Annotated in this window: 48 protein-coding genes and 3 pseudogenes (1 of these 51 running past the window's edge); 21 read left to right on the top strand and 30 right to left on the bottom strand. The window is 59.4% G+C overall.

The annotated features are described in order from the left end of the window. From AB1E34_RS07735 to AB1E34_RS07705, 7 genes are all read right to left on the bottom strand, one after another. On the bottom strand, positions 1-1,007 hold the 5' portion of the coding sequence (locus AB1E34_RS07735; RefSeq protein ID WP_372571762.1) for a S8 family peptidase. It extends 355 nt beyond the left edge of the window; the window shows 1,007 of its 1,362 coding nt (coding positions 1-1,007); it begins with the start codon at positions 1,005-1,007; its stop codon lies off the left edge, out of view. After that, a complete protein-coding gene (locus tag AB1E34_RS07730; RefSeq protein WP_372571761.1) occupies positions 1,004-2,029 on the bottom strand; it encodes a hypothetical protein in 1,026 nt (341 codons plus the stop codon). Before AB1E34_RS07730 ends, AB1E34_RS07735 begins: the two co-directional genes overlap by 4 nt. Then, entirely contained in the window at positions 2,029-2,313 is a 285-nt protein-coding gene (locus tag AB1E34_RS07725; protein WP_372571760.1) for a hypothetical protein, read from the bottom strand. The genes AB1E34_RS07730 and AB1E34_RS07725 overlap by 1 nt, the downstream gene beginning before the upstream one ends. Then, positions 2,310-3,515, bottom strand: a complete 1,206-nt coding sequence (locus AB1E34_RS07720; protein WP_372571759.1) for a hypothetical protein — start codon at positions 3,513-3,515, stop codon at positions 2,310-2,312. Before AB1E34_RS07720 ends, AB1E34_RS07725 begins: the two co-directional genes overlap by 4 nt. Further along, on the bottom strand, positions 3,508-5,517 hold the full coding sequence (locus AB1E34_RS07715) for a hypothetical protein (RefSeq protein WP_372571758.1): 2,010 nt from the start codon (positions 5,515-5,517) through the stop codon (positions 3,508-3,510). The genes AB1E34_RS07720 and AB1E34_RS07715 overlap by 8 nt, the downstream gene beginning before the upstream one ends. Next, positions 5,514-5,759 carry a hypothetical protein gene (locus AB1E34_RS07710; RefSeq protein WP_372571757.1) on the bottom strand — a complete coding sequence of 82 codons (246 nt, stop codon included), beginning with the start codon at positions 5,757-5,759 and terminating at the stop codon, positions 5,514-5,516. The genes AB1E34_RS07715 and AB1E34_RS07710 overlap by 4 nt, the downstream gene beginning before the upstream one ends. A 204-nt stretch (positions 5,760-5,963) precedes the next feature. Beyond that, a complete protein-coding gene (locus AB1E34_RS07705; protein WP_372571756.1) occupies positions 5,964-6,890 on the bottom strand; it encodes an AfsR/SARP family transcriptional regulator in 927 nt (308 codons plus the stop codon). Between the two features lie 279 nt (positions 6,891-7,169). Here AB1E34_RS07705 and AB1E34_RS07700 point away from each other — a divergent pair, with 279 nt between their 5' ends. The 5 genes from AB1E34_RS07700 to AB1E34_RS07680 are packed head-to-tail and all read left to right on the top strand — an operon-like array spanning position 7,170 to position 11,732. Continuing rightward, complete coding sequence (locus AB1E34_RS07700) at positions 7,170-8,072, top strand: metal ABC transporter substrate-binding protein (protein WP_372571755.1); 903 nt, start codon at positions 7,170-7,172, stop codon at positions 8,070-8,072. Between the two features lie 27 nt (positions 8,073-8,099). Then, positions 8,100-8,999 (top strand): manganese/iron ABC transporter ATP-binding protein, encoded by a 900-nt coding sequence (locus AB1E34_RS07695; protein ID WP_372571754.1) that lies wholly within the window; start codon positions 8,100-8,102, stop codon positions 8,997-8,999. Continuing rightward, positions 8,996-9,883, top strand: a complete 888-nt coding sequence (locus AB1E34_RS07690; protein ID WP_372571753.1) for a metal ABC transporter permease — start codon at positions 8,996-8,998, stop codon at positions 9,881-9,883. The genes AB1E34_RS07695 and AB1E34_RS07690 overlap by 4 nt, the downstream gene beginning before the upstream one ends. Further along, complete coding sequence (locus AB1E34_RS07685; RefSeq protein ID WP_372571752.1) at positions 9,883-10,752, top strand: metal ABC transporter permease; 870 nt, start codon at positions 9,883-9,885, stop codon at positions 10,750-10,752. The genes AB1E34_RS07690 and AB1E34_RS07685 overlap by 1 nt, the downstream gene beginning before the upstream one ends. Then, positions 10,752-11,732: a 2-dehydropantoate 2-reductase gene (locus AB1E34_RS07680; RefSeq protein ID WP_372571751.1), complete on the top strand. Its 981-nt coding sequence runs from the start codon at positions 10,752-10,754 to the stop codon at positions 11,730-11,732. Before AB1E34_RS07685 ends, AB1E34_RS07680 begins: the two co-directional genes overlap by 1 nt. 10 nt (positions 11,733-11,742) lie before the next feature. Here AB1E34_RS07680 and AB1E34_RS07675 read toward each other — a convergent pair whose 3' ends face one another. The 4 genes from AB1E34_RS07675 to AB1E34_RS07660 all read right to left on the bottom strand — a co-directional run bounded on the left by AB1E34_RS07675 (position 11,743) and on the right by AB1E34_RS07660 (position 17,089). Further along, positions 11,743-13,209 carry an inorganic phosphate transporter gene (locus tag AB1E34_RS07675; protein ID WP_372571750.1) on the bottom strand — a complete coding sequence of 489 codons (1,467 nt, stop codon included), beginning with the start codon at positions 13,207-13,209 and terminating at the stop codon, positions 11,743-11,745. An 82-nt stretch (positions 13,210-13,291) separates the two neighbouring features. Continuing rightward, positions 13,292-13,714, bottom strand: coding sequence for an NUDIX hydrolase (locus AB1E34_RS07670; RefSeq protein ID WP_372571749.1), 423 nt, complete (start codon positions 13,712-13,714; stop codon positions 13,292-13,294). Positions 13,715-13,922: 208 nt separating this feature from the next. After that, positions 13,923-16,379 carry an ATP-dependent helicase HrpB gene (gene hrpB, locus AB1E34_RS07665; protein WP_372571748.1) on the bottom strand — a complete coding sequence of 819 codons (2,457 nt, stop codon included), beginning with the start codon at positions 16,377-16,379 and terminating at the stop codon, positions 13,923-13,925. 14 nt (positions 16,380-16,393) lie between these two features. After that, entirely contained in the window at positions 16,394-17,089 is a 696-nt protein-coding gene (locus AB1E34_RS07660; RefSeq protein ID WP_372571747.1) for a DUF3108 domain-containing protein, read from the bottom strand. Positions 17,090-17,178: 89 nt separating this feature from the next. On the opposite strand from AB1E34_RS07660, the gene meaB reads away from it, so the two are divergent. Continuing rightward, positions 17,179-18,156 (top strand): methylmalonyl Co-A mutase-associated GTPase MeaB, encoded by a 978-nt coding sequence (gene meaB, locus AB1E34_RS07655; protein ID WP_372571746.1) that lies wholly within the window; start codon positions 17,179-17,181, stop codon positions 18,154-18,156. Positions 18,157-18,356: 200 nt separating this feature from the next. Further along, entirely contained in the window at positions 18,357-18,647 is a 291-nt protein-coding gene (gene rpmB, locus AB1E34_RS07650) for a 50S ribosomal protein L28 (protein ID WP_372571745.1), read from the top strand. Between the two features lie 78 nt (positions 18,648-18,725). Here the strand turns inward: rpmB and AB1E34_RS07645 are convergent, their stop codons facing one another. From AB1E34_RS07645 to acnA, 3 genes are all read right to left on the bottom strand, one after another. Then, positions 18,726-19,418, bottom strand: coding sequence for a phosphatase PAP2 family protein (locus AB1E34_RS07645; protein ID WP_372571744.1), 693 nt, complete (start codon positions 19,416-19,418; stop codon positions 18,726-18,728). A 228-nt stretch (positions 19,419-19,646) separates the two neighbouring features. Then, a complete protein-coding gene (locus AB1E34_RS07640; RefSeq protein ID WP_372571743.1) occupies positions 19,647-20,786 on the bottom strand; it encodes a 2-methylaconitate cis-trans isomerase PrpF family protein in 1,140 nt (379 codons plus the stop codon). A gap of 1 nt (position 20,787) precedes the next feature. Continuing rightward, entirely contained in the window at positions 20,788-23,379 is a 2,592-nt protein-coding gene (acnA, locus tag AB1E34_RS07635; protein WP_372571742.1) for an aconitate hydratase AcnA, read from the bottom strand. Between the two features lie 103 nt (positions 23,380-23,482). Here acnA and AB1E34_RS07630 point away from each other — a divergent pair, with 103 nt between their 5' ends. The 6 genes from AB1E34_RS07630 to AB1E34_RS07605 all read left to right on the top strand — a co-directional run bounded on the left by AB1E34_RS07630 (position 23,483) and on the right by AB1E34_RS07605 (position 31,813). Beyond that, complete coding sequence (locus tag AB1E34_RS07630; protein WP_372571741.1) at positions 23,483-24,151, top strand: IclR family transcriptional regulator; 669 nt, start codon at positions 23,483-23,485, stop codon at positions 24,149-24,151. Positions 24,152-24,250: 99 nt separating this feature from the next. Continuing rightward, positions 24,251-25,120, top strand: a complete 870-nt coding sequence (locus tag AB1E34_RS07625; protein WP_372571740.1) for an isocitrate lyase/PEP mutase family protein — start codon at positions 24,251-24,253, stop codon at positions 25,118-25,120. A 294-nt stretch (positions 25,121-25,414) separates the two neighbouring features. Continuing rightward, positions 25,415-26,527 carry an efflux RND transporter periplasmic adaptor subunit gene (locus tag AB1E34_RS07620; RefSeq protein ID WP_372571739.1) on the top strand — a complete coding sequence of 371 codons (1,113 nt, stop codon included), beginning with the start codon at positions 25,415-25,417 and terminating at the stop codon, positions 26,525-26,527. 9 nt (positions 26,528-26,536) lie between these two features. Next, positions 26,537-29,575 carry an efflux RND transporter permease subunit gene (locus tag AB1E34_RS07615; protein ID WP_372571738.1) on the top strand — a complete coding sequence of 1,013 codons (3,039 nt, stop codon included), beginning with the start codon at positions 26,537-26,539 and terminating at the stop codon, positions 29,573-29,575. 309 nt (positions 29,576-29,884) lie between these two features. Continuing rightward, the gene (locus tag AB1E34_RS07610; RefSeq protein WP_372571737.1) at positions 29,885-30,556 is read left to right on the top strand and encodes a TetR/AcrR family transcriptional regulator; all 672 of its coding nucleotides are present in this window, start codon (positions 29,885-29,887) and stop codon (positions 30,554-30,556) included. A 639-nt stretch (positions 30,557-31,195) separates the two neighbouring features. Further along, positions 31,196-31,813 (top strand): recombinase family protein, encoded by a 618-nt coding sequence (locus AB1E34_RS07605; protein ID WP_372571736.1) that lies wholly within the window; start codon positions 31,196-31,198, stop codon positions 31,811-31,813. A 40-nt stretch (positions 31,814-31,853) separates the two neighbouring features. On the opposite strand, the gene AB1E34_RS07600 is transcribed toward AB1E34_RS07605, so the two are convergent. The 10 genes and pseudogenes from AB1E34_RS07600 to AB1E34_RS07555 all read right to left on the bottom strand — a co-directional run bounded on the left by AB1E34_RS07600 (position 31,854) and on the right by AB1E34_RS07555 (position 41,324). Beyond that, positions 31,854-32,051: a hypothetical protein gene (locus tag AB1E34_RS07600; RefSeq protein ID WP_372571735.1), complete on the bottom strand. Its 198-nt coding sequence runs from the start codon at positions 32,049-32,051 to the stop codon at positions 31,854-31,856. 328 nt (positions 32,052-32,379) lie between these two features. Next, entirely contained in the window at positions 32,380-33,279 is a 900-nt protein-coding gene (locus AB1E34_RS07595) for an IS3 family transposase (protein WP_372571734.1), read from the bottom strand. Then, a complete protein-coding gene (locus tag AB1E34_RS07590) occupies positions 33,276-33,572 on the bottom strand; it encodes a transposase (protein ID WP_372571733.1) in 297 nt (98 codons plus the stop codon). Before AB1E34_RS07590 ends, AB1E34_RS07595 begins: the two co-directional genes overlap by 4 nt. 176 nt (positions 33,573-33,748) lie before the next feature. Beyond that, a complete protein-coding gene (locus tag AB1E34_RS07585; RefSeq protein WP_372571732.1) occupies positions 33,749-36,073 on the bottom strand; it encodes a basic helix-loop-helix domain-containing protein in 2,325 nt (774 codons plus the stop codon). After that, positions 36,073-37,332: a hypothetical protein gene (locus AB1E34_RS07580; RefSeq protein ID WP_372571731.1), complete on the bottom strand. Its 1,260-nt coding sequence runs from the start codon at positions 37,330-37,332 to the stop codon at positions 36,073-36,075. The genes AB1E34_RS07585 and AB1E34_RS07580 overlap by 1 nt, the downstream gene beginning before the upstream one ends. 70 nt (positions 37,333-37,402) lie before the next feature. Further along, positions 37,403-38,662, bottom strand: a complete 1,260-nt coding sequence (locus AB1E34_RS07575; RefSeq protein WP_372571730.1) for a hypothetical protein — start codon at positions 38,660-38,662, stop codon at positions 37,403-37,405. Then, a complete protein-coding gene (locus tag AB1E34_RS07570) occupies positions 38,659-39,018 on the bottom strand; it encodes a hypothetical protein (RefSeq protein ID WP_372571729.1) in 360 nt (119 codons plus the stop codon). The genes AB1E34_RS07575 and AB1E34_RS07570 overlap by 4 nt, the downstream gene beginning before the upstream one ends. A 168-nt stretch (positions 39,019-39,186) precedes the next feature. Continuing rightward, a pseudogene (locus tag AB1E34_RS07565) lies at positions 39,187-39,732 on the bottom strand (transposase); the annotation flags it as partial. A gap of 337 nt (positions 39,733-40,069) precedes the next feature. Next, positions 40,070-40,630, bottom strand: a complete 561-nt coding sequence (locus AB1E34_RS07560; protein WP_372571728.1) for a recombinase family protein — start codon at positions 40,628-40,630, stop codon at positions 40,070-40,072. A gap of 160 nt (positions 40,631-40,790) precedes the next feature. Beyond that, positions 40,791-41,324, bottom strand: coding sequence for a TetR/AcrR family transcriptional regulator (locus AB1E34_RS07555; RefSeq protein WP_372571727.1), 534 nt, complete (start codon positions 41,322-41,324; stop codon positions 40,791-40,793). Between the two features lie 207 nt (positions 41,325-41,531). On the opposite strand from AB1E34_RS07555, the gene AB1E34_RS07550 reads away from it, so the two are divergent. The 4 genes and pseudogenes from AB1E34_RS07550 to AB1E34_RS07535 all read left to right on the top strand — a co-directional run. Continuing rightward, entirely contained in the window at positions 41,532-42,107 is a 576-nt protein-coding gene (locus tag AB1E34_RS07550) for a carboxymuconolactone decarboxylase family protein (RefSeq protein ID WP_372571726.1), read from the top strand. A 439-nt stretch (positions 42,108-42,546) separates the two neighbouring features. Further along, positions 42,547-43,131 (top strand): uracil-DNA glycosylase family protein, encoded by a 585-nt coding sequence (locus tag AB1E34_RS07545; protein ID WP_372571725.1) that lies wholly within the window; start codon positions 42,547-42,549, stop codon positions 43,129-43,131. Between the two features lie 26 nt (positions 43,132-43,157). Then, positions 43,158-43,787, top strand: coding sequence for a MarC family protein (locus AB1E34_RS07540; RefSeq protein WP_372571724.1), 630 nt, complete (start codon positions 43,158-43,160; stop codon positions 43,785-43,787). 712 nt (positions 43,788-44,499) lie between these two features. After that, a pseudogene (locus AB1E34_RS07535) lies at positions 44,500-44,682 on the top strand (DDE-type integrase/transposase/recombinase); the annotation flags it as partial. 67 nt (positions 44,683-44,749) lie between these two features. Here AB1E34_RS07535 and AB1E34_RS07530 read toward each other — a convergent pair. From AB1E34_RS07530 to AB1E34_RS07505, 6 genes and pseudogenes are all read right to left on the bottom strand, one after another. Continuing rightward, positions 44,750-45,199 carry a hypothetical protein gene (locus AB1E34_RS07530; RefSeq protein ID WP_372571723.1) on the bottom strand — a complete coding sequence of 150 codons (450 nt, stop codon included), beginning with the start codon at positions 45,197-45,199 and terminating at the stop codon, positions 44,750-44,752. Then, positions 45,199-49,548, bottom strand: a complete 4,350-nt coding sequence (locus tag AB1E34_RS07525; RefSeq protein ID WP_372571722.1) for a coiled-coil domain-containing protein — start codon at positions 49,546-49,548, stop codon at positions 45,199-45,201. Before AB1E34_RS07525 ends, AB1E34_RS07530 begins: the two co-directional genes overlap by 1 nt. A gap of 125 nt (positions 49,549-49,673) precedes the next feature. Continuing rightward, entirely contained in the window at positions 49,674-51,158 is a 1,485-nt protein-coding gene (locus AB1E34_RS07520) for a hypothetical protein (protein ID WP_372571721.1), read from the bottom strand. A gap of 423 nt (positions 51,159-51,581) precedes the next feature. Continuing rightward, positions 51,582-51,713 (bottom strand): annotated as a pseudogene (locus tag AB1E34_RS07515) (IS6 family transposase); the annotation flags it as partial. A 20-nt stretch (positions 51,714-51,733) separates the two neighbouring features. Then, complete coding sequence (locus AB1E34_RS07510; protein ID WP_372571720.1) at positions 51,734-52,129, bottom strand: DUF1348 family protein; 396 nt, start codon at positions 52,127-52,129, stop codon at positions 51,734-51,736. Between the two features lie 59 nt (positions 52,130-52,188). After that, positions 52,189-52,946 (bottom strand): IS5 family transposase gene (locus AB1E34_RS07505; RefSeq protein ID WP_372571719.1). Its coding sequence is split into 2 segments (ribosomal slippage): positions 52,189-52,625 and positions 52,625-52,946, totalling 759 coding nucleotides; the frame shifts between segments, so codons are not numbered across the junction. Between the two features lie 24 nt (positions 52,947-52,970). Between AB1E34_RS07505 and AB1E34_RS07500 the strand changes: the two genes are divergently transcribed. From AB1E34_RS07500 to AB1E34_RS07485, 4 genes are all read left to right on the top strand, one after another. Further along, complete coding sequence (locus tag AB1E34_RS07500) at positions 52,971-54,203, top strand: multicopper oxidase family protein (protein ID WP_372571718.1); 1,233 nt, start codon at positions 52,971-52,973, stop codon at positions 54,201-54,203. A gap of 205 nt (positions 54,204-54,408) precedes the next feature. Next, complete coding sequence (locus AB1E34_RS07495) at positions 54,409-55,176, top strand: SdiA-regulated/phytase-like domain-containing protein (protein ID WP_372571717.1); 768 nt, start codon at positions 54,409-54,411, stop codon at positions 55,174-55,176. Positions 55,177-55,491: 315 nt separating this feature from the next. After that, on the top strand, positions 55,492-56,469 hold the full coding sequence (locus tag AB1E34_RS07490) for a serine hydrolase domain-containing protein (RefSeq protein WP_372571716.1): 978 nt from the start codon (positions 55,492-55,494) through the stop codon (positions 56,467-56,469). A 163-nt stretch (positions 56,470-56,632) separates the two neighbouring features. Next, entirely contained in the window at positions 56,633-57,163 is a 531-nt protein-coding gene (locus AB1E34_RS07485) for an amidase family protein (RefSeq protein ID WP_372571715.1), read from the top strand. The last annotated feature ends 508 nt before the right edge of the window (positions 57,164-57,671 follow it).

The raw sequence follows: 57,671 nt of genomic DNA, 5'->3' as shown, positions 1-57,671 counted from the left end.
ACCGCGATGCATTGCGGCAGGGCGGCGGGGAAGTATTCCTCGCTCAATCCGGAATTGCCCATCGCAGCAACCGGGATCGCATTGCGGGCGGTGGCATAAGCGATGGCATCCGTATGGGGCGGTGGGGCGAGCGGATCGAGATCATCGCTCGCGGTGCCAAAGCTCATGTTCAACACTTTGGCGCCCAGATCGACGGCGGCCTTGATGGCGGCATCAATGTCCGACAGCCCCCCGACGCCGAAGACCGGACCTTCGCCCGCCTGCGCAGCCGCCAGCGCGCGCACCGGCACGATACGACAGGCCCCGCCGACGCCATGGGTCATCGAGAGTCCGCGCGCACCGATTATGCCTGCCACATGGCTGCCATGGCCGGTTTCGTCGCGGGCGCAGAAATCGCGGCCCAGGCTGTCACCCACCAGCGACACACCTTCGCTGATCTGGCCCATACCCAGATCGACCGTGTCATAGCCAGCAACAAGGCGGCCGTTGAATTCTTCATGCTCCAGTGCCACGCCGGTATCGATCACCGCCACGGCAATGGCGGGCGATCCCGGTTCTATCGCAAGCGCCGCCAGTGCCCCGACATGATCGAACGGGGCGCGAGGATCAGCATTGTGGTCGCGATCCTGGAGCATGGGCGGCACCGTTGAGAGCGGCTCGGCGCGGACCCAATCCACCGCATCGGCATCGCGCAGCGCCTTGACCACATCATTGGCGCGCGCCGGTTCCGCCAGTTCGATACACAGGACCCGCGACATGCCAAGCCGGGTTTCCAGATCGTTGTAATCGGCGTCCCGCTGGCCGATCCGGTTCACATGAGTGCCCGCATGGAACACCCGGCGCGCGCGCATTCCGGTGGTCTGGCGCAGGATCGCGCGGTCCACATCGCCGCTGCCATCGACCGATCCCGACGCCCGGCGCGCTCCATCCAGCACATCCAGATGGGCCGGTGCGCGAGTCTCGACGCCTTGCCGCAGCTTGAGCTGGAGGTGCCCACTGCGTCTCATACGCCGGACCCTCCGCTGAGGTCGAAATCTTCCATCTCACCATCGGGCATCTCGACGATCAGTCTGCCGGGTCCCATGGCCCAGCCCTGCGGCAGGGCGAAAGAGACAGACGAAGGCTTGGCCGCCAAGAGGTTCAGGTTCTGCCCGTCCAGCCGCGCCACCGGCAGACGACCGCCATCGGTCAGATTGGCGCCGCGCAGCTCGATATTGCGGGCATCGGGCTTGATTGCGAGCTTACGGCGGTGCTGTCGCAGCCGGTCCGCGATCGGGTTTGAAATCGGAGATGAGGATTGTTCGGGCGTTGGCGCGGGACTGTTCGGCCCTTGCTGCGGTGCAGCCGGAGAGAGCGGGCCGCGCGGCGGCCAGAGGCCACCCGGTTGCGGCGGCGGGGCCGGGTCGGGCTGCGGCGGAATCGCGCCGTTGCTCCGGGGGGGGGCAGGTTGGCGCACCGGTTGCGGCGGGAGGTCCGGGGTTGGCAGATCCGGCGCTGTTGCGTCGGGAACTGGCACCTCTGGTGTCGTGCTTTCAGGATCGACCACATCGCTCAATCGGGGGCGCGCCAGATTGAGCGCACCCCGGATGCGGCCCAGATTGATGCCGGAGTGGCGCGACAACCCCTCGTCGCCCGCATTGCGTTCCAGATTGCGCAGTTGGGCGGCATTGCGCACGCCAACGCGCGCCAGTTGTCGCCGCTCGTCGGGGGCCAAACCAAGCTCGTCCAACGTGGGCGCATTCGCCATTTCCATCGAGATCGTGTTCTCCTCGATCATCGGGCGCGTTATGGTGGTGAAACCGATGCTCACCGTGCTGGCTCCTTCTTCGTTTGGGGCGGCGGGGCGGAAGGTTACCCGTCCGGCCTGATCCATTTCGACGAACACCTTGAGATCGACGTTGAAATCCTTCAGCGCGAAGGTCAGGGGGCGGTTGACGGCCTTGAGCCGCAGCGCATCCTGCGTCTGATCAAGCTGAGCGGTGATCGCCTCAAGAAACTCCTCAATCGGATAGCCGCCGGCGGGGGACATCACATCGCCTCGTCTGGTCCGGTGGCTGGGGTTGTCGTGTCCGGCAGCGCCTCATGCGGTGCCTCATGAATGGTGATGCGCGCGCGATGCGCGATCGGCTCGAACCCTGAGCGGAAGGCTGACCATGGCGGGTGGGCAACAAAGACCGGCCCATCAGCCCCACGTTCCAGCGACACGAGCAGCGGCAGATCAATCTCGGCCTCGGTCACATACAGGCCGGGATGCTCGGGCGTTGCGCCGTCGGCCAGCGCGGTCAGGGTTTGTGCGAGCGTTGCGCGGATCATGTGCCTCCTCCGTTATTGTCCATCGGCGGCAGGGGCGGCGGCGGTGGCAGGGGGGCGCCCGGTTGCGGCGGGGTCTCGCCGCCCTGGCCCGGGGTTGCGCCTTCGGCGGGTTGTTGCGGTTGGGTTGCCACATGGGCGTTCTGGTTGATGAGCTGGATCGCGGCGCTGTCGGCGAAGCGTTCAAGCGGGAAGTAATCCGAGCGGAACCGCACCCGCACCTCACCGGTCAGATCGGCATTCATGTTGATCTCGGACTGGGCGTTGATGTTGGTGGTGTTCACCAGAAGGCCGCTTGCCGCGAACTGGTTCGAGCCCAACTGCCCCGCCAGCGACCAGTTGGTCGGCTTATAATCGGAAAAGGTGAGCGAGGTGCTCTGGCTGGCATCGATATGAAAGACCAGCTTGGCATTGATCTCGCCATCCGAGACCACGATGCGGTTGATCCCCATCATCACCATGGTCGCCAGCGACTGGTGCCGCATCTCGGCCAGGGTCTTGCGGGTCTGGGGCACGACCACCTGCTCGACCGCGTTCTGGTCCAGATCCATCGGGCTGTCGAAGCCCAGATCCTTGAGGAAGCTCGGCAATTGTCCCGCGCCCACGGCCTGGGTGTTCACCGTCATCTGCGGCTGGCCCGAGGTGATGTCCTTCTGGAAGATATCACCGTAATTCGAGGTCAGGTGATCCCGGGCCATATCGTCCGAGATATTGTCCTCCATGAACACATCGACGGTCTTGGCGGTCTCGGCCAGCAGGTTGGAATAAGCCTCCATCTGCTGGATCGAGCTGTCGACGATGGCCTGGAACGTGCCCTGGATCAGCGAGGCGCAGAAATCCGGGAAGCCGATGGCGCCGAGCATGGTCTGGGTAGCGTCCCCCGCATCCTGAAAGATGTTGCTGCCGCCCTGCGCACCTGCGGGCCCACCGGGCGCGGGGGGGCTGGCAGCGGGCGGCGGTTGCTGGGCGGGAGGTTGCGCGCCACCCCCACCGCCGCGCATCTGGCTGAAATTCGGGGCCATTTGCCGGGCCGGAGCAGCAGCGGGGCTCTGACCAAGATAGCCGAACACTTTGGACATCGCCGCGTACATCTCATCGCGGTCAGCGGGCGACATGTCCTGCCAGGCCTTGCTCTGCGCCAGCATTGCGTCAATCGCGGGCCGGTCCAGATACGGCGTCTGCGCCTGCTGGTGGGGGTCATACATGGGTCGCCCCCGGTGCGGATGTGGCGACGTTGTCACGCAAGGCGGGCGAGACCCGCAGCTTCAGCAGCGCATCCCCTTGCGGACCTGGCCCCAGCGAGGTGACCAGCGTGTCGAGGGTGGAGTCCGGGTCGGGCAATTGCACCGGCGCCTCGGGGCCAAGCCCGCGCAGCGCGGTCAGTAACGCGAAATGGCTAACATCATCGAGCGTTTCGGTGGGTGCAAGGCCTTGCGCGGTCTGGAAAGCGTTCAGGCTGTCATGCCCCAGCGCCTGCAACGCGGCGGCCAGCTTGGCGGGCGTGTCGAACGGGTTGATCGCTGCGCGGCTGAGCGTGGTCGCCTGTGGCACACCGCTCAGGATCGCCAGAGTCAGCAGCATCGCCTGACCGCGCCGGTTCGCGATGCCCAGAGCGTCGGCCACCGGCAGCATCGGCTCCAGCCGCCGGGCGATGATCTGGGCGCGCATCGCCGCCTGGAAGGGCGGATGTTGCGCCGCTTTGCGGAAGCGGTCGACCCAGGGGTCTTCCCAGATATCGCGACCCTCAACCGGCTGCACCCGCGCGCCGCGCCCGTCCGGCGCATCACCACTCTGTGGGCCCGAGGCGGTGGTAACCGCGATCAGCTGATCGCCAGCGGGGCCGAATGTGGCGGCGAACCCGGCCGGGTCGGCGGCCTGCATCAGCGTCAGCAATTCACCCAGCTCGCCGCTGTCCTGCCCGGCCTGATGCGGCCCCAACGACAACCCGTCATGGGCGCGCTGGTAGTAAGGATGGGTCTGGCCCAGACGGCCTCGGAAGGCCCCGTCGAGATTGAGCGCCTCGTAGCGGCCCGCGGCACCCTCGGCCAGAACCGTTTGGACCAGCGCGTCTTTCCAACCCTCACCACCTGCCGCAGGCAAGGGGGCGGAGGGCGTCGGTTGCGTCGGGATAGGGGCAGGTGGCGGCGCATCGGTTCCAGTCGCAGGCGCGGGTGGCGGCGTTTCGTCCAGCGGCGGGATCGGCGTTGCTGCGGGCGGCGGTGCACCGGCCCCGTTCATTGGCCCCAGGCCGTCATCGTAATGCGGTACCGGGGCCTCTTCCGGGGTGTTTGCGTCATAGTCGCGGAACATGGCGGATACGCCAGACCCAGCCCCATAGGCATAGTCATCATCAATGAAATCATCGGTTTGCGGCTGAGGGGCAACGATTTCAGGCGCTGGCGCACCGTTCTGGGGCGCCGGGTCTGCGGCCACCGGGGCGGTGCTTTGCGCGGGTGCTTCCCGGGCTGGCTGTGGCGCGACCGGCGCAGGACCGTTCACAGCACCCGGCGCAACCTGGCTTGGGCCGTTGATCGCCCCGGTCGGAGGCGCGCTGACAGGTTGCGGCGAGGCAACCGGCATCTGCATCTGCGGGTTCGGGGCTTGCACCGGCAACCCTCCGATCATCCGGGGCAGCGGCGTTTGCGCAGGGGTTGGCGTCACCGCCATGACCCGACCCGCAGGCCCGACCGAGCCCAGCCGATGCACCGCCATGCCCAGCACATGGCTCAGGCTTGCCGCACTCAGATCGCCGGCGAGGCTGACAAACGGGGCCTCGGCAAACCGGTCGGGGGGCAGTGAGTAGATCCCGTCCGTCGCGGTTTCGTCGCTGTAACCCACCGCCAGATAGAACAACCGGGTCGGGCGCGGTTCCTGACTGATGACATCGCGGATGAAGGCGCGGGGCAGCATGTAAAAGCCGGTCTCGATCTCGATGGGCAGGCCCTGAAAATCCTGCCGGGACGAGCGGAAATTCTTCGGCGTCCGGCGATGCGCCTCGGCGGGATCAAACAGCGCCGGTTCCGTTGCGACGATCACGTCAAAAAATCGCATCCCCGGTGCGCTGACCTGAAACGAGAGCGACGGGTCGGCACGCCGCAATTCCCGGCGCGAGGGTGACACGGTCACAGGCATCGCCGCCGACGGCGCGCCCGAACTGATCCGCGGCGTTACAGGCATGGGCCGGGACGGAGAGGATGAGATATTCATGGGCGGGTTCTCCTGTCGTGGGCGGTGGCCTCGTCCATCAGCCGGGTGATGAGCGCGGGCAGCTCCTGCAACTCGTGAAAGCCAAGCCGCTCTTCGGTCTGACCGGCTTCGGCGCGCTGACGGGGATCGGGAATGCGTTCGACCCAACCCCGCCAGACCTCTGCGGCACCGGCGATCTCACGGGGTTCGCACCGGTAGATCACGACAAAACGATGGGACTGGGTGTGACGGGCATGGGACACGTGCGACTCGGGCTCAGAGCAGGGGTTCAAGGCCAGTCTGCACAGGGCGCGACACCGCGTTCTCACCGCAGGATCACAGGGATATCACAGGAGTATGCTTGGCGAAACAAAAGGTTACGCCAAAATCAAGGCGACAACAGGCCAGACGGGCGTGGCGATGTGACAGTTTTAAGAGGCCCGTGCGCGCGTCAGCGTGCGGTTTGCTCAGGCGGGTTCGGAAGGGCCGCCGCGCAATTGTTGGCTGACATCTTCGAGCCAGCCGCGCGCGGTGTTGATATTGGCAAGCGCCAGATCGACCTTCTGCGCAGGGCTGCGGCGGCTACCGTCCTGACGCGGCGGCGCTTCGACCACGCGCTGTTCCGCGGCGCGGCTGGGACGCGGCGTGACGGCCAGCAGGGTTTCCTGAATCCGCCGTGTCTCGTCCATCGGGGCGACGCCCAGTTCCTCGCGCAGGATCTGCTCGCAATGGGCGTATTGGCGCAACGCCAGCGGGCGGTTCCCAGCATGATAATGGCAGCGCATCAGCGCCCGGTGCACATGTTCCAACAACGGGTCGAGCGCCAGCAGCACGCGCCCGTGACGCAGGCCCGAGGCCCAGTCCTGTCGCCCCATCGCGGCGCGCAGCAGAAACTCCAGCGCTTCGGTGAAATTGGCGCGCAGGCTTTCTCGCCAGAGCAGGCACCAGTCGGAATAGACCGATTCCAGCAGATCACCGCGATAGGCTTCGACCGCGCGCTCGATCCGGTCAAGGTCAGCGGCGGACACCGTTTCGGGGTTTTCGGTGGCGACGATCTCTGCCGCCTGGTTCAGGTGGTCCACATCGACCTCATGGTCGGGCTGGCGCGTATAGCCGACCTCGTGCTGGGTGCGGACAAGCGAGGTCGCAACATCCATGCCGATGGCGCGCAGCGCAGCAGTGATGCGCCAGAGCTCGGTGTTCAGCGCCTTGCGCCCGCGCGTCTCGGGCAGATGGCCCCAGAACTGTTCGGCCAGGCGGGCCCGGTGAAAGGTACGGCCGGATTCCAGAACCAGAAACGTGAACAATTCGGTGCCCCGACGGGTGTGCAGATCGGCGCTGCGTCCCCCTTTTCCAGTGACCGCAAATTGGCCAAGCAAAAATATCCTGATCATGGGACCTCCTGATGTCGGCCCATTGCAAAACTTGTCGAAATGATGAGGTCGCGTAGAACAGCTTACCCAGCGTCAATTTTGAACGAGACATCCGAGTCGTGCAACCTTTTGTTGTAGAGTTCTCTTTTTGTCTGCACAAAATGGCCACATCCGGGCCAAAGGATGGGTGCCGCGCGGCGGCCCATCGCCTTTATTGCGAGTAATTCGCAAAAGCCTTGACAGTTGCGAGTGATTTGCATTTACACGCGGGCGACCTATCTGCTCTGCAAGGAGACACGGATGCTGACGACCCTGTTCAAGACCACCTCTGCTGCTGCCCTTGCGATTACCCTCGCGACAGGCGCGCAGGCGGGTGACAAGATGAAGGTGGTGACAACCTTTACCGTTCTGGCCGACATGGCCGCGAATGTGGCGGGCGAAGCGGCCGAGGTGGTCTCTGTCACCAAGCCGGGTGCGGAGATCCACGGCTATGAGCCGACCCCGCAGGATATCGTGCGTGCCTCGGATGCCGATCTGATCCTGTGGAATGGCATGAATCTGGAACTGTGGTTCGAACAGTTCCTGTCCAATCTGGATGATGTGCCGTCTGTCACGTTGACCGAAGGAATCGATCCGATCCCGATTGCGTCAGGAAATTACGAAGGCAAACCCAACCCACATGCTTGGATGGGTCTGGATAACGCCCTGATCTACATCGACAATATTGAACGGGCTTTTGCCGAGCATGACCCGGAGAACGCCGAGATCTACGCGAGCAATGCCGCCGCCTACAAAGACAAGCTGCACGCCACCATCGAGCCGTTGCGCGATGCGATTGCCGAGATTCCGCAAGACCGCCGCTGGCTGGTCACCTGTGAAGGGGCGTTCAGCTATCTGGCCCGCGATTTCGGGATGCAGGAGCTGTATCTCTGGCCGATGAACGCCGATCAGGTTGGCACACCGCGACAGGTCCGTGCGGTGATCGACGGGGTGCGCGACAATGACATCCCGGTGGTGTTCTGCGAAAGCACCGTCAACACCGCCCCGGCCAAGCAGGTGGCGCGCGAAACCGGCGTTACCTATGGAGGCGAGCTGCATGTCGACTCGCTGAGTGAGTCGGGAGGGGCAGTACCGACCTATCTGGACCTGTTGAAAGTCACCTCTGGCACCGTGGCGCAAGGGCTGACCGCTGCCACGAACTGACCCAGGCTGGGTACGAAGGAATACCAAATGCGCGATGATCATAGCCCAGCCAGAGATGTGTCAGACACCGGCGGGCCGGGCGGCGGCATCCGCGCACAGGATGTGACGGTCACCTACCGTAATGGCCACACCGCGCTGTGGAATGCCAGTTTCGAGATTCCGCGCGGCACGGTAACGGCGCTTGTGGGTGTCAACGGCGCGGGCAAATCGACGCTTTTCAAGGCGATCATGGGTTTTGTGCCCGCCGCGCAGGGCGCGATCAGCATCCTCGGGATGGGGGTGAAACAGGCGCTTGGCAAGAACCTCGTCGCCTATGTCCCGCAGTCGGAGGAGGTCGACTGGGCCTTCCCGGTTCTGGTCGAAGATGTGGTGATGATGGGTCGCTACGGCCATATGGGCTTTCTGCGGCGGCCCAAACAGGCCGATTATGACGCCGTTGATCAGGCGCTGCGCCGAGTCAACATGCAGGAATTCCGCCACCGCCAGATCGGTGAACTGTCGGGCGGTCAGCGCAAGCGGGTCTTTCTGGCCCGCGCGCTGGCGCAGGACGGGCAGGTGATCTTGCTGGACGAACCCTTTACCGGGGTTGACGTCAAAACCGAGGACCAGATCGTCGCGCTGCTGCGAGAGCTGCGGGATGAGGGCCGGGTGATGCTGGTTTCGACCCATAATCTGGGCTCGGTGCCGGAATTCTGCGACCGCACTGTGCTCGTTAAAGGCACCGTGCTGGGTTATGGCCCGACCGAGACAACCTTTACCCGCGAAAACCTCGAAGAGGCGTTCGGCGGCGTGCTGCGCCACTTCACGCTGGGCGGCGACACGCTGCATGACGACGAAGACGCGCGGCAGGTCACGATCCTGTCCGATGACGAACGCCCCTTCGTGCAATATGGCGACAAAACCCAGCGCGCGGAGCCTCAGGAATGATCGAGTACCTGGCCGAGCCCTTTGCCTACAACTACATGACCAACGCCATGTGGGTGTCGGCACTGGTCGGCGGAGTCTGTGCCTTTCTGTCCGCCTATCTGATGCTCAAAGGCTGGTCGCTGATCGGCGATGCGCTGTCCCATTCGGTGGTGCCGGGGGTGGCCGGGGCCTATATCCTTGGGCTGCCCTTCTCGCTGGGCGCCTTTCTGGCTGGCGGGCTGGCGGCGGGGGCGATGCTGTTCCTGTCCGAACGGTCCGGGCTGAAGGTGGATGTAATCATCGGGCTGATCTTCACTTCGTTCTTCGGGCTGGGTCTGTTCATCGTATCGATCAACCCGATGTCTATCTCGATCCAGACCATCACCATGGGCAACATTCTCGCCATCACGCCCGAGGACACGTTGCAACTGGCGATCATCGGCTTTGTCTCGCTGACGGTGCTGCTGGCGAAGTGGAAGGACCTGATGGTCACCTTCTTTGACGAGAACCACGCCCGCGCCATCGGGTTGCGCCCCGGGTTGCTGAAAGCGGTGTTTTTCTTACTGCTCTCAGCCTCGGTTGTGGCGGCGATGCAGACGGTGGGCGCGTTTCTGGTGATTGCGATGGTGGTGACGCCGGGGGCGACAGCTTATCTGCTTTGCGACCGGTTTCCGCGGTTGATCCTGACCTCGGTCCTGATCGGGTCGGCGACCAGCTTTCTCGGCGCTTACATCAGCTATTTCCTCGACGGAGCAACCGGGGGAATCATCGTCTGCCTGCAAACGCTTCTGTTCCTTGCGGCCTTTGTCTTTGCGCCCAAACACGGGTTGTTGGCAGCGCGGCGCAAAGCGGACGCGGCGCTGGCGCGTCGCCCGACCCCCAAACCGGAACGAAAGGCAGCCTGATGGAGATCGAAACCCTTCTGCTGCCCCTCCAGTTCGGCTTCATGCAGAACGCCTTTCTGATCTCGATGATCGTATCGGTGCCGACCGCGCTGCTGTCATGTTTTCTGGTGATGAAGGGCTGGGCCTTGATGGGCGATGCGGTTAGCCACGCGGTGCTGCCGGGGATCGTGCTGGCCTATATCTTCGGCCTGCCGCTGATTGTCGGTGCCTTTGCAGCGGGCATGACCTGCGCGATGGCGACCGGGTATCTGTCCAGCAACAGCCGGGTGAAGCAGGACACGGTCATGGGTGTGGTGTTTTCCGGCATGTTTGGGCTGGGCATCGTTCTCTATGTTTCGGTGCCGACCAACGCGCATCTCGATCATATCCTTTTTGGCAACATGCTGGGGGTGGAGCCACACGAGCTCTGGCAGGCCGGGATCATCTCAAGCGGGGTGGCGCTGGCACTGGCACTGAAATGGAAAGACCTGCTGCTGCACAGTTTCGATCCGGCGCAGGCGCGCGCCTCGGGGCTGTGGGTCAACTGGCTGCATTACGGCTTGCTGGGTGCGCTGTCGCTGACCATCGTGGCGACGCTGGCGGCGGCAGGGCTGATCCTGGCGATTGGCCTGCTGATCGCACCGGGGGCGATCGCCTTTCTGGTCGTGCGCAAGTTCTCTACCATGCTCTGGGTCTCGGTTCTGGTCTGTATGGCGGCGATGCTGATGGGCACCTATGCCAGCTTCTTCCTCGATAGCGCGCCGGCACCGACCATCGTGTTGATCCTGACCGCGATGTTCCTTGTCGCCTTTATCCGCCGACAGATCATCACACGCCGCATGTCGATGCGCCGGGTCGAGGCCGCCTCTCTAGAAGGCCCGGCCTCCTGATGGCGCGCATCGTGATTGCGGGCGCGGGTGCCATCGGTTGTTTCACCGGCGGGTTGCTGGCGCGGGGCGGGCACCAAGTCACGCTTCTGGGACGCGCGCGCGTCTTGGATGCAGTGCGGGAGAACGGGCTGACGGTCAGCGACTTCTCGGGGCTATCGGTCCATATCGCCGCCACCGATCTGACGCTTTCCGACGACCTGGACTGTTTTGCCGACGCCGAACTGGTGATCGTCACGGTCAAGACACCCGCCACCGCAGAGATCGCACAGCAGATCGCCACATATGCCCCGCCCGATGCGCCGGTTCTGTCCTGGCAGAACGGGATCGCCAATGCCGGCACCTTGCGCGCTGCGTTGCCAGATCGCGATACCCGCGCCGGGATGGTGCCTTTCAACGTGGTGCCAAAAGGGGCGGGCAGCTATCACCGGGCCACCTCGGGTGATATCGTGATCGAAGCGGGGCCGGGTGGCTTGGGCCAGGACCTGAACGTGCCGGATCTGGCTGTGAGCGAAAGCGACCGGATCGAAGCAGTGCAATGGGGCAAATTGCTGATCAATCTCAACAACGCGCTCAATGCGTTATCGGGGCTGACATTGCAGGAGCAATTGCTGGATCGGGACTGGCGGCGCCTGATGGCCGACCAGATGCAGGAGGCGCTGGCGGTGTTCAAGGCCGCCGGTATCGCGACGCAATCGACCACTCCGCTTGCGCCTTGGATGCTGCCCCATGTCTTGCGCCTGCCGACTCCGCTGTTTTTGCGGATCGCGGCGCGGATGCTGACCATTGATCCCCATGCGCGGACTTCGATGGCTTACGACCTGATGGCGGGCCGATTGACCGAGATCGACACGCTGCAGGGCGAGGTTGTCGCGCTGGGGCAGCAATATGGCCGCAAAACACCGATTTGTGCGCGCGTCGCGGCCCTGATCCGCAGCGCACCCAATCACGCCCTGACCCCGGACGACATTCGCGCCACCTGAACCTGCGCGCCTACATGAAGACCATCAGCCCGGTGAACAAAGCGGCGGACAGCAGCGCGGTGGCGGGCACCGTCACCATCCATGCGGCAAGAATGGTCATGAAATGCGACCGGCGCACCAATTTGCGGTGGCGGCGTTCCTCCATCGCGATCTGCTGCAGGTTTGGTGCCCGGCGTTGACGATACTGGTTGTGCCATTCGCGATAGAACCCGACCCCAAACACGCTGCCAACCGCGATATGAGTGGAACTGACCGGCAGGCCCTGCCAACTGGCCAGCAGCACGGTGATGGCCGTCGACAGTGCCACGCAGAACGCGCGCATCGGGTTCAGCTTGGTGATCTGCGTGCCAACCATCCGGATGAGGCGCGGGCCGAACAGGAACAGACCGAACGATATCCCGAAGGCCCCGATTGCCATCACCCAACCGGGCACCGGCACCTGCGCCGCAAAGGCCCCGAACTGGCTTGTATGAACGATTGCGGCCACCGGCCCCACCGCATTGGCCAGATCATTGGCCCCGTGGGCAAAGCTCAGCAGCGTGGCCGCCACGACCAGCGGCAGACCAAACAGGCTCTTGAGCGAGCGAGTCCGGTTCTCCATCCCAGCGGATTTGCGTCGCACCCATGGCACGCTCAGCCACCACGCAAGCCCGCCGACGAACAGGCCGATCAGCAGCGCGGTGCCCAGTTCAAGCCTGACGACCCGCTGCAGGCCTTGCACGGCCAGATAGGCCGCAAAAGCCCCCGCCATAACCGCGATCAGAATGGGCACCCAGACTCGTGCTGCCGCGATCTTGTCGTCGCGATCCTGAATGCGCGCCTTGATCAGCGCCAGAATTGCAGCGGCGATGAGCCCGCCCAGCAAGGGCGCGATGACCCAGCTTGCGGCGATGGCGCCCATCATGGGCCAGTTGACCGCCGCCATACCGGCCGCGGCCACGCCCGCCCCCAACACCCCGCCAACCACAGAATGGGTAGTCGAGATTGGTGCCCGGATGAGCGTGGAAAAGTTCACCCACAACGCCGAGGATATCAGCGCCGCCAGCATCGCCCAGATAAAGACCTGCGCATCCTGCATGGCAGTGGGATCGACGATATTCTTGGCAATGGTCTCGACCACTGCGCCGCCTGCCAGCAGCGCACCGGCGCTTTCCGCCAATGCAGCGATGCAGATCGCGGTTCCCATGCTCAGCGCATTGGCGCCCACCGCCGGGCCCATGTTGTTGGCCACATCGTTGGCGCCGATATTCATCGCCATATACGCACCAAAGATCGCTGCCGCGACCACGACCAGCCCGCCGGTGATATGGCCAAAAAACAGCGCCGCAGAGAGACCGACCAGAACGATGAATGCCAGTGCCAGACCTGGCGCGACCAATGGGCGGGCCGCATAAGAGGCGGCAAGCTCGGCACGGGAAATCAGGTTCAGATCGCGGTCAAGCTTGCTCCAACGTATTTCGTCCAGGTGGTCACTCATGATGCGACCAGCATAGCGTATTGCGCGGAGTCTGCTTGCAAATCCTGCAATTGAACCGGGTCAGACGTGGCAAGACGCAAGATCAGAGGGCGCGCAACAGGTCTTGCAATTCCGGTTCTGCCACCAGATTGGCGGCGTCTTCGGGGCGCATCCAGCGTCGCTCGCGCTGGCCTGCCTCGGGGTACTCATCGGCAAGCGCATCCACCTTGATCCGATAGACGCTGACCCGCACCGGCTGCGCGGCGCCATCTTTCAACACCTTGCTATAGTCAAAGCTGCCGACCGGCTCCTCGTCTACCTTTTCGGCCTGCACGCCAGCCTCTTCCCAAGCTTCCTGCAACGCCGATCCCGCACCGGTCTTGCCGTCGATGGGCCAGCCTTTGGGCACCACCCAGCGACCGGACCCCCGGCTGGTGATCATCAACACTTCGCGATTTTTCTTTTTGCCGCGTACGCACAATGCCGCAACCTGCACCGCCTCCGGACGCAGGATGAGGGGACGCACGACCTCTTCCCAGGTACTCTTTAACGCCATAAACATTACTGCCGACCCTTTCATCGCCGCTTATATGCGCGGCTATAGCCCTGATACTTGGCCATTTTGCCCGATTTTTCAACAAAGCTGGGGATATTTGGCGCTGACAAATCTAAAAAATGGCATAATAGGCACGAAAAATGCATCAAAAGCAGCGTCTTTCCGCACCCACATGTGTTCAACGCCCAGACGGGCGGCGCTTGGCGCGCAAGGTGGGGTCCGCCTGCGTCGGGTCCTCGGGCCAGGGGTGTTTGGGATATTGCGCGCGCATGTCTTTGCGCACCTCCGCATAGGACCCGGCCCAGAACCCCGGCAGGTCACGTGTGATCTGGATCGGGCGCTGCGCCGGTGACAGCAAGGTAACCTTCAGCGGCACACCGCCGCTTTCGGGATGGCGGGTCACGCCGAACATCTCTTGCAGGCGCACCGAAATCTCGGGTCCGTCCGGTCCATACTCGATCGCCAGCTTGCGCCCGAGCGGCGTGACGAACTGCCCTGGCACGCGGCGGTCCAACTCCTGCATCTGAGGCCAACTGAGCGCGGCCTTCATAGCGGGATAAAGATCGAATTTCCGCCACTCCTGCGCGCTGCGCACCCCCTCCAACATCGGCAGGAGCCAGCCTTCGAGCGTGTCGGTCAGACCCTGAAGCGAGAAGTCCGGGTAGTCGCCGCCCTCGGCGCGGGCCAGTTCCACGCGGGCGGCGAGCCGCGCTGCCGGACCCTCCAGCCGCAGGCCCAGATCGCGCACCCCCTCCAGCATTGCCTGCGCCACGCGATCGGATGGGACGTCCTTCCAGATCCGATCCTCCAGCGTGATCGCGCCCAGCCGCTCCTGCCGGCGCGCGATCACGCGGCGTTCGCGTTTGGACCAGACGCAGCTGTCGACCCAGACGATCTGCGCACCGAAACTGTCGCGGATCTCGCGTTCGGTGATCTGTACCGCCTGACGGATGCGCGCCTCGCGCGGGTTGCCGTCCGTGTCGGTGGCCACCAGATAAGGCGCTGCTGCCAGAGGATCACCCGCTTCCAGCACAGCGCCCTTGCCGCCGCTCAGTACAAAGCGCGGTGCATCGCCCGGACGGCGTCGCCCGATACGGTCGGGATAGGCCAAGGCGGCCATCACGGCCGGGCTGACAGCCTCGCCATCCTTCGGGGCCTGCCTTGCCAGCCGCCGGGCTTCGTCTTTGACCCGGCCCAAGGCGCCGGGATTGACCTGATAAGGCCGCTCGCGCCGAAAGCGTTGCAGATCGCGCAGCGCTGCCAGCCGCAGACCCAGATCGACCGGTGCCCCTCGCAGGATATCACGGTCCGCCAGCAGGGCGGCCAGCGGCGCGGCGTCCCGCCCGGCGCAGGTCAGCATATGCCCCAGACGCGGATGCAGCGGCAGCCGCGCCAAGGCCCGCCCGTGTTCTGTGATCTGCCCACGCGCGTCCAGCGCCCCCAGCAACGTAAGCAGCGCGCGTGCCTCCTGCATCGTGCCCTCGGGCGGGGCGGTCAGGAAAGGCAGGTCACTGGGTGACGCCCCCCAAAGCGCCAGTTCCAGTGTCAGCCCGGTCAGGTCGGCGGCCTCGATCTCGGCGGGTGGAAATGCCATGAGGGCACCTTCTTCGCCCTTGGACCACAGACGATAACACGCGCCCTCGGCCACGCGCCCGGCGCGACCAGCCCGCTGAGTGGCCTCAGCGCGCGTGACCTTTTCGGTCACCAGACGCGACATGCCTGAGCCGGGATCAAACCGCCCCCGCCGCGCCCGGCCCATATCGACTACGGCGCGCACATTCGGCAGGGTCAGCGAGGTCTCGGCGATCGAGGTGGCCAGAACCACTTTGCGCCCACTGCGCGCAGGCGCGATCGCTTTGCGCTGCTCGGCAAAGGGCAGGGCACCAAACAGCGGATGCAGCGTGCAATCCTTGGGCAGGCGGTCGCTCAGACGGGTCTGGAGCCTGCGAATCTCGCCCTCGCCGGGCAGAAAGACCAGCACGTCGCCACCTGTTGCGCGTGTTTCCTGCTCGGCGGTGCACACGAGATCCGACAGCGCCGCGAGCGGGTCCGCCTCTTTTGCCAAAGGCCGGTCCAGCCATCGCAGATCGACCGGGTAGCTGCGCCCTTCGGAACTGACCAGCGGCGCCTGCATGAGCTCTGCCACTGGCCCCGCATCCAGCGTCGCCGACATTGCCAGCAGCATCAGGTCATCGCGCAGTGCACCCACCACTTCGAGGCACAGCGCCAAACCCAGATCGGCATTCAGCGAGCGTTCGTGGAATTCGTCAAAAATCACCGCTCCCACACCGGGCAGATCCGGGTCCGATTGCAGCATTCGGGTCAGGATGCCCTCGGTCACCACTTCAATACGCGTCTGCGGCCCGCTTTTTGCCTCGCCCCTGATGCGATAGCCGACCGTCTCGCCGACCACCTCGCCCAGGGTTTCGGCCATCCGCTCGGCGGCGGCGCGGGCGGCAAGGCGGCGCGGTTCGAGCATGATGATGCCGCCCGTGGTCAGCCTGTCCTCCAACATGGCCAGCGGTACCCGCGTGGTCTTGCCCGCGCCAGGCGGGGCCTGCAGCACAGCCCGGCCCGAGCGGCGCAGCGCGTTGAGCAGCTCGGGCAACGCGTCCTCGATGGGCAGTCGGGTCATCCCATCACCCGCGTCTAGCGCCGGATGACCGTGGCGGGACCAAAGAGGGTATCGGCGCGCACCTCGACCAGCCGCATCAGATCGCCCGCAGGGGCGTAAGTGGCGGTGAATTCGAAGTCGCGCTTGCGCTTTAGGTCATCGGCCGAATACCCCGAGACACGGCGAAAGATACCGTGACAGGTGATCAGCGGCCCGGCCTCGGTGCGGCGCAGCATCGCCAGCTCGGTTAGCCGCTTGCCGTCAAAGACGCGCTGCGTAAGATCGCACAGCCCCTCTGCGGGCTGATCGCGCATCACCACAAACAGCGCGGTCAGCGGGTCGAGCGCGCCTTTCTGTTCCGCATCAGTCACAGCATGATCGGATTTTGGGCCCGGATCCGCATCGTCTGAACGGGCAACGCCCCCGGAATAGGTCAGCCGTTCCTTGGACTGGCGGCGACCGGTATTCATCTCTTCAACATAGCTGCTTGGCTCAAATATGTTGCCTTGCACGCGGCCCTTGGATTCCAGCTGGAACGCTACCCCGGACAGCGCATTGACCAGACCGGTCGTCTCGAATCGCGAGGCCACCGCATAGCGTGATCCGTTAACCGCGCCGGTTAGCGCCATGTCACCGACCTTGGCACCAAGCGCGCGCACGTCATATTGCCCTTCGGTCTGCTGTGCCGCGACAAGGCCGGGCAGGCACAGAAGCAGGAGGGCTCCTATCATTCGCATCGCTTTTGATCCCTGTCGGTTCGGTACTGGACAAAGGCGATATACCCACGGCATGAAGGCACCACAACAGCAATGGCGGGGCCATGACCACCGATACTCTGTCTGACAGAATTTTGAACGGCGAGCGCCGGGCGCTGGCGCGGGCCATCACGCTGGTCGAAAGCCAGCGCGCCGATCACCGCGCCGAGTCCGCGGCGCTGTTGGACAGGCTGCGCAAATCGGGCCGTCAGGCGATCCGCATCGGATTGTCAGGCACGCCGGGCGTCGGAAAATCGACCTTTATCGAGAGCTTTGGCATGTTTCTGACCGGGCAGGGGCTGCGGGTGGCGGTGCTGGCGGTCGATCCCAGTTCGGCCCGCTCTGGCGGTTCAATTCTGGGTGACAAGACGCGAATGGACCGGCTGTCGCGCGACCCAAACGCCTTTATCCGCCCCTCGCCCAGCCAGGCGCATCTGGGCGGCGTCGCACGGCGTACCCGCGAGGCGGTGAGCCTGTGTGAGGCGGCAGGGTTTGACGTGGTGCTGATCGAAACCGTGGGGGTGGGTCAGTCGGAAACCGTTGTGTCGGAAATCTCTGACCTCTTTCTGCTGCTGCTCGCACCTGCGGGCGGCGATGAGCTTCAAGGCGTCAAGCGCGGCATCATGGAGATGGCGGACCTGATTCTCGTCAACAAGGCCGACGGCGATCTGCGTCCCGCCGCGACCCGCACCTGCGCCGACTATTCCGGCGCACTGCGCCTGTTGCGCAAGCGCCCGCAGGACCCTGAGGGGTTTCCCAAGGCGCTGATGGTCTCGGCGCTGGAAGAGGCCGGGCTGACCAAAGCCTGGGAAGAGATGACATCGCTGGTGACCTGGCGCCGCGAGAATGGCTTCTGGGACCGCCGCCGCGCCGATCAGGCGCGCTACTGGTTCGAGCAGGAGGTACGTCACGCCCTACTGGCGCGGCTGGAAACGGCTCAGGCACGCAGCCAGATGCACCAATTGAGCGATGACGTTGCCCGGGGCCGCCTGGGCCCCGCCGTTGCCGCCGAGACCCTTTTGGCGACGCTCGGACGCGACTGAGCTTTTCGGGGTGGCACAAAGCCCGGCGGAAGAGGCGCAATGGCAAAGATTTCGCGATACCCGTCTTGACCCTTCCGGTGATTCCTCTTACACGCATCCAACCAGTTTTCGGGCGCGCCTTCGGGCCGCGCCCTTCATGATTTGGCAGATGTCTGGCATAGGGTCAGAAAAGCTGCCGCCAGATACGAAGGATGAAACCCATGTCGCGCCGTTGCGAACTGACCGGAAAAGGCCCGATGACTGGCAACAATGTCAGCCACGCCAAAAACAGGACCCGTCGCCGGTTCCTGCCCAACCTGAATGATGTGACACTGCAATCCGAAACCTTGGGCCGTGGCGTCAAGCTGCGGATCTCGGCCTCGGCTCTGCGTTCGGTCGATCACCGCGGAGGTCTGGACGCATTCCTGGCCAAAGCCAAGGATGACGAGCTGTCGGCCAACGCGCTGAAGGTCAAGAAAGAGATCGCAAAGGCGCAATCCGCCACTGCCTGATCCCTGACCGGATGACCACGAAATAGCCCCGCACCGGAAACCGGTGCGGGGCTTTCTTGTTTGAACATTGCAGGCAGGTCAGGACGAGATGCGGACCTGCGCTATCGCCTCTTGAAACGCCGGGTTCGCGATGATCGCATCGGCATAGGCATGGCCAAGCGTCTGGCCCGCCAGCACGTCCATCGGGTAATGCACCCCTCCGGTCACCCGGCCATAGCCGATCTGCTCGGCCAGATCGATCAAATCCGCTTCATGCTCGGGGAAGGCCTCGGACAGCAGCCGGGCATAGACCACCGCCCGGATCGAGTGACCGCTGGGATAGGCGGCCACCGGGCGCACCTCGCCGATCGGATCTATCGCGTCGTTGACGACGAAGGGTCTGGGCAGGTCATAGACCGACTTCAGCGCGTCGTAATCGGACCGGACCTCGTCAATCGAACGGTCGATCACTGTCTTGAGTCCGGCTGCATCAACGGTGAACATATCCTGTCCGACAATCGGCCAGAACCGCTCAACCGTGAGCGGGGTCTCCACAAACGCGACCTGTTCCGGCGTGCGCGTCAGCTGCTCCCAGGCGACAATGGCCATCTGGGTGTCAAACGCGGCACTGTCCATCTCGGGCGGCGGCGGGATCACCTCGGTCGCCGTCACGCTGCCTTCGGGCAGATACTGGCCGGAAGAGGCGTGGCTCGGTTGCGCCACGCCCAAGGTCAGAAGGGCAAGCCCGGCCGCGAAGGCTGGGGCCGTCAGGTAAGTTCTGGCGGATGTCATCTCGTATCTCCTTTTCCGGTCGCATCGCGACCTAAAATGGCGTGTCCACACTCAAATGGGGTTCAAATGGCGCACGCAAAGCGCATTTTGCGGGTTGAGCCGCAAAATGAAGAACTTCTCATGCGCGCTTCATTCAATGGGCCTAGCCCTCACAGGCGCACACACTGCGCCTCGCGTGATACCGACGATGAGTTTACCTACCAAGACCGCTCAATGGGATTGTCTGCGTCAGGTAGTCACGGCGTCCGAGAAAAATACCGTCCCATCCATGATCCGGCGCTGAGTACGGAAGGTGCTGGCCGAGATCGCCTCGACCCCGTCACTGGTTTGCGCGACCTCCGCCATCACCGGCAGGACACCAGACGGATTGCCGATGCGCAAAGGGTCTGCCGTACCCGCAATCCGGTTCACCAGCGTGCCGGGAATTTGCGTCGCCACACCCGTGCACATACCGCCCGTGAGCGTGATTGCGCGATGGGATTTGCCCATCGAGATCAGCCGTACACCCAGATCGTGGCTGTCTGCCCCGTAGGCACTGCCATCCAGCGCGGTGAAACCTGCCGGGGCGCTGACAATGGCGACCTTAGGGTTGGACAGCGCGGCCTGTTCGATGGTTTCCGCCATACCCATCGCCACGGCCCCGGCGCGACGGATCGCTTCCATCCGGGCCATGTAGCTTTCGTCCGCATCAAGGTCCTGCGGCAGTTCGGTTGCGGTCTTGCCAAGCGCTTCGGCCGAGACAAAAACCACCGGGTTGGCCGCATCCACCAGCGAGGCTTCGACCGCGCCCACTCCGTCGACCTGCAGCACATCCACCGGGTTGCCGGTGGGCAGCAAACTTCCGGTTGCCGCACCGCCGGGGCGTAGAAAATCCAGCGTCACGCGCGCGCCGGAGCCTGACACGCCGGGGATCACGAAATCGCCCTGCTCGACCGGCATCCCGTCCTGCACCGGAAACCGCGCATGATAGATCTGACTGGTATTTGTGTTGAATATCCGCACCAAAGCCTCGCCATCACTGGCGATCTGAACCAGACCTTCCTCCACCGCAAACGGCCCGACGCAGGAAGACATGTTTCCGCAGGCCGACCCATAATCGGCCACTGGCTGATCCACCGCGATCTGCACGAAAGTGTAGCTCACATCCGCATCCGCACGATCTGACCGCTCGACAATCACCACCTTGGACAGCGACGATATCCCGCCGCCCATACCGTCAAGTTGCCGCCCATAGGGGTCGGGGCTGCCCAACACCTGCAAGAAGATGCGGTCGCGTTCGGCCTGATCCGCGGGCAGGTCGGCCCCGTTGAATACCACCGCTTTCGACGTGCCGCCGCGATAGAATGCCGCTCTCAAACCCTGCCGCATCTCACGCCGCCTTCTTGCCAAGGAAAGACCGGAATGCCATGGGCAGCAGACCGCTCTGGGCAAACACCTCGCGTTCGCGGTCGTTGTAAAGCCGCAGGTCCAGTGGGGTCACATCGCTGCTGCCATCTCTGCGGCGAATGGTCAGGCTGGCCCGGGTCAGATCATCCGACAGGGAGATGTCATAGACCTCGGACCCGTCAAGGCGCAGGGTCTGGCGGGTGACACCTTCAGGGAAACAAAGCGGCGCGATACCCATATTGACGAGATTCGAGCGGTGGATACGCTCATAGCTTTCGGCGATCACGGCGCGGATACCCGCAAGCCAGGGCGCTTTTGCCGCCGTATCACGAGACGAGCCGCAGCCATAATCCTTGCCGCCAATCACCACCAATTTCTGATTGCGCTCAAGGTAGGTTTCGATGGCCTTGAACACCGTTGTGACCTCGCCTTCCGGTTCGATCCGGGTCCAGGACCCTTCCTTGTCCGGCACCATTTCATTGCGTAAACGGTAATTGGCGAAGGTCGAGCGGATGATGACATCTGAACAGCCTCGCCGCGTGCCAAAAGAGTTGAAGTCACGTGGTTCGACACCCTTGGAGATCAGGAACTGACCAGCCTCGGACTCCGGCGTGATGGTACCGGAGGGGGAGATGTGATCGGTTGTCACCGAGTTCCCCAATATTGCCAAAGGCCGCAAGCCCGTGAGCGGCGCGACGGATTCGGGATCGGGCGCGATGGTCTTCACGAAAGGCGGGAAGCTGACATAGGTGCTGGGGACCCATTCATAACTGCCAGTGCCGGTCTCCAATGCGGTCCAGTCGTCATTTACGTCACCGATTGCTTTGAAATTGCTGATGAAATCATCCGCCGTCACATAGGTGTTGATGATCTCATCCACCTCTTCAATCGACGGCCAGAGATCCGCCAGCGTCACAGGGTTGCTGTCTTGATCCAGCCCTAGCGCCTCTTGCGAGATGTCGCGCAGGATCGTGCCCATCAGCGCATAGGCGACCACCAGCGGGGGCGAGGCGATCATGTTGCGCGAGGCCAATGGATGGATGCGGCCCGCGAAGTTGCGGTTGCCCGACAGCACCGCGACGCCCTTCACGTCATGATCCCGGATCGCAGCCTCATGCTCGGGCCGCAATGGCCCTGACATGCCGTTGCAGGTCGAGCAGGAAAAGGCCGCGACCTCAAAGCCCAGCTTGTCCAGATCCTCCTGCAACCCGCTGGCCTTCAGATACCGCGCCACCACGCGCGATCCGGGCGCGAGGGAGGTCTTGACATGCGGTTTGACACTCAAGCCACGCGCCACGGCGTTGCGGGCGATCAACCCGGCCAGGATCATGTTGCGCGGATTGGCGGTGTTGGTGCAGCTGGTGACGGCAGCGATGATCACATCGCCATCGCCGATATCGTGATCCGCGCCGTCGACCGGCACCCGGCGGGCCGCTTCGACCTCTTCCTCTGAGGTCAATGTTTTCGTGGCCTTTTCCAGATCGATCCGCTGTTCCGGCCGGGACGGGCCCGAGACCGAGCGGCCAATGGCGCTCAGGTCCAGCGTCACCACCTGATCATACTCGATCCGGGGGTCGACGCCCTCGGACCACATCTGCTGCGCCCTGCAATAGCTTTCAGTGTTGCGAATGGTCTCGGCGGTGCGCCCGGTTTCGCGCTGATAGCGGATCGTGTTGGCATCAACCGGGCAGAACACCTGGGTGGAGCCGTATTCGGGCGACATATTGGCGATCGTGGCGCGGTCGGCCACGCTCAGCCTTTCGTAGCTGGGACCGAACATCTCGACAAACGTGTCCACTACGCCCAAGGCGCGCAGCTTTTCGGCCACGACCAGTGCCACATCCGTTGCAGTGATGTCATGGGATGGGTCACCGATTACCTCAAGCCCGATCACCTTGGGAACGTTCACGGCGGTGGTTTCGCCAAAGAGAAGGCCCTCAGCCTCCAGCCCGCCGATGCCCCAACCGGTGATACCAAGCGCGTTGATCATCGTGGTATGGCTGTCGGTGCCAAGGCAGCTATCAGGGATCAGAACCTGCACGTTTTCGTTCGAGGGCAGGACGGTCTGGCCGAGGAACTCCAGATTGACCTGATGGCATATACCGCCGCCGGGCGGGATCACCCGCAGACGTGGAAACCGGGCCTCGCAGGCTTTGAGAAAGGCAAAGCGTTCGCGGTTCACCTCGAACTCTCTCGCCATGTTCTTTTCCAGCGCAAACCGTTCGGCCCAGTGGTTGATCGTCATCGCGTGGTCGATCACCAGATCAACGGGCAGGCTCATGTCGACGTCTGCGGGGTCACCGCCATGCGACTCCAGCAGATCGCGCATCGCCATGATGTCGACCAGCGCAGGGATGCCCAGCATATCGTGCAGCAACAACCGCGCCGGGCGGAAGGGTACCGCGTCGCCGGTGCGCTCGGCCACCAGGGCCGCATCCGCGCCACCCTCGGAATGGCGGGCGGCGTTTTCCGCCAGTACCCGCAGGGAATAGGGCAGGGTGGGCAGCCGGTTGCCCAGCCCCTGCGCATAGTCGATTGCCTGAAATCCTGTGCCTGCCACGTTTCGGTATTGCACGTCTCACCCTCCGGTCTTTGCGCGACAGAGCTAGACAATCCACCCCCGGCCCTGCAAGGTCGGATATACAGCGTTTCATCAGAGAGAACTCCAGAGAAAAGCAATGTGCGCCACCAGAACGGAATCCGTCGAGCGGGCCATGTCGATCCTGAACGCGTTCTCGGCCCACCGCCCCGAGATGACGCTGGCGCAACTGGCCGAGGAAACCGGGCTGCACAAAAGCACGATCCTGCGGCTGACCAATTCGATGGCGATCTATGGTTTTGTCCAGCGCGACAGTGACGGGGTGTTCAGCGTTGGTCCCAGCGTCTGGCGGCTGGGCCTGATCTTTCGCCGCGACTTCACGCGGCGCGAACATGTGGCGCCGGCGTTGCGGATGCTGGCCGAGGCGACCGGCGAAACCGCCTCCTTTTACGTGCGCTCGGGCACCGAAAGAGTTTGTCTTTACAGGGAAAATTCGCCCAACCTGCTGCGGTTTCATGTAGAAGAGGGGATGCGCCTGCGGCTCTCAACCGGGGCCTCTGGCATGGTGCTGCGCCATTTCAGCGGCGAGGATGTGGGCGGAACAGACGGGTTCAACTCTGCCGGAACGATCATGTCGGTGGGCGAAACCAACCCCAATATCTCATCCGTTTCGACGCCGGTCTTTTCCCGCGACGGTGCGCTGCAAGGCGCGCTGACCGTTTCGGGTCTGGCCAGTCGGTTCGATGACGCCGCCCGCAAAGCGGTGGTGCCGCTGCTGGAAACCCTGGCGAAATCACTGACGGCGTAATCATTCTCTCTGGTGAAACGCGAATTGAGCCGCCTTGCCGTAAACCCGGCCAACCGGCTAGATACGCGCAACACCGGGTCGCGCTGAAGGATATGCAAGATGCTGACACATGAGATCAACAAGGCCTTTCGCGAGCGCCTGACCGCTGGCCGCGCTGTGCTGATGCCGGGGGCCGCAAACGCTCTAGCGGCGCGGGTGATTGAGGATCTGGGGTTCGAGGCGATCTATATCTCGGGCGCGGGCGTTACCAACACGTTCTACGGCATGCCCGATCTGGGTTTCATCAACCTCACCGACATCGCGCAGCATTGCGCGGCGATCCGCAACACCAGCGATCTTCCCCTCGTGGTGGATGCCGATACCGGCTTCGGCAACGCGCTGAACGTGCATCATACGGTGCGGATGCTGGAGCGCGCGGGGGCCAGTGCAATCCAGTTGGAAGATCAGGTGAACCCTAAGCGTTGCGGGCACTTCTCGGGCAAGGATGTGGTGCCGCTGGACGAGGCGCGGGGCCGGATCAAGGCCGCTGTCGATGCACGTCAGGACCCGAACTTCATGATCGTCGCCCGTACCGATGCACGCGCTGGCAGTACACTGGACCAAGCGCTGGACCGGGCCGCAGCCTTCATCGAGGACGGCGCCGACATCACCTTTGTCGAAGCGCCGGTGTCTGAGGAGGAGATCCGTGAGATTCCGCGCCGCTTGCAGGGCACGCCGCAGTTGGTCAATCTGGTGGTCGGCGGCAAGACCCCGATCCTTGATTTCGATGCGCTCGACCGGATGGGCTTCGGCCTTGTACTCTATGCCAATGTCGCGCTGCAGGGCGCGCTATATGGCATGGTCAACGCATTGTCGCAGCTAAAAGCCGACGGTATCATGACCGAGGATGGGCCTCTGGCCGGATTCAAGATGCGTCAGGATACTGTCCGTAAGGATCACTATGACGCGCTTGAGGCAAAATACACCTGACGCGACGAACGCGCCCTATCGCTCAAGCACCTTTACCGTGTGAATATCTGCGGTAGTCGAAGAGGTGCGATCCGGCCTCTCTGGCAGCAATCCGCCCATATGCGGCAGAGAACGACTTTAGCTATAGGATGCAAACATTTGAAATGTTGGTGCATTACCCAATACCAACAACCTCCCACATGACCTGTGAAACCTCACGTAACTTCAAGGAAGTTTGACTTGGCCCACCCCTCGTTAACATGTTAGGACACACTTTGAAAAGCTGAAAAACTTTCAGATAAGGGGTTCCAGTCAATGAGCTGTATGACATCTGCCGGTCCTGTAAATGGCCGGGATACGTTTGGCGTTGCGAAATCGAAACTGGTTCAAATGCTCGCCCTTGTCCTTGGGATAATCGCCTATGGGGGCCTTCCCGCACTGGCGGCAGATGAAAAGGCGCTAACCCCGGTCAAGCTATTTGCCCTGGATGCGGTCGAAGACGTCCAAACCCGCACCTTCTTCGGGCAGGTCGTTGCTAAGGAAACGGTGGATTTGGCCTTTCAAGTCGGCGGTCAGATCGTCACATTTCCCGCCGTCGAGGGCGAAATCGTTCCCAAAGGGGAACTGGTTGCCCAACTCGATCAGGAGCCTTTCGAGCTGAGCCTCACCCGCGCGCAACTTGCCGATGCACAAGCCGAGCGTGACCTTGCGCGGATGAAGCGGCTGGAAGGCAGCGCGGTCAGCCGCGTGACGCTTGAGAACGCGCAGACCAATGCCGAACTGACGGTGGTTCAGCTTAAAGAGGCCGAATACGCCCTGCGCCAATCGACCCTGCTGGCGCCCTTCGACGCTCTGGTCGCCTATCGCGAGGTCGCCAATTTCACCACCGTCTCGCCGGGCACCCATGTTGTACGCTTGCACGACATGTCCGATTTACGCATCGAGATCGATGTGCCCGAAGTTCTGTTTCAACGGGTCGGCGCCAGAACCGAGGTCAAGTTGCAGGCAAAGTTCCCGGCCAGCGATGAATTATTTCCACTGGAGGTTCGGGAGGTGAACGCCGAAACCTCGCAGATCGGCCAGACCTTCCGCGTGACTCTCGGGATGACGCCGCCCGAGGGAATACAGATTTTCCCCGGCTCCTCGGTACGCGTTCTGGCCACGCTGGCCCGAGAGACCGGCGTGATGCGCATCGCTGCATCTGCCGTGTCCGCCAGTGAAGGCGGAGAGACCTCAGTTTTTGTCTTCGACAGCAAGGATGGCGAGACCGGCAGCCTGCGCCGCGTGCCGGTCGATCTGGCCGTGGGCCGCGATGGCGAGTTCGAGGTCCTCGCTGGCCTGAACCCAGGGCAAGAGATCGTCGCCGCCGGTGTGTCGGTTCTGAGCGATGGCGCGCAGGTGCGTCGTTTCACTGAATTCCGCCAGTAAGGACAGATCATGCAGATCGCGCGTTCCAGCATCAACAATCCAATTGCGACCTGGATTGTCATCCTGACCTGCCTGTTCGGCGGGGTTGTCGGGTTCTTTTCGCTTGGCCGACTCGAAGATCCGGCCTTCACGATCAAGACCGCAACAGTTGTCACTCTCTATCCCGGTGCCACGGCGGATGAGGTTGCGCATGAGGTGACCGAAAAGCTGGAAAGCGAAATCCAGAAGATGTCCGAGGTCGACAAGATCGAGTCGGTGAACACGCCGGGCCTGTCATTGATCAAGGTCGACATGAAAAAAACCATTTCCAGCGGCGCTTTGCCTGCGGTCTGGACCAAGCTGCGCGCGCGGGTGGATGATGCAGCACCATCTCTGCCCGATGCAGCCTATACGCCCTTTGTAAATGACCGCTATGGAGATGTTTTTGGCATTTATTTCGCCGTAACCGCCCCCGGGTTTACCGACCGCGAACGCCATGAGCTGGCCACATTCATCCGGCGCGAATTGCTGTCGGTAACCGGGGTCGCGGATGTGGCGCTCAGCGGTCTTCCGGACGAGGCGATCTATGTTCAGCCCGATCTGGACCTGACCGCCAATCTGGGCGTACCGCCCGCAGTGATCGGTCAGCATATCGCGACCGCCAACGCCTTGGCTGAGGCCGGGCGCGCAAACGGGATACGCATCAACCGTCCGGACGGTTCGAACACGGTTGCCGAAATCCAGAACCTGACCGTTGGCGTCAACGGCAAGCTCGTCCGCCTTGCCGACATCGCCACCGTCGAACGCAGCCGGGTCGCGGACCCCGCCCTGATCATCCGGCATGACGGGGTCGAGGCCTTTACCGTCGGGGTCGCGGGTGTTCAAACCGAGAACATCGTCGAGGTGGGCCACCGCGTCGACCAGAAACTTGCCGAGTTGCAATCGAGCATTCCAGCCGGTGTCGAACTTAGCCCGATCTACCAGCAGCACCTGATCGTTGACGAGGCGTCGAACGCCTTTCTGATCAACCTCACCATGTCGGTCGCCATCGTGATCGCCGTGCTGGCCGCCGCCATGGGCTGGCGCGCCGCCATTGTGGTGGGGTCAACGCTGTTGCTGACGGTGACGGGCACGGTTCTGATGATGTCGATCTTTTCGATCGAGATGGAGCGGATCAGCCTCGGCGCGCTCATCATTGCGATGGGTATGCTGGTGGACAACGCCATCGTGATCGCTGAGGGCATGCAGACCGATATGGCGCGCGGCAAATCCTCGCGCGATGCGGCCCATGACACCGCCAACAAAACCCAGATCCCGCTTCTGGGTGCCACCGTGATTGGCATCATGGCCTTTGCCGGGATCGGGCTCAGCCCCGATGAGACCGGCGAATTCCTGTTCTCGCTCTTTGCGGTGATCGGCCTGTCGCTGATGCTGTCCTGGATTCTGGCAATCACCGTAACGCCGCTATTGGGTCACTACTTCTTCAAGGTCGGTTCGGGCGGTGACGGAGATGCCTATGACGGGCTGATGTTCCGCATGTTCGCCTCGGTCCTGGGTGTTGCCATCCGGCTCCGTTGGCTGGTGATCATCTTGCTGGTGGCACTGACCGCCGTCTGTTTTGCCGGTTTCGGCAGCCTCAAACAGCAGTTCTTCCCGAGCTCGAACACCCCGCTTTTCTTCATTCACTACAAGCTGGCGCAGGGCACCAAAATCCAGGAAACCTCCGAAGATCTGAAGCTGATCGAGACCTGGCTGGCCGAGCAGGACGAGGTCACCGCCATGACCACTTTCGTGGGTGAGGGGGCCAGCCGGTTCATGCTGACCTATCCCACCGAAGACCCCAATATCAGCTATGGCCAGATCATCGTGCGCGTGGACGAGTTGGATAATATCGCCCCGCTCAGCGCCCGCGCCGAGGCCTTTGCCCGCGAAAACCTGCCCCAGGGCGAATTCAGGACCAAGCGTCTGCTGTTCGGTCCCGGCGATGGCAACCCGATTCAGCTGCGCATCTCGGGTCCCGACCCCGATGAGCTGCGCCGCCTGAGCCAAGAGGCGATGGCCGTGATGACTCAGGCTTCGGACAAGCTGACCGGTCTGCGCACCGACTGGCGTGAACGCGAGACGGCGATCATTCCGCTGTTCTCCGAAGATCGCGCCCGCACGGCGGGCATCACCCGCAGCGACATGGCAGAGGTGCTGCTGTTTGCCACGGATGGCATTCCAAGCGGCGTGTTCCGCGACAGCGACCGGCAGCTGCCGATTTATGTCAGGGTTGACCCCGATGACCCTTCGGTTCTGCTGGATCAGCTGATCTACTCCGACACGGCCGACCAGTTCGTACCACTGGCGCAAGTGTCGGACGGGTTCGATTTCGAAATGCAGGACACGCTGATCCACCGTCGCAACCGGGTGCCCACCCTCACCGTCGCCGGCGATGTGACGCCCGACGCGACCGCTGCCTCGGTACACAGCGCGATCCGCGACGCGGTCGAGGCGATCCCGCTGCCGCTGGGCTACAAGATGGAATGGGGCGGTGAACACGAGGATTCCGCCAGGGCCCAGGCGAGCCTTGCCCGCCAGTTGCCCTTGTCGCTGCTGGTGATGGTGCTGATCTCGGTCTTCCTGTTCAACGCGCTGCGCCAGCCACTGATCATCTGGCTGCTGGTGCCGATGTCGGTCAATGGGGTGGTGATCGGGTTGTCGCTGACCGGATTGCCGTTCAGCTTTACCGCGCTCCTGGGGCTGCTCAGCCTGTCGGGAATGCTGATCAAGAACGGCATTGTTCTGGTCGAAGAGATCGATCTGGTCCGCGAAACCGGCAAACCGCTGCGAGAGGCCATCATCAAGGCCTCGGTCTCGCGGATGCGGCCGGTGACCCTGGCGGCGGCAACAACCATTCTGGGCATGCTGCCACTGCTGACCGACCAGTTCTTCCAGTCGATGGCGGTGACGATCATGGGCGGACTGGCCTTTGCCTCGATCCTGACGCTGATCGCGGCGCCGGTCTTCTACTACGTGCTCTTCTCACGCGACGCCAAGCGTGAAGAGCCTGTGCCGGAACCCGCGTGATGGCGGGCAGGGATCTTCCGTCTCGCCCTCTGCCTGCCTTTCTGATCGTGCCGCCGAGCATCGGTTGCGCGCCCAGACGCGGCCTGGCCGTGCCGATCGGTTTCCAGGCGGAGCCAGAGGAGTCCTCCGACCCCGACTATATGCGCGCGCGCCATGTTCAGGGCTCTGCGAACGGGTCGCGGCCCGACAACTGGCGCATCGATCTTGAAGGGAATTTCCGGGCCAGATAAATGCCGCTGCGACACAGGCCCATGCTATCTATTGTCAAAACGAGACTCCACTCGATATCTGAAAAAATTCAGGTGTGCTATGCGAACCACCAAGAATAAACAACGCCAAGAGCCCGTAAGAGTCCCGCGCCAGGCGCGCGCGCAGAAACGTGTCGAACAAATCCTGCGCGCAGCAAAAACCGTTGTCGCGGGAAAGGGATATACCGACCTCAAGATGACCGATGTCGCCGAAGAGGCCGGGATCACCATCAGTTCAATGTATCAGTATTTTCCCAACAAGGGCGCCGTGGTTTCGGCAATCTGCGACGAATATCTGCGCCAACAGCGCCGCAATCTCAAAGAAGCATTCCGCACACCACCGGGAACACTGACCGAAGTCATGGAGCGGATGGAAGCACTGTTGCAGAGTTACTATCAGACGCTGCGCGGCGACTGGGTTCTCAAGAAAATCTGGACTGGCGCGGCCTCTGACAAGTCGGTCCTGTCGGCAGAGTTTGACGACACGCTCGAAAATGTCGAAACGGTCTATGCGGCCGCGCAGCATTTCGTGCGGGATGACAAGCTGGCAGAGTTCAAGAAAACCCTGACCGTGCTTTTCGGCTTCGCCAATGCGGCGGTAAATCAGGCGGTGGACCTCGACGAAGCCGAAGGCCAGCGCAGCATCGAAATCGCAATCAGGATGCTTCGCGCCTCCTGGGCTGCGGGCATACATCCATTGGCCGCAGACCAACTCAGCCCCGCCGAGGCCTGATATGCCAGTTTATTTACCATAATCAGTCTTACGCGACTTAGGCGCCGCACGATCAAAGAGTGTCGGAGTACGTAAATAATGGGACCGAATTATTGAGACTCGTCCCCCATTGAATTCAACACCTTAAGATTTTTGCGCTTTTTGAGTGTTTCGACGGTTCAAGCGCTTCAAGTCGACGTTAAACAGAAAGCCAATGAGCCTCTTCGCAACCTGGAAACCAGCACAGTTTGTCTTACTTGGGCTTGATTGATTAGCAGAATATCGAAACAGGAAGCTTGCTGGCAGCACTGGCGGTTGAACATCCGTTCATCCTCGAAGCCAGGGAACGGATGAACATGGACCAATTTCTATCCAACGACGCAGTTGTGTTCGAAGAGAGCCATCTGAACAAACTGTCACCCACTGAACTCACGGACGCCTACGCGCGATCCGCAAAGACGTGGCGAGCATGAAAAGTCAAACATCCTACCCTGTCAGAAAGCTGCCCTCGTTTTCGATAGCTTGCACATCCGTATGTAACAATTGGGTACACCGTAAGATAACCCCCCGATGTGACATGATCGACTGTCCCGTTAGGGTGGTAAACTCAGCTATGTGACGGAATGGACATCACCTCTACCCTAATGTGACGGATACCAAATGCCCCGCATCGGATACGCCAGAGTAAGCACCACGAACCAAGATCTCGAGATTCAAACGGCAGCATTGAAGAAAGCTGGGTGCGAGATCGTCCGGTCAGAGAAAGGATCAGGTGCATCGCGTGACGGGCGCACGGAATTGGAAACCATCTTCGAGTTTTTACGCGAAGGTGATGAACTGGTTGTTCACCGACTTGACCGCCTTGGTCGTTCTACGAGGGATGTTCTGAACCTGGTGCATGAACTGGATGCCAAAGGCGCTTCCCTGCGGGTTCTTGAACCGGAAGTTAGTACTGCCGGTGATCTTGGTCGAATAGTGGTAACAGTGCTCGGCATGGTCGCTGACATGGAACTGAAATTCATCCGCGACAGACAGAGAGCCGGCATTGACGCCGCTAAGGAAAGAGGCGCCTATCGTGGCAGGCGAAAGCAAACAAATGACCAGCAAATTCGATCTCTTGCGGCTAGCGGCTTACTCAAAGCCCTGATCGCGCGCGATCTGGGCGTGTCTCGGATGACCGTTTATCGAGCGCTGAGCGCACCAGTCGGGCAACAGAATGCAGACGGCTCGACCGACGTGGAAAATAAGTTCGATAGGCATTCACGCGAGGAAAAGTAAAAGCTGTTTACTTGCAGTTCGACCATAAAAACTCAAGGGTTCAAGCCTTGGAACGGTTTTGTGAATTCTGCTTTAGCGACGGTACTTGGTGGACAGTTGCCCTATAAGAAGCATCTGCGGCACACTCGGCTTCGGTTTCTTCACTAGGCGCGAATAAGCCAGCAGGCTCAAGTTTGCCCTTTGAAATTTCTAGTGCTTCTTTTGCACCTCTAACGAGGCTATCGCCAATTTCAGTCATCGTTCCCGGCCAACTGTTTGTTCAGAAATGGGATCATACCTTGTTGTGCATGTCTGCGGTGGGAGACGTAGTTTTCTCCAGGTCACAGTTCGCCGCAAAGGCGATACACGCACACAGCTTGTCTCATCATTGCAGCTATTCCATTTGCTGCCCATTAAACTGTCATTCGACGCGATCCCGATTTTTCCCGGAGGATCAACATATCTATCGCAGATAAAAGCTCCCAATTGCCGCAGCGATACACTCTTCAAATCTGAGCGCAAGCTTTACCCAGTGGTTGTAGCACGATGGAGTTCGTCCCGATTTCCGGACAGTCTGATTATTGGCCCTATGCAGCGGTTTTCCAAGCCATGTTTTCATACGCTTGCGCGGGTGTTTGGTAACCGATGGCTGAATGCCGCCTCTGACGGTTGTAGAAGACCTCAATGTATTCGAAGATCGCAGCCTTTGCCTGGGCGCGCGTTTTGAAGCGCTCCCGATGAACCAGTTCCTTTTTCAGCGAAGCAAAGAAGCTCTCCATTGTTGCGTTGTCGAGACACTGGCCTGTCCGGCTCATGGATTGAACGATCTTAGCAGAACGCAGCAATGCACGGTATTCACTCCCAGCATATTGGACGCCGCGGTCCGAATGATGGATGAGACCGGGCACCGGACCGCGCCGCTCCAATGCCATTTTCAACGCATCACAACACAGTTCTGAACGCAGGTGATCGTCCATGGCCCATCCAACGATTTCACGTGTGGCCATATCCTTAACTGCAGCGACGTAGAGCCATCCTTCGCCCGTATCGACATATGTGATGTCGGCAAGCCAAACCCGGTTTGGGATAATGCAATCGAACTGTTGTTCCAGTAGATTGGGCGACGGTTTGAGGCTGTGATTACTATTTGTGGTGCGCGGCTTTCGTCGCTTGTGCAGCCGCGGTGAAATCTTGTTCTGTCGCATTATTCTGGCCACACGCCGCTCTGACACGACCTCGCCGTCAGCCCTCAAATCTCGGTGGATCCGCTTCGACCCATACCGTTTTTTACTTCGAGAGAACGCTGATTTAATCTTTGGAAGCAGATCGGCGTCCCGGTCAGTACGTTGTTTTTGCCGCCGATCTCGCGCGGGCTGTGAGCTGTCAAAATCGTAAAACCAACTGCGGGTGATGCCCAAAATACGACAGAGCTGAGCGAGAGGATAATGAGCCTTTTGGGCAACGATGAAATCCCGCTTCGCGTTCATGTCTTCGCTGCCCTTGAGGCGAAAAAAGCGGAAGCTTTCTCCAGGATTTCATTCTCCAGCTTCAAGCGCTTGTTCTCTTTGCGCAAACGCTCCAACTCCGCGGCATCCGCCTGCTGTCTGCGCACGGCTGCCATCGATCCTGCCGCTTCAATCTCCAAGCGCCAAGTCTTCAACTGCGAGCTTGAAACACCCAATTCCTTTGCCACACCGCTTTGCGTCGCGCCCGGTTCATAAAGACGGCTGACAGCTGCCGCCTTGAACTCATCTGTGAATGTCCGTCTCGATTGTCCCATTCCATGCTCCTTTCGTGGACAGGGGTAATTTACCCCGATGTCCGGGAACAGGGACGAAGTTCACGACATTTGAACACCCCTAAAGAAAGGTCAACGGATCGCTTAGCCAGAAACGCCAGCGATTATTCCAAATTACAAGAGCATTTAACTCCACACTCAACCAAGCCAAATTCCAATCAGGCTAATGCGAGGTCGCGCATCTGGCTGAGCGCGATCTGGTCAAACCAGGTCATGTGGTGTCCTTCCCGAAGAATTGTATCAATCTGATCAGCAGCATCTGGGTTGTCGCTCAGTAAGGGCAACGTGACTTTGTATAAACTCGGTGCAATACCGGGGTTTTTGCCGACCCAAGCTTTGATACTGGAGGCGAGGTCCTGTTTTATCGCGCTGTCAACGGAAGCCCCTGTCAGCTTCTCCTGGAAAATATAGACGCCCGCTATGCCGACCAGGTGTTCAATCTGCATCGTTTTCAGGGCCTCGACCGGCAAGTTCTCATTTGACAGGGTCGCCAAATCATCGCGCAGCAGATTGAGTTCATCTAGAATACTTGAAACGCTTACACCTAAGTCTTGACTCCACGGATTCTGGCGGAAAGCCTGAACATAGGCCCGGGACAAAATCCAATGGGTGCGTTCGACCCGCGCGCGGCACTGGGCAAACAAATCACTTTCAGCTGCAGCCTTGAGCATTTCGTCGATGTCATGCTCCATGTTGGTCAGCTCATCGTAAATCCGCGAAAGTGCGGGCTGCAGTTCAAGCGTTGTGTTGCTGGGCATATCCAAAGCGGCAAACCGTGCGGTAAGCACCTGGAAATAGGTCAACTCTGCGCGACGCTCCTCGCTGCGTGAGGCAGCAACCGCACGGCGCGCGTACACCGCTGCCCCGTCCCATTGCCCGACCCAGAAAGCAACGCAGCCAGCGAAGAATGCAGACCGCCAGAGCTCCGTTTCGTCTATCCTTTTTACAATCGAAGAGAGTGGCGCGACGTCTTGCTTGAGCACAACCCTGTCCAGCAGCGGGTACAAAGGTTGATCACCGATAATCAGGTCAAATTGCTCCCGCAGCACCGGCATGCCCCGGACTGCTTGCGCGGGCTGATTCGCCGGGCGCTTAATGATTTCGCTAGCAATGCTGTGCGCGATGGACAGCTCCAGATTGAACTTATCGATTCTTTCAACCGCCTGGCGTAGATACGTCACCGCTGCTTGACGGGTGTTCGGGGAGTTGGACAAATATTCCCTAAAGCTTTCAAAGGCTTCATCGCGGCGGCTGAGCAGCTCTGGGTTTAGGTAATTGACTCTCTCTGTCATATCACGCCACAGATTCACGATCATGCGTTGCACGGGTCCCACGCCTTCCCATTGGTTCGAAATCCACCTCAGCGGTGTGAATACTTCGCCCGCGAAACTGCCTTTCGGAGGAGAAACAGTTGGTTCGGGTATGTAAAGCGGCACTTTGTACCTACGGCGGGTTCCCATTCCCAAAAGCGAGTCTAACGCTACCTTCAGATCCTTGCCGATCTGGCCAGAGCTGAGGCTGTTGGGCAGGCGTTCAGTGTTGAGAAACGGAATGTACTGACTAATTCTGCGGAAGGGAAAGAAATCGAGCTCCTCATGCCCTTCGGTTTCCCACCAGTCCACAGCGGCATTGAAAAGATTGCGATCAAGCGTGATCAGCACATAGCGCGTCGGCGCCAGTGTCCCCTCTGTCACGTTCCGGTTAAGCTGGACGATTTGTTCTGCCGTAACGGCGTCTGCGGTATCCTTCTTGGGATTACGCTTTTTCTTTTGACTGGTTTCCTGCCGCTGCTCCTTAATGCGCGCCTCCCACGAGTTCACTGCCTGCGGAGAGGGTTTAAGGACCTCGATCGTGGCGTTTTCGTCAAGGCTCATGGGCAGCAAAAGATCCTGCCTCCGTATCCGCTCCAGCATCTGAGCTTCGCGCAGCTCATTGAGGATGCCGTCTTCGGGCCAATGTGCGCCGGTCGCCGTTGTGGAGTTGAACGCTTCGACAGACGCGGCAATATCCCCCCCGGATTGTGCCAGACGGATAGCTTCTTCTTGAAGGCCCGCTTCCTCCGGCGTTACAGATTCCAACTTGGTCGCATGCTTATCCAAGCGACGAGACAGCTTGTCCATATGCTTGGACAACTCGACCATGTGTTCTTCGGAGATAGAGGCCGGAACCCCCCACTGCCCTTCCATCTCGCGAGAAAAGACGAACTCCGCCGTGATGATGGCAAGCTTGCGATAGGCTGGTGTTTCTTCGCCTGAAAACGGGTTGACGTAGGCACTCTCGCGCATGGGATCGAGAAAAAACCGCACCATGTTTGAGTCAAGAACGTATCTAATGCTACCGCGGTCTTCCCGCGCGAAAGACTCATCCTCTTTCTGCAAGGTGATCGAGTTGCGCAAGTCTAGGCAGGCACTGAAATAAGCGGCGAGCTTGCGAAGCCTGTAGGTGATCTCCCGTTCGGGTGTTTCTGCATCCGCGGCGACCATTACGCCGCCCTCGCACCATAGTCTTGAAGCCAGTCGCCAGCCACAGGCGGTGCTGGAGGCTTGTAGAAGTTCGTGATCTGACGCTCCACTCGTTGGTAGATGCGATCATAGGCCGAGCCAAATACCCCGCGCATCGCCTCCAATGTACTCGGTCCGTCCTCAACCGAGATTTCGCTTTGTAGGCGCAGCATGTTCCGCACCGCGTTCGGGTTTTTGAATGTATGCGGTCCCAATTCAGCCCAGAGCGGCGCCCACTGCTCGTTCCAATCGGTACGGTACGGCAAGTTATCAAACCAACGACGCACAAATTCGAAATGCGTCCGCGTCAACAGTTGCGGATAACTCTGGAACCCGACGAGCACACCAGGCACCTGATCCAGCACTTCCTTACGGTCGCTGGGGCGCGCGCGATCAATGCCTTCGACAAGCGCAATACCGACCTCAGGCCCCAGAATGTCGAGCGTGTCACAAAGCAATTTGCGTGCACGTCCGGCAGCAAGGCTTGGTAAAATGGCAACCAGGGCGATGATGAAACGTTCACGCGCGCAGCCGTCAAACTCACAACACAACAATGCGGCCTCGGCGAGAACCTTGTGCGGCTGGGAGTGTTCAGACAGGCTCAGCGGCGCGAAAGCCTCCGGGTTGCCCTCATTGTAGAGTATCGCGCCCTTGCGCAACCAGTCGAAAGCATCCCGAATGCTGGGCATGGGCCGTTGCGCCGCAAGCTGATCGATTTTGCATTCGACGGCATCGCGACGTCGCTTGAGATCCTGCAATTCGAACTTGATCTCTTCCGGGACGCTTGTGGCACGCCCCCAGTGACGGTGACGACGCTCCTCATTCGCAATCCACTTGCTGCATCTTTCTAAATGCCGCAGACGGGCAAGACCTTCGCCAGCATCGACAGCATCAAAAAGCGAAACGCGCGCCTGCCAGCGCGCGTGATCGTTAGTTATTGCCTCGCGTGCGGTGCTGGGGTCTATTTCCGCCCGGCCAAACGCCCCCCGATCCGCATCAAGCAAACTGACGACTTCGCTGATGACCTCTGGTCGCAGCTGCCAGACCTCAGCGCTCCTGCTGCCTTCGCCGCCTGCGCGCTTGGCGCCGGTTTTTTTAAAGAATCGCTGACCGCTTCTGCGAAAAAAGGAGTCCAGTGCTGCGCGACCAACATCTGCGCGCGATAGTATCTCCGGTTTAGTAAAGCCCTGCTCTCCAACTGCACGTGCGGCGCGTAATATCTTGAACTGTTCAATATGCATGGCAATACCTCTCTAACTCATAATACGTCAAATAACAAACTATGCAATAGTAAATTTGCTATATGACAGATCAAGGAGTGGGAAGCTGATCTAGGCGCGCCATTAATTCGTTAACTTGACGATCTTCAAGAAAAGTATCAAAGATTCCAATGAGATCGTCCTTCACATCCGGCGACAAATCCTCCCAGAACTCTGCAAGTCCCATAAAATCTTCGCGTTGTGAAAGATCCATGTGCAGGTTCAAAGCCGTCAAAAGTCTGAATTTCCAGTCCGTTGGCCTGCCTCCATGTAACTCGAGGTTTTTTACCCTCTCCCAGACCATGTATGTGCCGTAAGCACGGGCACGGCGAATCTTTGCGTTTTTCCGCTTGCTGTCAGATGCACTGGTAATATCGCGTGACAGCTGGGTGCGCTTTCGCCCGTAGTCTACGCATCTATCCTGAGCCCGCATCCGTAGTCTGCGAAACGTCTCGGACGGAATGTCCGGAAGTACAAGTGCTATCAGCAAGTCCCGCGCAGCCGCATCGACAGCACCTTCCGTGAAAGAGCAGCTAAACGGCACTTCGCCAATTGTGTTTTCAAGCGCCCGCCCCTGCCCGCCGTGGACAAACACCTCGTGAAACAGAAGATAGGGTAGCATGAGAATAGCGTCGTCGATCACCTCCGGGTCGTCGGGGTCCGTGGGCCATTGCACGACAAGCAGGCCACTATCCGGATCATAACTGCCATCAAGCGGCATGGTACCATCGTGATTTTCGCCTAGGCTGTCGAGGCACACAACGATCTTGCCGGGCGGGCCGCGTAAGTCTTCGCCGCCATGCTTTTCAAACCAGTTTTCCGCAAAGGCGCTCAAATGCTCCGTCAGTTCACGGACAAAGTTGACGCAAAGCCCGCCCGGTCGCGCCTCACCACCTACTACTCCGTCAACAAAGAGCTTCCAGTCAGAGAAACCACCCTGGCATTTGCGGTCCGAGTAGGCGCTGCACTTTTTACAGGAAATCTGTTTTGTTTCGGCTTCGAAGGCGGCAATGCCGGAGGCCACGTTTTCGTGGTCTTCTCCGTTCGTGCGCTCCTGGACCTTAGCATTGATGGACTGGAGCGCCTCATCAACCGGAGGCTCGTCACGCTTCTCGCTGTGATCTTCCAGCACGTCCTTGATGGCGTTCTCAGTATCGCGCACGAACTTTCTTACGGCCGCAGGCGTTTCGGATTTGTCATCAACGCGGGCAGCTACAATGGACACAAGGCGAGCAAACCGCGCAGAGATTAGCTTACGGTCCACAAGGTGCAGTGAAGGCTCCGCCTCAGATGCGGAGAAGATAACCTTCATTCATCAGCGGGATCGGTCTTATCTTCAACAGAACGACCCCCTTTGTTGATTGCCGGTTTGATGACTTTCTGCCAGATCAAGGTGGACAGGGCGATTGTGGCAGCGGTACCCACGTTGACGGCAATCTTTATTAGAATCGCTTCGGCGATGCCACCAAGGTGGTTGGCTGGCTTTTCAACTTCGAACAACGCCATGTCTTCGGGCAGAGCATCGAGTTCTTCCAGACGGATACCGGCTTCTTCGGCGTCCTGCCTGAACGCAGGATCATGTCGCAACAATCGCAGTTGCTCCGATATTTCAATCTCCAAAACGTCAGGATCGGCGGACTTTACGAGACCTAGCAACTCCTGGGCCATACAATTTAACCTCAAAACTAGTTTGTTTTAATAACTAATAGTTGTACCAATTTCGTACGGATTTCAAGAGTTGAGGGGATAGCTGCAGCGCTTAATGTCGTAGCAGAGTATGCAGGTATGTGAGCGACGGCTATTTCGTCCGTAAAGAGTCGGCCCTGAACATATTGCTCATGCGGCCGCGAGGACGTGTCGTGTCCGCCGGCCGAGTGAGATTGCAGTCGGGGCGTCGAGTATTCCGCTCCAGGTTTGAGGCCAAACATTTCTGATATGAGCCAGGATCAGGCGGATGTTGTGGCCGCGGCCGCAGAGGACTGCGAAGATCGCATCGCCGCGCGTGCCCTTGAGCGGGCAGCTTCTGAGGCGACCATCGCTTTTCATGTGGCCGGTAGTATGTTCTATGGCGCTACGCCGGCGGATCAACTTACAAAGGACCGATGTGACGCGGCGTCTCTGGCCGCTAGGGAACACTTGGCTGGAAGTGACCCCATGGCCACGGTAGCCACGGTCGACGAAGACCTAGGCCGGGCGCGTGTTGGTGAGGATTTCCACCTGTTCCAGCGCTTCGGCCAGGGTGTAGCCATCGTATGGGTTGCCGGGCAGCGACCGCATACCGACCACAAAGCCTTCTTTCATCGTGGTGGCGACGCTGACCTTGCGGCCAAACTCGTAGCGCACCCGGGCCTTGCCCTTGGAAATACAGTCAACCGCGGGTTCCCGTCCGGCGATAAATGCGCCCTAACGTTGTTGCGGTCGCAACGCCAAAGTGCCAACTTCCCGGACCCTCGCCGCGCATCAACCGAACGTCCGGTACCCGAATTGTGGGAACTTGGGAAGTTCTTGAGTCTCAAAAAGTCAAATCGCTAAGTATTTGATTTTGTTGGAACCGCAGTCTCACCATTAAGGTGATCCGACACAATGTGTCGGAGTACGTAAATAATGAGACCGAATTATTGAGACTCAACGCCTAATGTTCTCAATAACTTAGGTTTTTGAAGCATCTACGGCGTTTGAAGGGGATCTGTCCTGCACGGCAGCGTATGCGTCTTTCTGATCAACGCAATCTGGAGATCGTAGTATGAGCTACACCAAGATCCAATGCGATGGCGCGACAGCTCTCACCAGTTGCCATGCGCTCGCGAGCAAGTTTCTGCTGATGTTCAGTTAACTTGGGTTTCCGGCCAAATTTGACGCCCTGTTGCGCAGCGATGGCACGGCCCTCGTTCGCGCGTCGAGTGATACGCTCCCGTTCGTCTTCGGCCAAAGCGGAAAGGAAAGCGAGGATGCCTTTGCCCATCGGAGTGGTCAGATCGAGCCAGGGTTTATCAAGCACCTTCACACAAGCCCTACGATCTGCGATCCGCTGAATGATATTGATGCCGTCGATCATGGATCGTGTGGCCCTGTCCCACTCCGCGATCACAAACACATCCCCTGCCCCAAGTGCGTCTATCGCGCGCTCAAGCTCAGGCCGTCCCTTTACTGTTTTCCCAGACACCTTCTCTCGGAAAATCTTATCAACGTTGGCGGCGTTTAGCGCACCGATCTGTCGATCAAGGGATTGTCCGTGACTGGACACTCGGGCGTAACCAATAAGCATGACCTCATCGTACATGAACGCCTTTCAATACGCACCTGATTTATGCACCACACCAAGAGGCTTGTGTCATGGGGTTCCTGAACATGGTGCAAATATCGTGAATTTCGCACCAGCGATCCGTTGAACAAACTTGCCCAAAAATCGCGTCAGAAAATCTACGTTCAATGTCTCAAATCTATGACGGGAGATAGCCCCCAAGCGCTCGGCCAACGAGCGCAGGGTCGCCTTCAACACGGGCCAAGATATGAGAGCCCTGCAACGCGCTTAGAAATGACAGGGCCGACTGTTGCGGGTTGGGCTGCCCCAATTCAACAAATTGCTTCACCAGCCATGTTTGCGTGTCGCGGAAATAGAATGACAACGCTCGATGCACATCGGGGCTAACGTGCGCAAATTCAGCAGCCATCATGCCGCACATACAAATCTTGTCATTCCTGACGTACCCTTCGAAAAATTTGATCAGCCCTTGAATCCGATCTTCCGGCTTATCCATTTCGTTGTCGAAACCTTCCATGACGGCTTGCTGAACGTCTCGAAGGCGTTCCACCAAAGCAAGCGCCAGGTCTGCTTTCGCTTTGAAGTAGTAGTGGATGCTTGAGCTTTTCACCCCAACGCCGGCCGCCAAATCAAGGTAGCTGAAGCCGTTGAAGCCTTTGGCTTGGGTTAGATCTTCGGCCAGATCGAGGATTCGTGTGCGTGTATCAGTCATTCATTTTCTCCTGATCACCTATATGTATATCAGTTTTAGTAAGTCAAGCCTACTCCAATCGACGCCTGAATTCGGCGTTTGTCATCAAAATTATGTTTGTAAATAGATGGTTGTAGGATTTCAGAGTAATTCTCACTCTGGATGGGTTGCTATCTATCTATATATATGTAGATAAGAGAGGCACAAACAAACTCGATGGAGAACACAATGAGCTACCTTCCTGTACACACCAAAGACACCGCACCTGAAGCCAGCAAGAAAATTCTTGAACAAACGCAGAAAGCCTATGGGTTCGTACCGAACCTGTTCGGCGTATTTGCAAGCTCGCCCGCAATGGCCGAAGCCTATGGCGTTCTAACCGGTATCTTTGAGAAAACCGACCTGACCCCGACTGAGCGCCAAATTGTCCTGATGACAAACAACCGTCTGAACGGATGCACTTACTGCATGGCCGCACACACGACGATTTCGCAAATGCAGAAGGTTCCCGCCGATGTGATCGAAGCATTGCGGAATGGCACAAAGATCGCTGACCCTAAATTGCAGGCGTTGCACGTCTTTACCGCGCGCATCAACGAGACACGCGGCTTCGTTGATACAGCAGACGTCGATGCGTTCCTGGCTGCCGGCTATACCGAAGGCAATATCCTGGATGTGATCTTGGGCACGAGCCTGAAAGTCCAGTCAAATTACACCAACCACATTTCCCACACGCCAGTCGATGCCGCGTTCCAGCCGAACGCATGGGAAGCGCCGAAGGCTAAAGTTGCGGTCAGTGCTTAACACTGAAACTGAAAAACGTTGGTGGCCATAGTGTACGCTTTGGCCATCAAGTCTCAACGAGCCGACGGCAATAGACAACGGTTCATAGGATCGGTGACCGAGAATGTTCAATATTCACCCAGGCTCATGGCGGTATAGCGACTACTCGCAAACCCTCCAGCTATCAGCTAACAGAACACGCACGATCACAGAAGGGACTGGTTCGTCCACGAAGACGATGCAAGTGTCACCCGATCATCGCGTTGGGAAAATTGCGATGTCCCTGCTCTGGGCAACAATACGTTACGTACCGTTGCGCGTCTTCTTCTTGAAGGCCTTGGGATGGTCGCTGCGAAAAGCGCGGATTGCCCGGGTTGCTGCTCCATTCGGCATCGGTCGCGCTGCTTTGCGTTGAGCTGCCGCATCCGAAACTCTGAACTCCAATCAAAGAGGACACAACATGGCAGATCACCCATCTTCCCACGCACTTCTGGAAGAGATTCGCGCCTGCGCGATCTGCAAAGATTTGCCCCTTGGGCCGCGCCCAATTTTGCAAATTAGCGAATCTGCCAAGATTTTGATTGTTGGGCAGGCACCGGGGAAGAAAGCGCACGACAAAGGCATTCCGTTCGATGATCCTTCCGGAGACCGGTTGCGAAGCTGGTTGGGCGTTGATCGAAAGACATTCTATGACGCCTCGAAGTTCGCAATCCTGCCAATGGGTCTCTGTTATCCAGGTAGTGGAAAGAGCGGCGACCTGCCTCCGCGCCCCGAATGCGCCCCCGCGTGGCGGGATCGCGTTTTAAATATGCTGGAAGCCGTCGAGCTGACACTGCTTATCGGTCGGTACGCAATTGATTGGCACTTACCGGAATACTCCGACGACACCGTGACCGCTGCTGTGCAGTCATGGCGTGATGTTTGGCCCAAGAAACTGATACTACCACATCCCAGTCCGCGAAATAACAGATGGCTCAAAGCAAACCCTTGGTTCGAAACTGATGTGATCCCCGCTTTGCAACAACGCACCAAACAATTGCTCTAGTTCCACTTTCCACACGAGAATCCGCCATGCTCGAAGCTTCCATAATCGCCTTTGCTACATTCTTTGCGACAGTCGGTCCGCCGGATGTTGCTGTCGTCTTCGCAGCGCTCGCAGGAGATAAAACGCCCTCTGAGCGGCGTCGATTGGCTATTAGAGCTACTTTAATCGGAGCCGCAATCCTGTTGTTTTTTGCCTTCTTGGGAAAACCGCTCCTATCCTACCTCGGGATCTCATTAGCTGCTTTGCGGACCGCTGGTGGTATTCTGTTGTTACTCATCGCCATAGACATGGTTTTTGCGCGCATGTCTGGCGGCACTTCTACGACGTCGGAAGAAGAAGCGGAAGCGGCGGACAGAGATGATATCACGGTGTTCCCATTGGCAATGCCACTCATCGCAGGACCCGGCGCCATCGGTGCCGTAATTTTACTTGTCGCTGATGCAAATGGCGATCCTGTCCAGGTCATGACCGTGATAGGTTCGCTCATAGCCGTTCTGTTGGTAACGCTCCTTCTGATGATCGGTGCAGCACAGTTTCAGAAGTATTTTGGCATGACAGGCGCTCAAGTCGTGTCCCGCGTATTGGGAATTCTGCTCGCTGCGTTGGCCGTTCAATTTCTGTTTGATGGCATCAAAGAAAGCGGCCTCTTGATATGAAGTCACGACGCCTCGGATGCAGACATTCATTTGAAACTACCGAAGGATAGGTCTATTCACATCGGCGACGTCAATTGCCATGTCATGTCGGCCAGCCTTTGAACTCGGCGCAAGGAAAGTTTGCAGAACACAGAGTCTCATTAATTCAAAATACCAAGCTGTTGAATTCCCTAAACACGCAGTTTCATCAAAAAAGAACACCGACACACATTGTCGGAGTACGTAAATAATGGGACCGAATTATTGAGACTCGCCTCCCATTGAATTCAACACCTTAAGTTTTTGCGTTTTTTTACATGTTTCGACGATCCAGGCGTTACACGTCGACGTCAGCACGGGTTGGAATGTTCACTGATATCTGGACGTGTCGCGGTTGCACTGACCGGCATCCCGGATCTTGCCATTCTCCAGAATCGCCACCTGAGCAAAGGTGCGATGCACATCAAGCGCAATGATTTTCATCACGGGCTCCTTTCCAAGGTAAGTAACCAAGGGAGCCAGCGGGCCACACGACAACTACGGATCCGCGCTCGCAGCGCAACCGGGCAAGTCGAAGGGGCGGCCAGATAACAACTCGAGCTCACAGCTCATGAGATACTTCGGCCTGCCCGCCATTCGTGCTCCCAACGCCCCAATCCCGGTGGACCAATAGTAATCCACATCGAAGCCTTCAGAACCTCCGATTGAAGCGTCGCGATCATTCATGCCGGATAACAACATGACCGAACAGGATCATCGTTTCATCAAGCGACGCATTCGGCCAATGCTGGGGTTCAAGTCATTCTCTTCAGCGGCGGCAACGCTCGAAGGAATCGAAGTGGCACACATGATCCGCAAAGGTCAAATCACACCCGGCATCTGTCCGTTTCGGCAATTCGCAGAGCTGGCGGCTTAGCCCGCCGGTACCAAGCTATCACTATGGTCGGTCAAAACTTCGCAACAGATCCATACCGCGGCACCACTTAAGCACTAAACTGGTCAAGGACATCCTGCGGCGCGTCGGGCCAGAGCGCGCGCAGTAGTACGCCATAGCGCTGACCGGCGGCCTGGAGCGCTGCAATCAGGGGCGCCGCGGGAAAGTCGTAGGGCGGAATGCCTTCGTCGATCACGGAAATCGTGTCGCCCGAAGGCCGGAACGACATTACCATCTCGGAAGCATAGGCGCCAAACCACGCTTGTTCTCCGGCCTCGAGCTGGGACGGAATTTCGACACAGACCGTTGAGACGAGGTTCAACAGCACATCGCCCAGCTGACAATGCGTATCGCCGTGGCGCAAGACAAGGACGCCCTCTTGGCTGTCCAGCCCAAGCACATTTTCCGGGGACAGGTCGGCAAACCCGTCTTCGTGCACGACGCGCCCATCCCGGAACGCAATCCCCAATTCGGCGGTGACATCGGCGGTTGCGTTCATCAATAAAGTGCCCCGTTTTTGTTGTTCAGAATATTGTCGATGGTGATCATATCATTGTTGTTCACCGACACTAGTTTGGCATGGGGCGGCTTAGGAAACACCTGCCCAACCGAATAGGGCGGAGCGCCGACCTTGGAAAAGCCTATGCGGTTGCTGATTCCTTCGTTGTCGTTGCCCTGAGTACTACAGAAGTTGCCGTAGAAATCGAAATCATCCTCGGGTGGCGTACGGCGGGGCCCCGCTGGCGGCGGTGCCGTCGAAGGCCGGTTTGCAGCCGGCTGACCGTTGTCAATCGCGACGCCGTTCTTCACGGTTTCTTCTGTCTTCTTCTTGAGTTCGGCCGTATTGACCGTGCGGGGATAAAGGGTCGTGCCCATTTGCGGCGAACCATTCATGTAGAACTTGCAATGCTTGCGGGTGTGCCGCCCTGCAGCGTGATCCATGTCCATGTTGATGGTGCCCGTTGCACCGCAATCCACCGCGACCTGTGCCGCTCCAATGGGTTCATGTTCGAACGAGGCAGCGGTTTGCAACAACTCTGTCATATCCATACGCGGCGGACTTTTTGAGTGCCATGGATCGACAGTTTCGGTCGCCGTTGGGGCTGCGGTTGCACGGGTGTTCAACTTGTCAAAAAACTCGGCCTTCAATTTGGTCGGATCACCTTTGAACCGCTCCGCATGGATCACGTTCTTGAGTCCCTTGCCCGGCTGGTTGGGTTCGTTGGGTTTTGACTTTTCAAGCACGTGATCCGGTGCGTCCTCGAACGCTTTGATCGTCGTCTTTAAGTCGGCAAATTTGCCGTCAAAGGACTTGGCCAGCTTGCGCAGGGATTTGGACTGCTGCTTGCCTTTGTTCGGACCCCGCGGCGGGGTAAAGGCATGCTGCACCACGCTGGCAAGGCGGTCCTCTTTTCCACCTTCAGCAAAGCCACTGTCCTTTAGCATGTTCTTGAACAGTTCCGGGCCGTCGGGATCTGCAAATTCACCCACCATGTCGATCAGAACATTGGGGTTCTTCTTTCCGTCATGGGCACCGTTGGGGTCGTCAAGACAGCCTTGCTTGTACAATTTGCCGATGACTTTGGGATGTTTGCCCAAGTTGCCTTCGGTCATCACCCCTTTCAGATCGCCAAGCGCGGTGGGGCTGGTGCCTGTATCGTTCAGCGCGGTAAGAAGCTTGGTCAGTTCTGCTGGATCACCGTCGCAGCCCGGTTCAAACAGATTGGCCAGACAAGACGTATCCGCCACATCAGTCGCCGCAATTTTGGTGCCCGTGTGATCCTTCGTGCCCATTCCGCCCTTTTGCAGCAAGTTGGCGAGATTGGCGGCATTGGGGTCGGTTTTCAATTCCTTGGTCAAAGCGTTGAGCTTGGCCGGATCTCCTTTGCAGCCGGTGCCAACCAGTTTGCCGAAAACTTCGGGCTCGGTGCCCAGCTTGCCGGTGTCCAGACAGGTGCCCAGATTGGTGCATTGGGTTTCGTCCATACCCTCGCCCAAAGCTGCCAGTTTCTCGGCACGGCGGGTGTTTTCATCGCCTACTGCCGTGTCGGGCCGGTCGCCGGCGCCATGTTTCAGCATTTGTGCCAGACATGTCGGATCGACTTTGGGTTTGCCGTTGGCATCCTGCGCCTTGCCATCAAAACCGCCCTTATTCAGTAATCTGCCTAAACCCTTGCGCTTATCTTCGCTGTCAAATGCGTCCAGCGTCTTGGTCAATTTTCCCGGCTCGCCATCACATCCGATACCAATCAAGTGCCCCATAGCTTCCGGTGCCTGCCCCAGGCCGCCCTCGGAAAGAACCTTTTTGAAGTTCCCGCAATCGGACTTGCCAAGCCCTTTCAAAAGCGTCGCAACCTTGCCCATCTGCTGCGCATGGGTTCCAGGCGCAGGTCCGGCACCATTCTTCAGGATCTGGCCCAAGCACTGGGCATCGATGTCGCCAGCCGCAAGCGGCGGAGGCGGCGACTTGCCGGTCAGCCCACCTTCGGTCAGGGCCAGTTTTAGCGCCGCTGACGATGTTTCGTCCTTGAAGGCCTTGGAAAACTCCTTGAGGCGCGCAGCGTCGCCGTCGCATCCCGTATTCAGCACATGACCCAAGGCCTCCGGCGCCTGTCCCAGGCCGCCATCCGTCAATGTGGTTTTGAAATTCGTGCACGCCGATATGTCCATTTCGGCAAACAAGTCGGCCAGGCCCTTTGCTTTGGCGGCTCCGGTGTCGCCCTTGGCATTCTTCAACATCAGGGCCAGGCATTTCGGGTCGACATCCTTGTCCACAAGCGGAGGCGCCTTGCCCGCTAGGCCGCCATCGGTCAGCATCCGTTTCAAAGCGTCACGTTTGTCGTCCGTGTCGAACTCGGCACCGAATTCGACCAGCTTGGCTGTGTCGCCGTCGCAGCCCGTGGCCAGCAACGCGCCGAATGCCTCTGGCGCGTCGCCCAACCCGCCCTTATCTACCAGTCCCTTCAGGCTGGCACGCTTGCGCTTGTCTGCCTCATCGTCCCCGCCGAAACCGTTGCAGAACGCCTGAAACTTGACCGCGTCGGCGTCGCATCCTGTCAAAAAGAGTGACATCAGCGCCTTGGGTTTGCCGTCCAGTCCGGCCTCGGCCGCCAGTTGCGTAAAATTGGGTGCCGCGTCACCAATTGCCGCGTGCAACTTGCCGATATCGTCCGCTTTGACGCCGGCTTTGAGCATATCAGCAACCAGTTTGGTTCCAAGATCGTAACAGAGCTTCTTGATCCCGGCACCATCGAGCTTGGTGCCGGTTGTCAGCGTGACCAGGTTTTCAGCGCCGCCGAGCGCGTCCTGCAATTTCTTCAGCTCACCCGGACCGTCCAACTCCTTGATCAGCGGTCCAATCTTGTCCGCGCCGCCAAAGGCCTTGCAGAGCGCGCCAAGTTCCTTGGCTGAAAAGACGGCGCGGTTCTCCAGCATCTCTTTGCGGCCGCCGAGCCCGCGTTCAAGGTCCGCATATTTGTCGCGATCAACCCCGGCCTCATCGCACAGCGCATCAACCCCGTCCTTGCCGCCCAGAATCTTCAGTTCCTCATCAATGGTTTCGGCAACTTTCTTCAGTTCGTTGAGCCTGATCTCCGCGGTTTCGTTGTTCTTGTTGCTCAACGGTTCGGACAAGGCAGTGTTCAGCGCCTGGCGCGCGTTTTCCAGCTTTTCGATCTGATCGGAAAGAACGCCAACGGTCTTCACCTCGTCACCGTCTTCCTTGATTTCCTTGTGCTTGTCGCGGCGCAATTGCGCTGCTTTGACAAGACCCTCCGCCTGTTGCTCCGCCTCGGCCAGCAGCGTTCGCGCACCCTCCAGTATTTTTTCGGTCAGCGGGGCTTGGTCGAGAGTGTCCCGGACCTTTTTGCATGCGGTTGCCAAGGCCCCTTTTTCAGTGTCGTCCGCGTCGGGATCGTCTTTGATCTTTTCGACCTCCAACAGAATCCGCTTCTTTTCCTCTTTGCGGTCATCCACCGCCTGACCAATGCGTTCGGCCTCTTTTGCGGCCAACGCCAGCAACTGGTTTGCATCTTCCAGAACCGTTTGCGTCAAGGGGATCTCGGCCAGCTTGTCCGTGACGTTCTTGCGGGCCTGAGCCAGAGTCTGGTTTTCCACATCTTCGGCTTCGGGATGATCTTTCAGCTTCTCGACTTCCGACGCGATGCGTTTTCCTTCTTCGATCCGGCTTTGCGCATCCTGCAAGATCTTTGTTTCCAGAGTTTGCGCAGCTTTGAGCGCCACATCTGCATCCGACAGGTTCTTGTCGGTCAGAGGGTGGACAGCCAGAAGGTCGGTGACCTTTTTGCGCGCCTCCGCCAAGCTCCGCAATTCGTCCGTGTCCGCCGCTTCATGGGGGGCGATCTTGCTCTCGGCTTCAGCGATCCGATGTGCCTCGGTCTTTCTTTGCGCCACTTTCTGCGCCACATCACGCACGTCGTTTTCGATGTCGCGAACATCCGCCGCTTCGTATTGCTTCAGCGTCTCCAGATTCGCCGTGGCGATACTGATCAACAGGCTTTCGGCACGCAACATCACAGCAGTAAGATCGGCGGGATCCGATTCCGGCACAACGGTCTCGTTGGTGGCATTTTCGGGCACGACTGCCCGGATACGCTGACGCAGTCTCTCCCTTAGATCGTCGGCTTCATACTCTTCCGGATCATTGTCATCAGGATCGTCAGGATTCGGCTTGTCGTCGTCTTCCTGATCGTCCTTTTCCTGCCGGTCATCGTTCTGATTTGGCGCCGGGGGATCAACATTCTCGTCCTGACTGTTGTCCTCATCCTCTTGATCCGAGGTGCCGCTGTCGCGGCCGGTCGGTACGCCTTGGCTTTTGGGTACAGTCACACCGTACAGCCTTGCCAGCGATTCCCCCCAGGCAATGTCTTCGGACGACCAGAGATCCTGACCACCTTCGTCCTTGTCTTTGTCGTTACTATTGCCGTTCTCAGGAATGACGCGACCCTTTCTGATCAGGCGGCCAGTGCGCGATCGATTTTATCCAGGGCGTCCGACAGGGTCGCCCTTATCTTCAATGGAACTTTCAGCGGGTTCGCATCCAGCAGCGGCAAAATCGGGCTGGTGTCGATGAAGCTGCGCATGTCCTGCATCGCGGTCTGTAGTTTCTGCTCGGCCTTGCTGCGGGCGGCAGCGTCTGATGCAGCGTCGAGTTCGAGCAACCCGACCTGCATCGCAACCAGTCGGGTTTCGGTTGCACTGTGAAGCCCGGCGTCCGCGATTTTCTCAAAAAGCGACAGACCGCTGTTTTTCATAGCCTCTTGCAGGCGGCCAAGCTGATCGTTCGTGTCGTCCTTGGCATTGCGCCAGATCGGTAATGTCAACGGTTTGTCGATCGGTTCCGGGCGCATGGCTTCGCGCAGCTCCGCAATATATGTGATCGCCTGTTCCGGGTCTTCGGCTTTCAGCGCTTCATTGCCATTCTGCGCCATGCCAGCCAGGGCCGCGCGACGTGGTGCATCATCACCAGCCGAAGCCGCGATCTGGCTGGCCAGATACTTGAGTTGACCACGCAGTGCGGCCATGTCTACGGGCGGAGCAGGCGGTGGCTCTGGAATGGCCGCGCTTTTACCTGCTGATGTGTCAGCCTTCTGCAACGCGGCCTGGACCGTCTTGATGCCCTTGGTGCTGGCCTCCACGTTGCCCGCATCGAGCATCTGGGCAATTTTTTTCAGCGCCTGGTCCAGCTTTCCCTGCAACGCCGTATCAGGGATCGCGGCGACAGCTTCGCCCAGTCGCGCATGTGCCTGGCGCAATTTCTCCAGTCTCGGATCCGCATCGTCCTTCTTGTTCTGATCCTCTGCAGGCCGGGCAAGGCCCTCCAGAGCGGTGTCCAATTTATCCAGCAGGCCCGCAGCCGCAGCAAGCTTGGCACCTTTGATCAATTCGGCCACTTGTGTCAAAGCGGCAGCAAGCTTGGCACGCTGCGGATCGGGCGCCACCTGCGCTTTCGGGTGCATGTCCTTGAGCCGTTGCACCAGATCGCGCGGGTCGGGGCGATCGTCTTCCGGCTGCTCCGACGCTTCCGGAACGTCCGCGGACGGTTTCGGTTTCGCGGCATCCGGGCCCGAAGCATCGCTGTCATCGTCGTCTACGTCGGATTCAAACACCGTTCCATCGGGTCCCATAACCAGAACGTTGAGCGGCGCGCCATTGAGCTTCAGAAAGGCCTTGAGCTTCTTGGCCATCGTCGGCAGCGGTTCCTCGGTGACCAGATTCATCAGCTTGCCATCGACGGAACACCTGCCAAACGCTACTTTGGCACCGGGCCCGGATTTCTTGACAGAGCGGCCCACCAGATCCGGCGCCTTGCGTTGGTCCAGCCCGAACATGTGATCGCCTGGCCCCTTCCCCGGGTTGAAAGCAAAGGACAGGGATTTTTTCCTCGCCAGTGTCACAAGCTTCTTCAGTTCGCCGCCACGGACAGAAAATTCCGACATGAATCAGCCTCCGACAGAGTTCAAGAGCGTGGACCATCCCCACCTGGACCGCGATTTACAGCACGCGCGCGTTTTGTCGGACTCGAGCTTGCAATATCAAAACGCACTCAGCCGAAGGGAGAGGCAAAAAACTTGGTGCAAGTGGGCAACCGCGGGCGCGCTCTGGCGAATATTGTGTCATATTTGCGCGTGCGATCAAGTCTCTTGCTTGTTCCACCAGACCGGGCCTTGCCGCAAGCTGCAACTTCCTTTGCGGGATGCAGATGGCGGCAGTACATGTTTTCCGGGTAAGCGCCGTCCGCGGTTACGGTGCCGATCTGCTCGTCCTGAGAGATCTGGTCGAGCAGCTCCGGCAGGATCGGGCTATCGGGCTGTGTCGCAAACTCAGGCGTCGGTCAGAGCTGTCGCATTGGCAGGCGGATGTTATTCAGCGAGCTCTGCGAATTGACGGAATCCGCTTGTCGAAAGTCCGAGCTGCCCCTTGCGGATCATGTTGGCGGTTTCGATGCCTGCTAGTGTCGCGACAGCAGAGGCGAAGCTCTTGAAGCCGAGCATTACTTCAAAAACGGCTGCCTTCACTCTCCGCTGACCTGCCGTTCGTAGTCAGCAGCATCATACCAGCCAAGCGATCGGGTTACCCTTAGATCGTCGTCGAGGTCCCATTCTTCCCAGCCCGAGAAATTTACATGATTCCCGGTCTCCTTGTGGTGACCTTCGAAGGTCCAAGCATAGACCATGTGGTGATCCGCGACCAAAATCGTGTCGAGTCTTAGGACAAGGTCCGGAAAATCGGCCATGAAGCCTGCCGCCATTTCTGCGATTTCAGCTTGGCTTGTCATTGGGTCGCCACCATTCATTACCATGGTAGTAACTTTAGCGTAGCGATTGGCGACATCCTGCGGGTTGCGACCAGTCCAAGCATCGCAATGCGATTGCGCCATCTGTCGGGCAGTCTGCAGATCAGGTGTCATAGTATCCCTCGGCAAAAGTAAAATTTAGCGTTACCAGACTAGGCTCCAGACCCATTGATTTACAGCCAGAACAGCACGGTAGCTGCTAGAGCGATGGCCGAAAGGAATACCTTTGGGCATCTGTCATATCGGGTGGCAATCCGCCGCCAATCCTTCAGGCGTCCGAACATGATCTCGATGCGGTTGCGTCGTTTGTAGCGACGCTTGTCGTACCGGACAGGCTTGTCGCGTGATTGTCGGCCTGGGATGCAGGGCCTAATTCCCCTGTCATCAAGGGCTTCGCGGAACCAGTCTGCGTCATAGCCTCGATCTCCCAGCAGCCAGTCCGCCGATGGCAGACTGTTCACCAGAGCCTTGGCGCCCGTGTAATCGCTGACCTGGCCCGCGAATATGAAGAAGCGGATGGGGCGTCCGAGGCTGTCAGCAACAGCGTGCAGTTTCGTATTCATGCCACCCTTGGTACGCCCGATCAGCCTGCCGCGCCCCCCTTTTTCAACCGCAGGCTGGAGGCTGTGCGGTGCGCTTTGAGGTATGTAGCGTCAATCATGATGGTCTTGTGATCCGTGCCTTCAGCAGCCAGCCCGGTCATGATCCGAGCGAATACACCCATATCGCTCCACCGCTTCCAACGGTTGTACAGTGTCTTTGGTGGTCCATATTCACGTGGCGCATCGGACCAACGTAACCCATTGCGGTTGATGAAAATAATCCCGCTCAGAACGCGAAGATCATCAACTCTCGGCTTGCCATGGCTCTTTGGAAAGTAAGGCTGAAGCCGCGCCATCTGCTCGTCAGTCAGCCAAAATAGACTACTCATGTTATACCCCTGAAACTCAGGGGTTTGAATCACGCAGCCGAGGTGACGGCAACCAAATTAATGGGTCCAGAACCTAGCAAATACGGACCGACCCCTTCGCTCGGATTTAATGGCAGCACCCCAGGGCCACTCCTAAAAGTTCGGCAAAGCGAAGAACTGGCCGTAACCTTTGAGAACCGGACCGGAGAAGCATCGTCCGTTCACTGGCACGGCATCCGAATATCCAACGGAATGGACGGTGTGCCCGGCCTAACTCAGGAGGCTGTTCTCGACGGTGCGGACTTCGACTACCGTTTTGTCGCTCCTGATGCAGGGACGTTCTGGTATCATTCGCACAGCCGGTCGTGGGAGCAGGTTGCCAGAGGTCTATACGGACCCCTCATTGTGGAAGAGATCACGCCACCTGACGTGGACGCTGACATCATCGTCATTGTCGACGACTGGCGGCTGGATGAAGATGCAACTTTCATCGACGACTTCGACGGCATGTTCCATTTCGCCCATGGGGGACGGATGGGGAATTATGCCAAGGTCATTCCTTCTCAGTCCTCTGTGCGACGCGGTGATCGTGTTCGTCTCAGATTGATCAACACTGCAAATGCCAGGGTTTTCCCCCTCGATTTGACGGGGATCGAAGGCAAGCTTGTTGCTCTGGACGGGATGCCACTTGAACATGTCGAGAACTTCGGGACCGTCACCCTAGCTCCCGCCCAGCGGGCCGACATCATCGCCGATGTTGCGGACGATATTGAGTTCAGCTTCTGGACTGGCCAAGACGACTACGCCTTGGGAGCAATCGTCGTCGAAGGTTCCAATCCGTCGCCGAGAAGCGCCGAGATTTTACCGCTCCCTTCGAACGATATGGCCAAGCCGAGAGGTGAACCTGAACGCCGCGAGATCCTTCGAATGCAAGGCGGTGCCATGGGAGGACAACATCCGGGCGAGGATATCTGGTCTTTCAACGGAGTCTCAGACCTTCCTGACCAACCGTGGCTAAAGGCGGAACGCGGCTCTGCTGTTCAGATTTCTTTGGTGAACGACACCTCATTTCCTCACGGGATTCACTTGCACGGACACCACTTCTACGAGGTCGCCGAAGATGGATCGCTCGGTCCACTTCGCGATACGTCGTTGGTCAATGCCCGAGAAAGTAGAGACATACTCTGCGTATTTGAGAACCCTGGGAAGTGGTTGTTGCACTGTCACATGCTAGGGCACTCGGCGACGGGCATGAAAACCTGGGTGGAGGTGACATAGCCAGTCGGTTCGTATTCGCCGCCTCATTCCTGCTGCCCACAATCGCCCTTGCTACCCACAACCTCGATGAATGTGATCTTGCACGGGGTATATCGACTGGTTTCCTGGACATTCGCGATCCGCCGAGGCGCGCAGGTTTGGATCAACGTTGACATCGTGTGATCGGCGATGATCCTATTCAAGGAAACATTGGAGATGTCCTGCTGTGCTTGGAAAAGTCGTATGCACCTTCATAGGTTGTTTCCCTCTTTCACTCGATGCCTTGGATCTGCGTGAAACCGGGCGTTATGAACTCAATCGCCCGGCCAGTCTTGACTACGACCCGGCCTTTTGCGGGCTTTGGATCGCCAATGAAGGCCCGGAGGCCTTGTTGGTCACACTGCAAGGCGAGGAACTGCGGCGGATAAGCAGCGATCTCTTTCGGATCAAAGCGATAGCCATCGAAGGCGATCATCTGTTGGTCGGCGATGGAATTGGCAGCTTGCAAAGGTTAACCAAAGATGGCGCACCTTTGAGCGCTCCGTTCGCCCTGGCTGGCGGATTTGCAGATACGGAGGGCATAGCCATCAATGCGGCAGGAGAGATCATCACCGTAGAGGACGATCCGGAGCGCCTGTCATGGTTTGACGCTAAAGGCCAGTTGAAGGCACGCATCGATACGATGGCATTGGATCCGCCGCTGCGCGAAGCTCAGGGCATTGCTATCGACCCGCGCACCGGTCACCTGCTGATCGTCGACGATTGGGAGGGGTCGAACAGCCTCTATGAATTCACGCAAGAGGGGCAGTTGCTCGCGCAGGTTAGCCTACTCGAATTTGGCGTTGATCCAGAGGGTATCGCGATCCGGCCCGGGTCGAACCAGCTTTTCGTGGCGTTTGACAGTGGGGCGGAAATCGTCACATTCGACTATACGCCGACGTTACCTGCCGGAGTGCCGCCACTGCCACCGGGAGCGGACTGCATGATGTTCTGAATGCGCGATTTGGCCCGATAACATCGGAAAACGGAAAGCCGCCTGACCAAGGCGGTTGTTTTCCAAACGAAGACTTTGCCTCGCTCTTTCTCAATTCGCAGTGCGGACCCGCTGAAGGCCGTCGGTTTAGATGGTGCTATCTGGGCAGTCATCAGGCTTTCTGGTCCGCTTGGTCGCAGTTCCACCGCTAGACCGTCCTTTTCCCGAGTAGACGTGACATCGCGAACAGGCGCGAGATATTGGCCAAGCCAAGCTGAGAGATTAAATTTCCATAAGCCGACTGGACAGCCGGAATTTTGCCACCAATTTAAGCCCGTGTTCACGCGACGTACCTTCTCTCTGGCTGCCGTAGCCGCGCTAGGCGCGCCCTACCTAACGCGGGCGCGAACCGAGGACCTGAGCAATGCCATCGGTGATATGCCTCAGCTGCATTCCCTTCTGGTACGTCATGCGGATGATACCATTTTTGCGCAGGCGCCCCAGGGGCCGGGGTTGGACCGACCTGCCAATATCAAATCCTGCTCCAAGAGCATCGTTGCGTTGCTGTTGGGCGCGGCGATTGAGCGTGGAGAAATTCCTTCGGTGGAGGCTAGATTGAGCGAGGTCGCACCACGATTGTTACCCACCAACGCGACGCCGGGTGCGGAAAACATTACGATGGAAGACCTGGTGACGTTGCGTGCCGGCCTCGAACGGACGTCCGGAAGCAACTATGGTGGATGGATCAATTCCCCAAACTGGATTTCCGATGCGCTCACCCGACCCATGGTCGCGGAGCCCGGTGGGCGGATGATTTACTCTACGGCGTCGACACACATCCTTGGTGCGGCACTGGCGGAAGCGACCGGCAAAACACTTCTTGCGCAGGCTCGCGAGCGTTTGGGCGCGCCATTGGGGATCGATGTTCCCTCTTGGACGCGTGACCCGCAAGGGTACTATCTCGGCGGGAACGAGATGGCGATAACGCCGCGCTCGATGCTGAAGATCGCCGTTCTGCTGCGTGATCGCGGCGTGTTCGATGGCGCTGAGGTCGTCCCTGAACGATGGATCTCGGCATCAACTAGGCCCCATGGCCAGTCTGCGTTTTCCGGCTTGTCCTATGGTTACGGCTGGTTTCTGACTTCCAGCGGCTACGCGCTGGCCCGAGGCTATGGCGGGCAGATCATCGCCGCCCATCCACGACGCAGGCTTGCGGTCGCAATTACGTCCGACCCGACGCGACCCGCAAGGTCAGGTGGCTATTTCGGAGAGCTCCTCGATCTGCTCAATGGGCCAATCCTCGCTCTTTCGTAGAGCTACATATTTGATCGACGCACTCGCGGCCCAGAGCCGACATCCGACCCAGTCCCTCGATGCTGCGGTCGCAGCCCGCTTTGCCGACCTTCGCTGCGAGAGCAAAAACTGATGCGGGTCGAACTTTCACAACGCTGGCCAATCCCGCCATTCATCTCGCTTAATGGGCAACTCATCAAAGGAGCGATGCCTGTCGGTGAATGCGGACATGCACCTGCCGGTTCAAGATGGCGAAACCTTTGCGGCCTACGTTGAACAGGTGCTGGTCCCGGAGCTTGGCGCAGAGCTGATCGCAGTCGAAGCGGATCAGATCGACCCGGTGGCAATGCATAGGTTGGGTCCGGGCCGTATCGTTGCAGATGGCGACATCGGGTCACTCACTGTTTTTCTGGATCGCTTGGTTGCCGACGTGCAGGAACGCATGCGAGACCTTGCAGGCCTAGTCTATCCAACGACGCCGGTCACCGCACCGCTCGTCGAGGACGTCTTGACGCCTGCCACCGCAGTCTCCTTTACCAGCCAGGTTCTGAGTTTAACACGAGTGGCAAACGCCTATGGACTGACGGCTTGCTCGATTCCCTTACCGCAAATGCAAGGCAAGCTGCCAATCGGGATCGATGTCGCGGCGTCCGCAGGTGGGGATCGCCAGTGTCTCGGCCTGGCCTGCGTTATCGAGGCTGCGTTGGCGAGATGAGCCTGCGAGACGAATTCGAAAGTCCTTGCAATTGTAATATACGGCCGAAGGCCGATGTCAGCGAGGCGGGCAGCGAACAGCAGAACCCAAGCATTTTGCGCCATCCGATATATATCGGAAGGATACTGGCGAACGGTCATCCTCGTATCGCCCAGGACCAAAAGGCTTTTCTTGGTCAACTGAACAAACTCAAGATCTAGAGTGAATTTACCACGTATTGCCTGATTGTTACGCAAGCTTATTTTGGCCAGCCAACGGTTTCGAGTTCAGATGCAAGCGGCGAGTGTGGGCTATCCTTCCAAGCTGCCAATGTCGGATTTTTCACCTTTCGGAGACATTGGTGCAATCCGCAGCATCCGGAAGTTTGGGCTCAAGCACTAAATCGCTCCGCGATATGGGCTCTGTTTGGCGTGAGTTGTGCTTACGCGGGATATGTTTCGCGGTTTGTTGAGTTGGGAGTTTCCTGTTGATCGAGGTGATTTTGCCTCGATTGACAGAGGGTTTTCCC

The organism is Ruegeria jejuensis, assembly GCF_041537905.1.
Classification (GTDB): domain Bacteria; phylum Pseudomonadota; class Alphaproteobacteria; order Rhodobacterales; family Rhodobacteraceae; genus Ruegeria_C.
This window is presented reverse-complemented; position numbering and strand designations above follow the sequence as displayed.

Coding starts and splice junctions, on each gene's coding strand:
- AB1E34_RS07645 (WP_372571744.1), bottom strand. CDS start 19,418: ATGACATCCGCCAGAACTTACCTGACGGCCCCAGCCTTCGCGGCCGGG.
- AB1E34_RS07700 (WP_372571755.1), top strand. CDS start 7,170: ATGCTGACGACCCTGTTCAAGACCACCTCTGCTGCTGCCCTTGCGATT.
- AB1E34_RS07485 (WP_372571715.1), top strand. CDS start 56,633: ATGGGCAACTCATCAAAGGAGCGATGCCTGTCGGTGAATGCGGACATG.
- AB1E34_RS07720 (WP_372571759.1), bottom strand. CDS start 3,515: ATGTATGACCCCCACCAGCAGGCGCAGACGCCGTATCTGGACCGGCCC.
- AB1E34_RS07705 (WP_372571756.1), bottom strand. CDS start 6,890: ATGATCAGGATATTTTTGCTTGGCCAATTTGCGGTCACTGGAAAAGGG.
- meaB (WP_372571746.1), top strand. CDS start 17,179: ATGACCACCGATACTCTGTCTGACAGAATTTTGAACGGCGAGCGCCGG.
- AB1E34_RS07550 (WP_372571726.1), top strand. CDS start 41,532: ATGAGCTACCTTCCTGTACACACCAAAGACACCGCACCTGAAGCCAGC.
- AB1E34_RS07510 (WP_372571720.1), bottom strand. CDS start 52,129: ATGACACCTGATCTGCAGACTGCCCGACAGATGGCGCAATCGCATTGC.
- AB1E34_RS07570 (WP_372571729.1), bottom strand. CDS start 39,018: ATGGCCCAGGAGTTGCTAGGTCTCGTAAAGTCCGCCGATCCTGACGTT.
- AB1E34_RS07520 (WP_372571721.1), bottom strand. CDS start 51,158: ATGTCGGAATTTTCTGTCCGTGGCGGCGAACTGAAGAAGCTTGTGACA.
- AB1E34_RS07605 (WP_372571736.1), top strand. CDS start 31,196: ATGCCCCGCATCGGATACGCCAGAGTAAGCACCACGAACCAAGATCTC.
- AB1E34_RS07590 (WP_372571733.1), bottom strand. CDS start 33,572: ATGGGACAATCGAGACGGACATTCACAGATGAGTTCAAGGCGGCAGCT.
- AB1E34_RS07600 (WP_372571735.1), bottom strand. CDS start 32,051: ATGACTGAAATTGGCGATAGCCTCGTTAGAGGTGCAAAAGAAGCACTA.
- AB1E34_RS07560 (WP_372571728.1), bottom strand. CDS start 40,630: ATGTACGATGAGGTCATGCTTATTGGTTACGCCCGAGTGTCCAGTCAC.
- AB1E34_RS07620 (WP_372571739.1), top strand. CDS start 25,415: ATGAGCTGTATGACATCTGCCGGTCCTGTAAATGGCCGGGATACGTTT.
- AB1E34_RS07615 (WP_372571738.1), top strand. CDS start 26,537: ATGCAGATCGCGCGTTCCAGCATCAACAATCCAATTGCGACCTGGATT.
- AB1E34_RS07690 (WP_372571753.1), top strand. CDS start 8,996: ATGATCGAGTACCTGGCCGAGCCCTTTGCCTACAACTACATGACCAAC.
- AB1E34_RS07545 (WP_372571725.1), top strand. CDS start 42,547: ATGGCAGATCACCCATCTTCCCACGCACTTCTGGAAGAGATTCGCGCC.
- hrpB (WP_372571748.1), bottom strand. CDS start 16,379: ATGACCCGACTGCCCATCGAGGACGCGTTGCCCGAGCTGCTCAACGCG.
- AB1E34_RS07725 (WP_372571760.1), bottom strand. CDS start 2,313: ATGATCCGCGCAACGCTCGCACAAACCCTGACCGCGCTGGCCGACGGC.
- AB1E34_RS07675 (WP_372571750.1), bottom strand. CDS start 13,209: ATGAGTGACCACCTGGACGAAATACGTTGGAGCAAGCTTGACCGCGAT.
- AB1E34_RS07640 (WP_372571743.1), bottom strand. CDS start 20,786: ATGCGGCAGGGTTTGAGAGCGGCATTCTATCGCGGCGGCACGTCGAAA.
- AB1E34_RS07660 (WP_372571747.1), bottom strand. CDS start 17,089: ATGATAGGAGCCCTCCTGCTTCTGTGCCTGCCCGGCCTTGTCGCGGCA.
- AB1E34_RS07580 (WP_372571731.1), bottom strand. CDS start 37,332: ATGCATATTGAACAGTTCAAGATATTACGCGCCGCACGTGCAGTTGGA.
- AB1E34_RS07680 (WP_372571751.1), top strand. CDS start 10,752: ATGGCGCGCATCGTGATTGCGGGCGCGGGTGCCATCGGTTGTTTCACC.
- AB1E34_RS07575 (WP_372571730.1), bottom strand. CDS start 38,662: ATGAAGGTTATCTTCTCCGCATCTGAGGCGGAGCCTTCACTGCACCTT.
- AB1E34_RS07530 (WP_372571723.1), bottom strand. CDS start 45,199: ATGAACGCAACCGCCGATGTCACCGCCGAATTGGGGATTGCGTTCCGG.
- AB1E34_RS07540 (WP_372571724.1), top strand. CDS start 43,158: ATGCTCGAAGCTTCCATAATCGCCTTTGCTACATTCTTTGCGACAGTC.
- AB1E34_RS07585 (WP_372571732.1), bottom strand. CDS start 36,073: ATGGTCGCCGCGGATGCAGAAACACCCGAACGGGAGATCACCTACAGG.
- AB1E34_RS07555 (WP_372571727.1), bottom strand. CDS start 41,324: ATGACTGATACACGCACACGAATCCTCGATCTGGCCGAAGATCTAACC.
- AB1E34_RS07595 (WP_372571734.1), bottom strand. CDS start 33,279: ATGAACGCGAAGCGGGATTTCATCGTTGCCCAAAAGGCTCATTATCCT.
- AB1E34_RS07695 (WP_372571754.1), top strand. CDS start 8,100: ATGCGCGATGATCATAGCCCAGCCAGAGATGTGTCAGACACCGGCGGG.
- AB1E34_RS07715 (WP_372571758.1), bottom strand. CDS start 5,517: ATGAATATCTCATCCTCTCCGTCCCGGCCCATGCCTGTAACGCCGCGG.
- AB1E34_RS07625 (WP_372571740.1), top strand. CDS start 24,251: ATGCTGACACATGAGATCAACAAGGCCTTTCGCGAGCGCCTGACCGCT.
- AB1E34_RS07630 (WP_372571741.1), top strand. CDS start 23,483: ATGTGCGCCACCAGAACGGAATCCGTCGAGCGGGCCATGTCGATCCTG.
- AB1E34_RS07610 (WP_372571737.1), top strand. CDS start 29,885: ATGCGAACCACCAAGAATAAACAACGCCAAGAGCCCGTAAGAGTCCCG.
- AB1E34_RS07730 (WP_372571761.1), bottom strand. CDS start 2,029: ATGTCCCCCGCCGGCGGCTATCCGATTGAGGAGTTTCTTGAGGCGATC.
- AB1E34_RS07685 (WP_372571752.1), top strand. CDS start 9,883: ATGGAGATCGAAACCCTTCTGCTGCCCCTCCAGTTCGGCTTCATGCAG.
- rpmB (WP_372571745.1), top strand. CDS start 18,357: ATGTCGCGCCGTTGCGAACTGACCGGAAAAGGCCCGATGACTGGCAAC.